The 48,668-nt window shown below is 54.3% G+C and carries 54 protein-coding genes (1 of these 54 only partly in view); 34 read left to right on the top strand and 20 right to left on the bottom strand.

From position 1 onward, the window contains the following. The first annotated feature begins 332 nt into the window (after positions 1–332). Both OKC28_RS09725 and OKC28_RS09720 read left to right on the top strand, forming a co-directional pair. Complete coding sequence (locus tag OKC28_RS09725; protein WP_059169461.1) at positions 333–965, top strand: LysE family translocator; 633 nt, start codon at positions 333–335, stop codon at positions 963–965. A gap of 233 nt (positions 966–1,198) precedes the next feature. Continuing rightward, positions 1,199–2,416, top strand: a complete 1,218-nt coding sequence (locus OKC28_RS09720; RefSeq protein ID WP_201355378.1) for a tyrosine-type recombinase/integrase — start codon at positions 1,199–1,201, stop codon at positions 2,414–2,416. 400 nt (positions 2,417–2,816) lie between these two features. On the opposite strand, the gene OKC28_RS09715 is transcribed toward OKC28_RS09720, so the two are convergent. Continuing rightward, on the bottom strand, positions 2,817–4,241 hold the full coding sequence (locus OKC28_RS09715) for a hypothetical protein (protein WP_270688988.1): 1,425 nt from the start codon (positions 4,239–4,241) through the stop codon (positions 2,817–2,819). 450 nt (positions 4,242–4,691) lie between these two features. Between OKC28_RS09715 and OKC28_RS09710 the strand changes: the two genes are divergently transcribed. Continuing rightward, positions 4,692–4,895: a helix-turn-helix transcriptional regulator gene (locus OKC28_RS09710; RefSeq protein ID WP_024945106.1), complete on the top strand. Its 204-nt coding sequence runs from the start codon at positions 4,692–4,694 to the stop codon at positions 4,893–4,895. A 400-nt stretch (positions 4,896–5,295) separates the two neighbouring features. Beyond that, complete coding sequence (locus tag OKC28_RS09705) at positions 5,296–6,270, top strand: YagK/YfjJ domain-containing protein (RefSeq protein ID WP_270688986.1); 975 nt, start codon at positions 5,296–5,298, stop codon at positions 6,268–6,270. 460 nt (positions 6,271–6,730) lie between these two features. Here the strand turns inward: OKC28_RS09705 and OKC28_RS22980 are convergent, their stop codons facing one another. The 7 genes from OKC28_RS22980 to OKC28_RS09675 all read right to left on the bottom strand — a co-directional run bounded on the left by OKC28_RS22980 (position 6,731) and on the right by OKC28_RS09675 (position 14,505). Beyond that, positions 6,731–7,105 (bottom strand): DUF6527 family protein, encoded by a 375-nt coding sequence (locus tag OKC28_RS22980; protein ID WP_237753739.1) that lies wholly within the window; start codon positions 7,103–7,105, stop codon positions 6,731–6,733. 77 nt (positions 7,106–7,182) lie between these two features. Further along, on the bottom strand, positions 7,183–8,364 hold the full coding sequence (locus tag OKC28_RS09700; RefSeq protein WP_034165690.1) for a ThiF family adenylyltransferase: 1,182 nt from the start codon (positions 8,362–8,364) through the stop codon (positions 7,183–7,185). Next, the gene (locus OKC28_RS09695; RefSeq protein WP_034165691.1) at positions 8,339–9,088 is read right to left on the bottom strand and encodes a multiubiquitin domain-containing protein; all 750 of its coding nucleotides are present in this window, start codon (positions 9,086–9,088) and stop codon (positions 8,339–8,341) included. The genes OKC28_RS09700 and OKC28_RS09695 overlap by 26 nt, the downstream gene beginning before the upstream one ends. Before the next feature lie 84 nt (positions 9,089–9,172). Continuing rightward, entirely contained in the window at positions 9,173–12,556 is a 3,384-nt protein-coding gene (locus tag OKC28_RS09690; RefSeq protein ID WP_270688983.1) for a UvrD-helicase domain-containing protein, read from the bottom strand. A 2-nt stretch (positions 12,557–12,558) separates the two neighbouring features. After that, positions 12,559–13,128, bottom strand: a complete 570-nt coding sequence (locus OKC28_RS09685; protein WP_227341029.1) for a hypothetical protein — start codon at positions 13,126–13,128, stop codon at positions 12,559–12,561. Continuing rightward, complete coding sequence (locus OKC28_RS09680) at positions 13,128–13,898, bottom strand: RNA polymerase sigma factor (protein ID WP_034165695.1); 771 nt, start codon at positions 13,896–13,898, stop codon at positions 13,128–13,130. The genes OKC28_RS09685 and OKC28_RS09680 overlap by 1 nt, the downstream gene beginning before the upstream one ends. A 262-nt stretch (positions 13,899–14,160) precedes the next feature. Beyond that, positions 14,161–14,505 (bottom strand): helix-turn-helix domain-containing protein, encoded by a 345-nt coding sequence (locus OKC28_RS09675; RefSeq protein ID WP_034165696.1) that lies wholly within the window; start codon positions 14,503–14,505, stop codon positions 14,161–14,163. A gap of 271 nt (positions 14,506–14,776) precedes the next feature. Between OKC28_RS09675 and OKC28_RS09670 the strand changes: the two genes are divergently transcribed. From OKC28_RS09670 to OKC28_RS09580, 19 genes are all read left to right on the top strand, one after another. Continuing rightward, positions 14,777–15,142, top strand: a complete 366-nt coding sequence (locus OKC28_RS09670) for a hypothetical protein (RefSeq protein WP_270688976.1) — start codon at positions 14,777–14,779, stop codon at positions 15,140–15,142. A 17-nt stretch (positions 15,143–15,159) separates the two neighbouring features. Then, positions 15,160–15,846, top strand: coding sequence for a hypothetical protein (locus OKC28_RS09665; protein ID WP_270688974.1), 687 nt, complete (start codon positions 15,160–15,162; stop codon positions 15,844–15,846). An 84-nt stretch (positions 15,847–15,930) separates the two neighbouring features. After that, positions 15,931–16,494, top strand: a complete 564-nt coding sequence (locus OKC28_RS09660; RefSeq protein WP_270688972.1) for a lecithin retinol acyltransferase family protein — start codon at positions 15,931–15,933, stop codon at positions 16,492–16,494. A 33-nt stretch (positions 16,495–16,527) separates the two neighbouring features. Next, positions 16,528–16,956: a DUF2787 family protein gene (locus tag OKC28_RS09655; RefSeq protein WP_034165700.1), complete on the top strand. Its 429-nt coding sequence runs from the start codon at positions 16,528–16,530 to the stop codon at positions 16,954–16,956. Positions 16,957–16,966: 10 nt separating this feature from the next. Next, positions 16,967–17,395 (top strand): hypothetical protein, encoded by a 429-nt coding sequence (locus tag OKC28_RS09650; protein ID WP_034165701.1) that lies wholly within the window; start codon positions 16,967–16,969, stop codon positions 17,393–17,395. Beyond that, positions 17,370–17,678, top strand: coding sequence for a hypothetical protein (locus OKC28_RS09645; RefSeq protein WP_270688968.1), 309 nt, complete (start codon positions 17,370–17,372; stop codon positions 17,676–17,678). Before OKC28_RS09650 ends, OKC28_RS09645 begins: the two co-directional genes overlap by 26 nt. Before the next feature lie 91 nt (positions 17,679–17,769). Further along, complete coding sequence (gene radC, locus OKC28_RS09640; protein ID WP_270688966.1) at positions 17,770–18,267, top strand: RadC family protein; 498 nt, start codon at positions 17,770–17,772, stop codon at positions 18,265–18,267. Beyond that, complete coding sequence (locus tag OKC28_RS09635; protein WP_270688964.1) at positions 18,264–18,455, top strand: hypothetical protein; 192 nt, start codon at positions 18,264–18,266, stop codon at positions 18,453–18,455. Before radC ends, OKC28_RS09635 begins: the two co-directional genes overlap by 4 nt. Before the next feature lie 24 nt (positions 18,456–18,479). Next, entirely contained in the window at positions 18,480–18,818 is a 339-nt protein-coding gene (locus OKC28_RS09630; protein WP_270688962.1) for a hypothetical protein, read from the top strand. A 153-nt stretch (positions 18,819–18,971) separates the two neighbouring features. After that, entirely contained in the window at positions 18,972–19,466 is a 495-nt protein-coding gene (locus tag OKC28_RS09625; RefSeq protein WP_270688960.1) for a hypothetical protein, read from the top strand. After that, positions 19,466–19,681, top strand: coding sequence for a hypothetical protein (locus tag OKC28_RS09620; protein WP_270688958.1), 216 nt, complete (start codon positions 19,466–19,468; stop codon positions 19,679–19,681). Before OKC28_RS09625 ends, OKC28_RS09620 begins: the two co-directional genes overlap by 1 nt. 175 nt (positions 19,682–19,856) lie before the next feature. Next, the gene (locus OKC28_RS09615; protein WP_160880372.1) at positions 19,857–20,219 is read left to right on the top strand and encodes a hypothetical protein; all 363 of its coding nucleotides are present in this window, start codon (positions 19,857–19,859) and stop codon (positions 20,217–20,219) included. Then, positions 20,216–20,542, top strand: a complete 327-nt coding sequence (locus tag OKC28_RS09610; RefSeq protein WP_270688955.1) for a type IV toxin-antitoxin system YeeU family antitoxin — start codon at positions 20,216–20,218, stop codon at positions 20,540–20,542. Before OKC28_RS09615 ends, OKC28_RS09610 begins: the two co-directional genes overlap by 4 nt. A gap of 28 nt (positions 20,543–20,570) precedes the next feature. After that, complete coding sequence (locus tag OKC28_RS09605; protein WP_270688954.1) at positions 20,571–21,113, top strand: hypothetical protein; 543 nt, start codon at positions 20,571–20,573, stop codon at positions 21,111–21,113. Position 21,114: 1 nt separating this feature from the next. Further along, positions 21,115–21,456, top strand: a complete 342-nt coding sequence (locus OKC28_RS09600) for a hypothetical protein (protein ID WP_270688952.1) — start codon at positions 21,115–21,117, stop codon at positions 21,454–21,456. A gap of 30 nt (positions 21,457–21,486) precedes the next feature. Then, positions 21,487–21,783 carry a hypothetical protein gene (locus OKC28_RS09595; protein ID WP_270688950.1) on the top strand — a complete coding sequence of 99 codons (297 nt, stop codon included), beginning with the start codon at positions 21,487–21,489 and terminating at the stop codon, positions 21,781–21,783. A 256-nt stretch (positions 21,784–22,039) separates the two neighbouring features. Beyond that, positions 22,040–23,446 carry a DNA cytosine methyltransferase gene (locus tag OKC28_RS09590; RefSeq protein WP_270688948.1) on the top strand — a complete coding sequence of 469 codons (1,407 nt, stop codon included), beginning with the start codon at positions 22,040–22,042 and terminating at the stop codon, positions 23,444–23,446. A gap of 135 nt (positions 23,447–23,581) precedes the next feature. Then, positions 23,582–23,839 (top strand): hypothetical protein, encoded by a 258-nt coding sequence (locus OKC28_RS09585; RefSeq protein WP_270688946.1) that lies wholly within the window; start codon positions 23,582–23,584, stop codon positions 23,837–23,839. Between the two features lie 496 nt (positions 23,840–24,335). Next, the gene (locus OKC28_RS09580; RefSeq protein WP_270688944.1) at positions 24,336–25,802 is read left to right on the top strand and encodes an MvaI/BcnI family restriction endonuclease; all 1,467 of its coding nucleotides are present in this window, start codon (positions 24,336–24,338) and stop codon (positions 25,800–25,802) included. Positions 25,803–25,968: 166 nt separating this feature from the next. Here the strand turns inward: OKC28_RS09580 and OKC28_RS09575 are convergent, their stop codons facing one another. The 3 genes from OKC28_RS09575 to dusB form a co-directional block, all read right to left on the bottom strand. Next, a complete protein-coding gene (locus tag OKC28_RS09575; protein WP_270688942.1) occupies positions 25,969–27,075 on the bottom strand; it encodes a hypothetical protein in 1,107 nt (368 codons plus the stop codon). A 525-nt stretch (positions 27,076–27,600) separates the two neighbouring features. Then, entirely contained in the window at positions 27,601–27,897 is a 297-nt protein-coding gene (gene fis / locus OKC28_RS09570; protein WP_005309538.1) for a DNA-binding transcriptional regulator Fis, read from the bottom strand. A 25-nt stretch (positions 27,898–27,922) separates the two neighbouring features. Then, a complete protein-coding gene (dusB, locus tag OKC28_RS09565) occupies positions 27,923–28,888 on the bottom strand; it encodes a tRNA dihydrouridine synthase DusB (protein ID WP_005318109.1) in 966 nt (321 codons plus the stop codon). A gap of 290 nt (positions 28,889–29,178) precedes the next feature. Here dusB and OKC28_RS09560 point away from each other — a divergent pair, with 290 nt between their 5' ends. The 4 genes from OKC28_RS09560 to OKC28_RS09545 are packed head-to-tail and all read left to right on the top strand — an operon-like array spanning position 29,179 to position 33,888. Beyond that, entirely contained in the window at positions 29,179–30,585 is a 1,407-nt protein-coding gene (locus OKC28_RS09560) for a TolC family protein (protein ID WP_059169462.1), read from the top strand. After that, positions 30,582–31,586, top strand: a complete 1,005-nt coding sequence (locus tag OKC28_RS09555) for an HlyD family secretion protein (protein WP_265458420.1) — start codon at positions 30,582–30,584, stop codon at positions 31,584–31,586. Before OKC28_RS09560 ends, OKC28_RS09555 begins: the two co-directional genes overlap by 4 nt. Next, the gene (locus OKC28_RS09550; RefSeq protein ID WP_270688938.1) at positions 31,586–32,731 is read left to right on the top strand and encodes an ABC transporter permease; all 1,146 of its coding nucleotides are present in this window, start codon (positions 31,586–31,588) and stop codon (positions 32,729–32,731) included. Before OKC28_RS09555 ends, OKC28_RS09550 begins: the two co-directional genes overlap by 1 nt. Continuing rightward, a complete protein-coding gene (locus OKC28_RS09545; RefSeq protein ID WP_270688936.1) occupies positions 32,725–33,888 on the top strand; it encodes an ABC transporter permease in 1,164 nt (387 codons plus the stop codon). The genes OKC28_RS09550 and OKC28_RS09545 overlap by 7 nt, the downstream gene beginning before the upstream one ends. A gap of 60 nt (positions 33,889–33,948) precedes the next feature. Here OKC28_RS09545 and OKC28_RS09540 read toward each other — a convergent pair whose 3' ends face one another. The 3 genes from OKC28_RS09540 to OKC28_RS09530 form a co-directional block, all read right to left on the bottom strand. Continuing rightward, positions 33,949–34,584 (bottom strand): SDR family oxidoreductase, encoded by a 636-nt coding sequence (locus tag OKC28_RS09540; RefSeq protein WP_125609452.1) that lies wholly within the window; start codon positions 34,582–34,584, stop codon positions 33,949–33,951. A gap of 135 nt (positions 34,585–34,719) precedes the next feature. Continuing rightward, the gene (locus OKC28_RS09535) at positions 34,720–35,574 is read right to left on the bottom strand and encodes a DnaA ATPase domain-containing protein (RefSeq protein ID WP_021140633.1); all 855 of its coding nucleotides are present in this window, start codon (positions 35,572–35,574) and stop codon (positions 34,720–34,722) included. Positions 35,575–35,645: 71 nt separating this feature from the next. Next, the gene (locus OKC28_RS09530; RefSeq protein WP_021140632.1) at positions 35,646–36,344 is read right to left on the bottom strand and encodes a DnaT-like ssDNA-binding domain-containing protein; all 699 of its coding nucleotides are present in this window, start codon (positions 36,342–36,344) and stop codon (positions 35,646–35,648) included. A 209-nt stretch (positions 36,345–36,553) separates the two neighbouring features. Between OKC28_RS09530 and OKC28_RS09525 the strand changes: the two genes are divergently transcribed. The 4 genes from OKC28_RS09525 to OKC28_RS09510 all read left to right on the top strand — a co-directional run bounded on the left by OKC28_RS09525 (position 36,554) and on the right by OKC28_RS09510 (position 40,818). Further along, on the top strand, positions 36,554–37,969 hold the full coding sequence (locus OKC28_RS09525) for an SLC13 family permease (RefSeq protein WP_021140631.1): 1,416 nt from the start codon (positions 36,554–36,556) through the stop codon (positions 37,967–37,969). Beyond that, positions 37,966–39,309, top strand: coding sequence for an ATP-binding protein (locus tag OKC28_RS09520; protein ID WP_212540962.1), 1,344 nt, complete (start codon positions 37,966–37,968; stop codon positions 39,307–39,309). Before OKC28_RS09525 ends, OKC28_RS09520 begins: the two co-directional genes overlap by 4 nt. Then, positions 39,287–39,751, top strand: a complete 465-nt coding sequence (locus tag OKC28_RS09515; protein WP_197665895.1) for a response regulator — start codon at positions 39,287–39,289, stop codon at positions 39,749–39,751. Before OKC28_RS09520 ends, OKC28_RS09515 begins: the two co-directional genes overlap by 23 nt. A gap of 95 nt (positions 39,752–39,846) precedes the next feature. Continuing rightward, positions 39,847–40,818 (top strand): response regulator, encoded by a 972-nt coding sequence (locus tag OKC28_RS09510; protein WP_212540963.1) that lies wholly within the window; start codon positions 39,847–39,849, stop codon positions 40,816–40,818. Positions 40,819–40,893: 75 nt separating this feature from the next. Here the strand turns inward: OKC28_RS09510 and OKC28_RS09505 are convergent, their stop codons facing one another. The 3 genes from OKC28_RS09505 to OKC28_RS09495 form a co-directional block, all read right to left on the bottom strand. Then, positions 40,894–42,291, bottom strand: coding sequence for a peptide MFS transporter (locus OKC28_RS09505; RefSeq protein ID WP_017412884.1), 1,398 nt, complete (start codon positions 42,289–42,291; stop codon positions 40,894–40,896). 213 nt (positions 42,292–42,504) lie between these two features. Then, positions 42,505–43,416 (bottom strand): UTP--glucose-1-phosphate uridylyltransferase GalU, encoded by a 912-nt coding sequence (gene galU / locus OKC28_RS09500; RefSeq protein WP_021140626.1) that lies wholly within the window; start codon positions 43,414–43,416, stop codon positions 42,505–42,507. A gap of 94 nt (positions 43,417–43,510) precedes the next feature. Beyond that, entirely contained in the window at positions 43,511–43,831 is a 321-nt protein-coding gene (locus tag OKC28_RS09495) for a ComEA family DNA-binding protein (protein WP_021140625.1), read from the bottom strand. Between the two features lie 166 nt (positions 43,832–43,997). Here OKC28_RS09495 and cysQ point away from each other — a divergent pair, with 166 nt between their 5' ends. After that, complete coding sequence (gene cysQ / locus OKC28_RS09490) at positions 43,998–44,768, top strand: 3'(2'),5'-bisphosphate nucleotidase CysQ (RefSeq protein WP_270688928.1); 771 nt, start codon at positions 43,998–44,000, stop codon at positions 44,766–44,768. Between the two features lie 81 nt (positions 44,769–44,849). Here the strand turns inward: cysQ and OKC28_RS09485 are convergent, their stop codons facing one another. From OKC28_RS09485 to OKC28_RS09475, 3 genes are all read right to left on the bottom strand, one after another. After that, on the bottom strand, positions 44,850–45,146 hold the full coding sequence (locus OKC28_RS09485) for a YciI family protein (protein ID WP_005318066.1): 297 nt from the start codon (positions 45,144–45,146) through the stop codon (positions 44,850–44,852). Positions 45,147–45,172: 26 nt separating this feature from the next. Then, positions 45,173–45,724, bottom strand: coding sequence for a septation protein A (locus OKC28_RS09480; protein ID WP_005318063.1), 552 nt, complete (start codon positions 45,722–45,724; stop codon positions 45,173–45,175). A gap of 85 nt (positions 45,725–45,809) precedes the next feature. After that, on the bottom strand, positions 45,810–47,345 hold the full coding sequence (locus OKC28_RS09475; RefSeq protein ID WP_021140623.1) for a pyridoxal-dependent decarboxylase: 1,536 nt from the start codon (positions 47,343–47,345) through the stop codon (positions 45,810–45,812). A 224-nt stretch (positions 47,346–47,569) separates the two neighbouring features. Here OKC28_RS09475 and trhA point away from each other — a divergent pair, with 224 nt between their 5' ends. Both trhA and OKC28_RS09465 read left to right on the top strand, forming a co-directional pair. Next, a complete protein-coding gene (gene trhA, locus OKC28_RS09470; protein WP_021140622.1) occupies positions 47,570–48,205 on the top strand; it encodes a PAQR family membrane homeostasis protein TrhA in 636 nt (211 codons plus the stop codon). A gap of 117 nt (positions 48,206–48,322) precedes the next feature. Further along, positions 48,323–48,668 carry the 5' end (the start) of a putative transporter gene (locus OKC28_RS09465; RefSeq protein WP_021140621.1) on the top strand. It continues 1,316 nt past the right edge of the window, so the window shows 346 of its 1,662 coding nt (coding positions 1–346); the start codon lies at positions 48,323–48,325; its stop codon lies off the right edge, out of view.

Raw genomic sequence — 48,668 nt, 5'->3', positions numbered from 1 at the left:
GTAGCGCCGATGGTAGTGTGGCATTCGCCATGCGAGAGTAGGACACTGCCAGGCACCCAACACGAAAAACCCCGCTCATCGAGCGGGGTTTTTTTATTATTTGAGATTTCCTCCCGCCGGTTTTTGCATTTCTGTACAAGGCATTGTCCAAATAATTCGCCTTCCCTTCGCGTTCAGTTTGATGATTTCCTCTTTTTATCCTCGGATCCCTATTTGGCCAAAGTTGTGATGCCTCGGCTACTCCCTCCGTTGATAATCACTATTGCTGCTACGGGGGATGACAAGAGACATGGGATCCATAGACTGTCTCTTTCACGAACAAGGAGCTGTGTATGTTGGGGATCCACGATCTGGCGTTGTTTATTGTATCTGGTTTGTTGTTGAACATGATGCCTGGGCCTGATTCTCTGCTCATCATGCTGCGCAGCGGCTCTCAGGGCTGGCGGGCGGGTTCAGTCGCTGCGCTGGGGATTGGGACGGGCACCATGGTGCATGTTCTGGCGGCTGCACTAGGGTTGTCGGCTTTGCTGAGCACCTCGGCTGAGCTGTTCACCGTCATCAAGTTGATGGGGGCGCTCTATCTGGTCTACCTGGGGTTTTCCATGTTCTGGCAAGGGGCCAAGACGCCTCCTGCTACTAACGAGGCTGTGGCCTTGCCTGTACTCTCCTATGGCCGGATATTTCGGCAGGGGTTGCTGACCAATGTGCTCAATCCCAAGGTCGCGCTCTTCTTCCTCGCCTTTGTGCCCCAGTTTATTGCCCCAGATGCGCCACAGAAGGCGCTGGCCTTCATTCTGCTTGGCTGCATCTTCAACCTCAACGGCATGATCTGGTGCCACCTGCTGGCCTTCTCGACTGCCTATGCGAGCCGCAGGGTGAGCTTGCCTGCCCGGCTGGGGCGCTGGCTCAACCGTCTGATGGGGGGCTTGTTCGTGGGGCTGGGCATCAAGCTTGCCAGCGAGTAAATGGCAGCCATAGAAAAAGGCGTATCCCATTGCTGGAATACGCCTTCATCTGCACTGCAGCAGATCTGACCGAGATCAGTTCATGCCGTATTATCACACTATCTGTCTAATACTGTTTGATGTCGCTCACGAGTGTAGTCTATCTATATGATTTTTATCTTTAAAATGACCTTTCTTGTCTAAAGCCATCTTAGGGTATATAAGACAGGTGTGGGTTCAGGTGTGGGTTCAAAATGGCAATCTCAGATTCAAAACTCAAAGCAATGCTGCGTGGTCACGATGATGATACACCCAGAAAGGTTGCAGACAGGGATGGGCTATCTGTTCTGTGGAGGAATAGCGGAAAAGTCAGCTTTGTGTACCGCTATCGAATTTTAGGCAAGGCAAAAAATCTGACTCTGGGATCCTATACCGGCCAAGAGGGGGGGCTGTCGCTTTCCGAGGCAAGGAAAAAGGCGGCGCAATGTCGAGCTTGGTTGGAAGAGGGCAATGATCCCGCCTTGATGACTAGGATCGGGAAAGATGAAAGGCTTAAGCCTGTCACGGTTAAAGATGCACTCGAGTATTGGCTCTGTCATCACGCCGATAAGAAAAGGTCGAACAGTGAGAAGCATCGCCAGCAATTTGCTAAGTGGGTCTATCCCCGTATCGGAGATCTTCCTTTGTCAGATTGTGATACTCGTCACTGGTTGAGCGTCTTTGACGAATACTCGAAGGTAGCACCTGTGGCTAGTGGGTATTGTTTCCAAAACTGTAAGCATGCTCTGAAGTTTTGCCGTGTCAGACAGTTTGCAGTGAGTAATGCATTGGATGACTTGACCGTCGCTGATGTTGGGCAAAAAGCAAGTAAGCGAGATAGGGTTCTGACGCTAGAAGAACTGCGAACACTATGGGATTGGGCTGAGAAGCTAGGTCCATATTGCTACTACGGAAATTTGGCCAAGATTCTATTGTCGTTCGGTGCAAGAACTCAAGAAGCTCGGCTATCAGCACCCGAAGAATGGAATCTAGCCGAAGGTACATGGACAGTACCTGCGTCTAACTCAAAAACAGGTAATAAAATCGTGAGACCAATACCTGATTTTATTCGGCCGACGATAGACGCCTTGCTGAAAGCAGCCGCCGCACAGTCATCCCCATACTTGCTAGGGGAACTCAAGCGACCAGAAGCGGTAAGTCAGTGGGGAAGGGGGATTTGGAAGCGGCTCGGGCATAGCGCCCCTTGGACATGGCACGATCTGCGAAGGAGCTTGGCGACCCGCCTAAACGAGGCTGGGATTGCCCCTCATGTCGTGGAACAAATTTTAGGCCATGCTCTACCCGGTGTAATGGCTCACTATGTTCATACGGTTCGGTTACCGGAACAAAAAATGGCGCTGGAGTTGTGGGGAGGGATTTTAAAACCATCAGAACAACCGCCAGACAATATTGTGCATCTACAAGTGGGGTAGGGGAGCACAGCACTTTCTTCAGTGATTTGTAGACTGTGCCTATGGAGGGTACACCGGGTTTACCCTCCATGTATTTTTACCCAGCCTGTACAGCTAGTGCCATCTTGTTGTCTGCTCCGTTATGCTACGCAGCCACCTGATGAGCACAAAGCTGATGCGGCGCCTTCCCTAGCCATTAGCCTTGCCTGTCAGGTGGTCTGCTGCCGGTGATCCTGATAGACCCTTTGCCACTTGGAATGCTCAGCCTTATCGCCTCTGGCCAGCCAGAAAGCACAGATATGAGCAATACTTCGCTCGAGCCATGAAAGTATAACGCCAAAAGCTGCGAATTTAGTTTTTTAGCGTACTTGAGTAATCCATTGCTAAATTTTGTGGATTTACTTTAATCCTTAGGCTGTTGCTAAAATTTATATTTAGATCTATTCCTTACTGGCTTGCGTTGCGCTCCCTTACCAAAAGAACGTGCTTTTTTACCATTTGAAAGGATTGTGTCCACATGGGCTAAAATATCCTGCCTAAATAGAGATTCTAACTCTTCATATAAAGCATGACTACTATTAACACCATCCATCAAATTAAACTCATACCGATCTCCAGGATAAGCAAAAACATCCCCTTCGCCGTCTTTTATGATAGTACTTTTCCAGAGCTGCCCGATCGTCTCTCTTATGTCAAGTTTATGCTCCCACCCTCGACCTAAAAACAAAAAAACATGCATGTAGTATCCTCTGATAGAGCAATAGTCCAACTTCCAAATATATCCATCTACATGCCTAAACAATGGATTTCTCGAGCAGTTTATGAAAAGCTTGCGCCGTCCTTCTACTAACTCTTCTAGCTTATCTTTGAAGCCTTCGGCTTGGGAAGCAATTTTCAATGGTTCCTTATCCAAGCCTTTTGTTTCAGGCTGTGTAGCTACATTACTAGACTCGATATGGATGTCATCATCTTCAGCATACATATTCTCTATCTCTGGTTTGAAACCCAAACTAAATCTGACCACATAATGAGCTTTTCCTTCCTCTTTTTCTTTTACGTAGCCAAAGATGGATTTAATATTTTGCTCAACATTAAACACTCTCACCCTTACACTTTCTTTATAGCTGTTCGAGTCAAAGACAACGTTAAGAAAGCTTACCAACCCACCAATAACATCATCTGAGTAATATTCATTGAAATCAATATCACCATCAATTGACAGTCTATGAAACTTTATAGCTTTAATAAAGTATGGCACTGCAGGGTGCACATTGAAACGCCTCCCAAAGTCTTCATCTGAAATAAATGCATTAATATTTGACAAAATTAGTTTTCTAAGTATTTTTCTAATCTCTTTCTTCTGTGCCGCACTATACACAGGCAATAAATCCTTTTGACTTGCCATTCTATCCTTTATTAATTCGAACGCCTTACTAACACTCTGCTCTTCTTCCAGATTACTTATTTCAAAAATCCGCCGACCAATCATAGGTAAATGGTAGTAACTGTATTTTCGAATAGTCCCAATATATCTAAGCAACATAAAAATTCGTTCAAAGAAATCAGCGTCACCCGAAACAATCCGACTTCTTTTCAGGTAATGGCGCCGATCCACCCCAAAAGATTTTATAAAACGAAGTCTATAGTCATCAATTTCAGATGTTTTGAGCATAAGGCCTCTACTTATCGTAGCTGCAATATGGGCATAAGTTCTATTTCTTTGAGCTGCTTTCAGTAGGGAATCGCTATACTCATAAATTGAAAACTTTTTAATTATTTCTTCTGTTTCGCCCTTATCTACTATCCTCCTTTCTTCTTTTGCTATCACATCAATTTCGTCAGTCATGAGTTTTCTCCTTTTACGTCACTAGCTGTGATGATGAATTACTTGTCTATCAAATAACCATAACTCCGCCTGAATATCACGATAAAAATGCAAAGAAGCAAGCGCAGACATCTAGATGGCTACAGTTGCACACTTAGCTGTAAATCACGATACACAACCATGATCACACTTAACATGGGAGGTGACTTTGCATGGCAAAGCGAAACTCTTTTGAGTTTTCAATCATCCTTCATGGGCTATGTGCATGCTCCTACCTGTATGGCTATTACTCCGGCTATCGCTACATATGTGCACCGAGAGGGTGACCATTCCAAACCATAGAAAGTTACCAATATGAAGGCACATACTTGTATTTGGCATCATGACCACTCAGCTCGCTGAACTACCATCTTTTTTTTAACTGGCTCGCTCTTCTGATGAAACAACCCACTACATCATCAGGAGTACACCATGAACAACACCATCAAAGTCCTGCGCATCAAAGACCTCACCAACAAGATTGGCATGGCCAGGTCTACTATCTATGACTGGCTTAACCCCAAGTCTCCTCGTTATGACGAGACATTTCCTAAACCTTTCAAGATAGGTCAGTCCTCTATTGGCTGGTTTGAGCACGATGTTGATAGCTGGCTTATTGGTAGAAGCCAGTCTTGAATACACTTTTTTCATCCTTAGTGAGCTCCATAACTTCCAGTGTTATAAATCATGTCTTGATAGGCTCATGGGTTATGGAAATAGCCATTTCCTCTTATATATGTTTTTGGTATTTTCGTAGGTGAGGCAGGCGTATCACGTTTAGGTATATTTATTATTTATTATTTATTATTTATTATTTATTATCACTTCTATTTAATACTATTCCTACGCTATGTACAGCCACCCATATACACCCAATAACCATTACCATTACCACTATCGCGTACCATTACACCACTCCCATGTGGTGGTCATGCTACCACCAGCATAGTTAGCCAATACCACTCCACCAATCGCCCCTATATACGCGTGTGTCTATAACACAGCGTAGGGTTACTCCTGCCTAAGCGAGGCCACCATGTTTAATTCAGTCAGACTATTAGATATCCTATCCATAACAGACCTGCTCCAAAATACAACGCTTCCTATTGTCAGGGCTGTTGATTCAGCCCCAGGTAAGTCACGCATCACTTGCATTGACCGTAGGCAATCAACCAAACTCTTTAATGCGTTGGATACCGTGTGTGATTATTTTTATTGTCATGAGGAGGTATCGTCAGCGCATCCAACGGTAGCGCTATTCCTAACGCATATGCGAGAGGTTTATGGATTGCACCTCATCCATGAGAGATCTCTCGATAGTGATGTCGGTGACGAATTAGCCAGGGATATCAATAACGCGCTGTATGCGTTTCTAAGAGAGCTCAAGAGTAAGGCGCACCGTAAGCGCCTCAATAACCTCAAACGCGTTCAGAGCCGCAATCAGTGCAGTATAGCGACGTATGTTAATAGCCTATTCGACCAGCATGCCAAGCTATTAGTCATCCGATTGGATATCGGCTATCACGAAGACTACTACGACCAGCTCACGCTAGACCTCGTGACGAATAACCTGCGTTGTTACCTTCGTCGAATACAGAACAAATATCCTGCGTTGGTAGGCTATATCTGGAAACTGGAGTACGGTATTGATAGACGTTTCCATACCCACATTACGTTCATTTTTAATGGGGCTGTACACCAACAAGATATCTCGCTGAGTAGAGCGATAGGGGAGCTGTGGGAGGATATAACCGACAATAACGGGATCTATTACAACTGCCAGGTCAGACGGGAGGAATATCAGAGATGGGGTACTGATGGGATTGGGATGGTGCACTACAGCGATACAGTCAAGCGTATACACCTGATTAATGCGCTGAGTTATCTGACCAAGCTGGATACGCAAATACTGGCAATATTGCCAGCCGGTCGTCGGACCTTCGGGCGTATGGAGAGACCATCACGCCAACCTCGCCTTGGCAGGCCAAGGAGAGAGGAGGAGAGTCGATAGTTTTAAGGGATATTCTGTCCTTCTTTTTGTCGTGGTCAAGTTGGTTGGTATGGAAAGGACACATTATACGCTTTAGGACGCTGGGCCTTGTCAACGGTGTGATAGATTTGATCACTTGCTGGTAGACAATGCAGAGTAGCAGGCTTACTGCTTAACCAATGTATGGTCGAACTAGGGGGCTAACGCGATAGTCCTCACCTGTTTTTCTTGATCAGCCAGCTCCTGTACGAGCGCACTAACCAGTGCCTTTTCCTCGACCCGAATTTCTTCCAAGTACAGACCAGAGAATAGCTACAGCGATGCTACATAAGTCTCATCGCTGTAAGCTCTTCAAGATTGGAGTGCTCCCATATCGGTTCAAGCAGAGGATGAAATTCACCGGCTAATCCGAATCAATGTTAAACGATACCCCCTCGGCACTTTCGAAACTGATTGTAAGCTTATCGCTCTAAATCTACAGTCAGCGTTGAAGCCATGCTTTAAGTCGAGCCCAGATACTAATTGACTGGGCAGGAGAACACTGTTCTCGGGGAGGAATAGCATTCGACAACTCAGTACATGATTCATTCAAGACACGGTAATGTGCTGCTTTGGCTTTTTTGTCGCGTAAGCGTTCCGCCTCTATCTGGCCTTGCGACCAAGGTCCCGACTCTAAAACACGTCCTCGCTGAATGATGTAATGCGACCGACATTTCTGATTCCAGTTGCCTACGGAGGGCTGGAGCGAGATGGACTCTCCATCGAACGTCATTCGCCAGTCGGTCGGGGTGAATGGGGTCACCACGCGGTCCCCGCAACCGCAGCAGCATGAGTGCACTGCGGTTGCATAGTCCATCGAGATATACAAGATGCCTGGCTCCAGCTCGCGTGGAACATTTCGCACAAAACGATGTTCCAGAGTCTGATAGCGAATCATGTTTGATCTCCGTTGAGCAGCATGCTCCCATCGGTCGTGTACGTGCTGTGATGCTCGCTCTCTAGGTCGCGATAGAATCCGCAGAGCTTTTTCCACTTCACGACTGCGAGACAAGCATTCAAGGCGTTAAGGTCGGCCACTTGGATATTGGATGCGTACACGTCCTGACCTCCGCCACCAGCGAAAGAAATTCGCCCTGCGTGGACATGCTCGCGTTTCGCCGGCGTGCTCGTTGTCACCCGCAGAATGCCGCCCAAGCTACCGTTGCTAAGTTCAAGCCCCATCCCGACGTCGATGAATGGCACACCAAGTGCTTCGAGTTTCGCCACCACGGCCCGCTTTTCCTCACCCGCGTCCATGCTGATGAACGCAAATGTGATGCCGTCAAGCAGCCCCAGCGTCTCCGTTTTCATCTTCACGGGGTGGGCCACGATCCCGCGATGCATCCGTTCATAGATGCCCTTCAGGTAGTGCACCTTTTTGGGGGCGTCCCGCAACTCTTCGAGCGATGGAGCCCCGGGCGCGCGGAACGCGTTGTGGGAAAGAAAATCGTCATCGTCGAAGATCCGGATTTCCCTCACCGGCGTTTTCGCGACCAGATCGAGGATGTACCCACCGGTACCACCAGCGCCGAGGATGCCCACCACCTCACCTTCCAGCTTGCTAGATAGCGCGCCTAGGCCTACCCGGCTGGATGCTGTATCGAGATAGTTGAAGACGCTGGGCTCATTCTCATCGTCAGCACCACGGATCAGCCGTGGGCTGACTCCGGGCTGCAGGACGGCCGCAGGGCCGGCCAAGATGGTCGCGTAGGTAGCCATCTTAGTGTAATAGTCCGGGTAGCCATCCGGATTGGGTTTACTGGAAAAGCTGTGCCTTGCGGTGAGCCCGTAACCGAGGTCGGTGTTGGGCGACGCATGGGAAATGCCTGGCAAGGGCGTTCCATTCGCGCTGCAGGGGAAGTCGCCGTCCCAGTGGATTACGTGTGTCTCTGGTTTGCGCGTCCGATCCCCAGCCAAGTCAAGGTTGGACACCAGCGTGCCGGTACGCACACGACATTGAGCGTCGACATAGGGCACTTCCAGCATGACTAGGAGACTCCCCTGAATGCGAACGAAGTAGCCCTCCGTACGCAGCCGGGCCAGATCGGCATTAAGACTGAACAGTGCGTGTGACATTGAAAATTGTCCCCTGTTTTTTGACTTCAACGGAGCCACCCTCAGCGAGTTCACCAGCATGGGGGTGCGAGGCAGCATTGCGGTATGTCATCGAGAACTTGACGTTGGTCTCTGCCGGCGCGTTTGGATGGGACAACTTGACCACCTGCTCGAAGGTGACATGCTTGTCCGGCACAATCTCCTCGACAGCATTGACTACGATGACGTAGCCCTTTTGCGGCTTGAGGGCGGTGATAAACCGCTCAATGCCAGGGCTGTCGAGATTGATCCTGTCATCCGGCTCGATGAGGATGTCTTCGCCGCCCCGTACTTCCAAGAAGATGGCCTCTTCGGGCGAGGCGTCGGCTAGGTCATACAAAACGCTGCCCAACAGCTCCGGGTGACCCCAGGCCATCTGGCGATCGTTCAAGGAGAACTTGAAGGCTCGGTCGGACTTGAATGCAATGAAGCGCTCAGCCCCCTTGCCTCGCAGATCCACTGTCTCGTCGAGACGGACGTCCTCAAAATCGCCCGAGGTGAGAAGTGCGTAGAGTAGATAGTCGCTTCGGCGATCGAGCCCCGCGCTGTCCAAGATTTGCCGACCGGTGGGTACCGGGTCAGGCACGTCGATGTTGCGGAAGGTCAGTCCTTCCAAGCCGAAGCGGATGCGATAGGCGCCGGCCTCTCGCAGTGGACGATCCTCACGGATCGCGTCACCAACGTCGTCAAACGGATAGTTTTTCATATGGTCCTCTAAAGTGTTGCGACAGAGTTTGTTCTGCCTTCAACTCTCTAATCGGACCCAGTGACTGCCGCCGGTAAACTTTTTTCAGAATTGTTTTAAGAGGGTTCCATAGGGGGCTGCGCCACACACGAAAAAGGCCGGGCAGTTCGGGCAAGTGGCGTCCGAAGTATTTGTTGGGAACTGGCCGCCTCGGATGCCGCGGAAAATCTCGCCCAATTTTTCTTGGCGATTGCTCAACTCTTTGGGGCTGAGTTTCAACGGCTTGCTTTCAGCATCAGCTAGGTAGACCAGTTCCAGCTCGGCACCCGGGAACTCCGCTTGGGCCGCTAGTACAAATGCAGCTGCACCGACGTCCTTGCTGTCACGGCTGGGCGCATGGCCAGTTCTTACCCGACGTATGGCCCGCTTTCCGTCTTTCACGATAACATCATCCGGTGTTACTTCGATCTCATGGCCGTCTAATACAATTCGCAGCGGGGTCGGAGCTTCAACCTGCGCGCCAGCCCTCGATGCTTGGAAGTATTGGAGCATGGTGGAGGCTATCTCACGGTAGTCATCGAAATAGCCATGTTCATGAAGCCCCTGAGCCGCGAAGGCCTGAGAAAGCAGATCCTCCCACTCAGCACTAGAGCTGCCCTGCGCGACGATCTTCCGGTAGACCTCACGAATCGCTTCATGCATATGCATAAATGAACTCATGCAGCGCCGGCCACCCACCTGAAGCAAGTGTGTGTAGAGGAATCGCCGTGCACACGATTCGTAAAGCGCGACCGCATCTGAGCTGAACCGCGGGGTTCCCGAGAAGACGATGGGTATTTGCGTATCGTCCGGGGCAGGAGGTAATACCGTAGTAGGCGTGACGGCACGCCGTTGAGCTGGACCAATGCGATCCAGGAACTGCGATAGCGGCCTAGCACGCCCATTCGATGTTGAGGTCGCTCCGTAAAACGCCAAGCGTGTCTTCGCCCGGGACATTGCGACGTAGAACAAGCACTCCTGCTCTTCGTTGTGAGCCGCCCGTGCAATGTCCTCTGCACTCCCTTGACCACCTGCGACCATGCCTGCAGGTGGGGGACACTTTGATGTCCGAAGTGCCCCTGGGATGGAGTCCTTATTGACGCCGGCAATGTGAACCGCTGGAAATTCCAACCCTTTCGAGCCATGGATAGTCATCAGGCGAACCGCATCAATCCCCTGGGCTGCCGTGGGTAGCTGCCTCAAATCTCTGTCGTCCCGAAGGCGCAGCAGTCTCCTCACGCGATCAGAAAGCCGCTGGATCGGGAGACCCTGGCCGTTCGGCTGCGCCCGAACGAAGTTCATGAACTGCCAGATTGCGATGCCCTGAGCCTGGTCCGAGACGCAGGCTGAAGACGCAATGCGGGCAGCATGTCTAGTCCGGTCGAGCAGAAGGGTTGCCAGCACGATCCAAGGTTGGGAGGTCGCGTCGAAGCCTGCAAGAGCTGCATTGAGGTAAGACAGAGCTGCCTGACCAGCAGGTGTCAGTTCAGCTGGAATGCTAAGTCGCCAAGCGCCAGGTTCCGCGTCGGTACCTCGTAAATGTTCAAAGACACAAACTACATCCTCCAAACTCATGGCGAATTCTGGCCAACAAGCCGTCCGAATCATCCCCATCGCGCGCCGATCCACAAGTAGTGATAGCACCGCGACAAGGTCTTTTACTTCCGGGCGCTCAAACAGGCTGCCTAGGAAAAGCACTGGAATGCCGGCGCGCTCGAGCTCACGTCCAATTTCCGAAAGTCGATCGTTACCCCGGCAAAGAACTGCCTGGTCCCGATACCGATAGCCCGACTTACTAAGCTCTTGAATGCCATCAGCGATGGCCGAAGTCAGCAGGGGGGCGTTGTTCACTGTGATGATTTCGGGCAGCGTTCCGCTTGGGCCTCTATCCGCCTCAAGGGCCTCTTCTCCATCAACTGCGGACATACCTGCAGCAAAAGCAGAAAAAGCATGGACAACTTCAGGGGTGGAACGGTAGTTGATTTTCAGGCTGTCCCGTACCGCTCCAGGGAAATCTTGGCAACCGAATCGGGCCATGTTGAACGAAGAGGCGCCGCGGAACCGATAGATTGACTGCTTGGCGTCCCCCACCACCCAGAGGTTATTACCTGACGGCTTCAGTGTCGTAAGAAGCCGAACGCTACTGTGGTTAACGTCCTGATACTCGTCGACCAGAATGTGGTCATAGTCGCTCTGCAACTGCCTTCGAACGGCTTCATCGCTCTCCAGTAGTTGAACCGGGCGCATAACTAGGTCGCCAAAGTCGACACATTGAGCGAGTGTTTTGAGCTCTTCATAGCAAGCGTAGACCTTGGCGACTTCTGTTGCTTTCTCCGCAGCCTCCACTTCGCTCGGGTTACTCGCCGCGTTAGCCATTGCATTGGCTAGCGCAAGATAGGCCGCCGCATCAACAACTTCATCCTTGGCTCGTGAGATCGCGGTCAGGATATCCGCAGCTGTCTGGGATGGATCGTAAAGATTGCGATAGTGGGTCAGACCTAGCCGAGGAAATTCGTTTTCAAGCAGTTCTACTGCTTCGGTTCGGTCCATTAGGCGGGGATCGACCGGAAGGCCACATCGATCGTTAAATCGTCTGAGGATGTCCAAGCCAAAGCTATGGAAGGTTCCGATGCAAAGAGCTGCGGCTTCCGCTGGCCGCTTCAGCGCAATCCGCTCGGACATCTCCGCAGCAGCCTTGTTCGAGAAGGTTAGGAGAAGGATACGTCTTGGATCAACCCCCTCATCCAATAAGCTCTCAACTCGCGCCACCAGCGTACGGGTCTTCCCGGTGCCTGGCCCTGCTTGGAGAAGGAACGCAGCCCCGCGATGGTTGGCTGCTGTTTGTTGCTTCTCGTTGAGTGGAATTTCGACAGGCGCTTCTGCTGCAACTACTGGCACTGGGGGGAGCAAAAGCGCATCAAGCATCTGCTGTGCGATGACCTCGAAGGGAGCCCCCAACCGGTTTGCAATCTCCGAACAGGTCTTCCCTTGAGTGACGTGCAAGTCGAAGACTCGCGACCTTGGCAACAGCAACTCTCTCGCGAAGAGGTCCATCTGGACTTCTCGGCGCTGCCGTCGGCTGTAATCGACCACTCGCTCTATCCCAACTGGCGAGACCTCAGAGGTTCGTGTTGGATCGATTTGAAATGCTGACCCTTCCTCTTCCTCACCGTCGCCAAGCACGGCGTGCCCGACTTCATGAGCTACGAGAAAGGCTTGCTCGAACGGAGTTCCTAAGTCCTCATGAACAATCAGCGGCAAGGCGGCATCAAACGTTGCGCGTGCCCCATCGAGGATTGAAGCACCGGGGACGCATCTTTCAACCAAGATGCCCAGCTTCTCCGCTATGTCTTCGGCGAACCGATAAGGAGACCATGGATCGCTGCCGTGTTGGACAGCTTCATCATGCAAGTGTTTCGCGTACTGTCGAGCAAGTTCTATTGGGTCCATGGTCACTCATCGTCGAGCAGTTGCTTTGAAATGCTTGCCTCATCCATTCCCGCCTCTCTTAAAAGGCGTTCAAGCGGGACTTTTTCGGCTAAGGCGGGTTTGTCATCGGACTTGTTTGAACGAACTGATGAGACCTGCGCAGGCAAAAGGAGAAATGACTGAATAACAGTTACTGATGTTTGTAACTCGTTCGCTAAACGTGTGAGAAACCGGCTTGGCAGCGTCGCAACATCTATTCGTCGCTCGCGAATGGCGACGCCGACTTGTATGGGTAATCCGAGAGCTTTGGCTGCGGCAGCGAAGATCTTTGGCGAAGCAGTCTGCAGCGTTTCTACCGTGACTGTGGACTCGCGGAGCCGATCCATTTTAGCGCTTATGGCGGCAAGCTCTTGCACGCTCAACGGAAGGTCCTCGTCGATTTCCCGAGAAAGCTCTCTGGCAAGATCGACAAGATCGGCAGCAAACTGGGGATAGTCAGCTAGATACTGTTTGAGGATGTCAGTCTTAGGCTCGAAATCCATCGCGAAAGCGTTCATGACGTCTTCGCTAGAAATAGGCGAACGCTTAGTCATCACTGTTTCCCCTTGCGTTCAAGGCGCAATCGTAAAGTTGCAAAGGCCTTGTCACGGTGTGTACGGATAGTCTTCTCACTCTTGCCCAACGCTTTGCTTATGGTAACGGCAGAGGGCTCTTGAGAGTCGATGGGAATGTCTTGAAGGAGCATTTCGATGATTCTTCTTTGGATTTCAGGTAGACCATCAATCGCATTGTCGAGCTGTAGCCGGTAAGATTTTTGATCGAGATCGTGAGGGTCAAAAGGATCATAGCCGCTGATTGCTGCCCCAGCAGCAAGAGATACATCATCTGTGAATAACTCTTCACTCCGATTTTCATGCTTCCAATGGCGATTGCTAGCATCCGCACGGTCTTTCGCGATGGCCGAATTGAAGTTGATCTCGTAGTAGTCCAGCCGGTCGTCGTACGACGACCTGTCACTAAGTAATAGATCGATGAATCGGTCTACAACATCATCTCGGATGTTTGCCTTGGTAAGTGAGAGGGTTGATTCATCTGAATTTTCAGCGCGAGGAAGACGATAGTAAACTCGTTGGAGTAAGAATTCGATTAGCTTCTTTCGATGCCCCCCTTCTTCCAAATTCCGAACAAGATGCACTAATGCTTCTGATGAAACAAAGCAGGGATCGGTAGGTGAGAGAATTGACGTTCTGTATTCAAGTTCCGCTTGGCTAACGGTTGCCAACTCTTGAATTTCAGCTTCAACAATTTCACGACGGGAGTACAAGGTTCCATCAAGTTTGCTTTTGCGAAGAGGGCGAACCACAGATATTCCTCTGTTTTATTTATACTCCGGCCCTTTTAGTAAAGGACGCTAAGGTAAAGTAATTTAGGTGTATTACTACGCTATAAGTACCCGTACAGAGCTTATCATCGCAGTCAGTGCGATTGAATACAATCTCAGATAGATATCATCAGGAGACACCAAGCAAAGATCGCCGTAAGTCCGCTTGGGAACGCCATTGCGGCCTCCCAAGTTATCGGTCCTAGTATCCCATCGGTCTGTCATCGATGCGCACTGTGAGTCATTAAGGCGCCAGTCGTGCTACCAGCTTATCAACCACCTCCAGCACCAGCGCTCTGTCAGCTGTATCGAGTTTGGCCAACTGCTGGCTGAGCACAATGCCTTGTTCGGTGGGGCGGTTGCTGGTCTCACGCAGAAAGTCTGCAAGCTCACAGCCAAACAGCTGAGCCAGCTCAGCGAGCCGCACGACGGTCGGCACCACGAGGCCTCGCTCCATTCGGGAGACGGCTTCCATACCTATCTTCAAGTGCTCTGCCACTTGCTCCTGAGTCAGCGCCGCCTGCTGGCGTTGGCGCCCAATCGCTTTGCCCACGCTCTTGGCCAGCTCTTCAGAGTTGATGTTTGTCATAAGTCCTCCAATCAACCCTGATAGTTGACTATGGACTTTTATTGACATTAAGGACCCTTTGCGATGAGGATCATCCCATTAGATCTAATTTATTGAAATAGTCACCCCAACATCGAAAGGAGTTCGACACGACCTAACCTCACTCCATCCACTTGGTGGCATTTGGCTATCAGCCCGCACCACCATTAACTCATTACGTTTGCACCCGTTAGGCCGAGAGGTTCACCTCGTCGGTCAGGCATCCTTTTGCCATTTTTATTAAGGAGAGATCATGAATCGCACACTGCTTTATCCCTTGCTGCTGGCCTGTGGCCTATTACTGAACGCTTGCGATACTGCATCCGCTAATGGCCCCGAGTTCAGTCTGGAAGTGGAGTACACCGCCATCGGAAGACCACAGATACGCGTCACCTCGCTCAACGATCAAGTTACCATTCAGAAAGTGCTGATTAATGGCGGCAAGAGTAAATGCCGGGTGATGCTGCGCAATGACTTGATGGGGTCGGTGGGAGGAACCCATTTCCCACTCAAGCTCAATTACACCGAAAGCTGGCGGCTGGTCATGACCGAGCCGTGCCGATTGAGAGAGGTGACCCTCTTCACCAATCTGGGCAATGCCTCTTACACCATTGAATAATTTGTCTGGAGAGTGACATGACAGAAAAAATCAGACTGGCACTGTGGTGCACATGGTTATCGCTGTTTGCTTTACCGACCTGGGCTGCGCCTGAATTCACTGTGCCAACAGTCACTAAACGGGTACCGGCCAACGTTGAGGGCACCCTCAATTTCGCCAGCATGCAGTTTTGGATAGGGACCGCGAAAGGGGAACGCATCATGTTGATGCCGCTGGATGAAGATGAGCCACAGCTCATTCCCAGTATCACCCAGCAGGTTTCACTGAACGGTTTTATGCTGACCTATTCAGATGGCAGTCGTTACTTCGAGCCCTCCTTTGCACCTGCGTCAGCTGCATCAAGTACCACGTCATTGACCATCGTGAAAAATGACGATGACAGTATCGAGATCCGGTATGGGGGTGAGGTGCTGCTGCGCACCGATGAATATGACGCCATCAAACTCACGCACCGTTTGCCGCTGGCCAACGGGCAGGCGGTCTTGTTTGAGCTGCACAGTGGCGGTGTGGCATGCCCGGTGCTCTATCAGTTAGCGGTCGTTCAGGCGGGGGCATTGACCATGCTTTCATCGCCTTTTGGTACTTGTAGTGATGAAGGCAAGCTGACCTCCGAACCCAACGGTTTCCTCCTCGACCTGCCCGGCAATCCTCGTCAGCGCTGGGTATGGGATGCCAACAGCTTGACGCTGCGCAAGCAATCCTGACCACCAGCCACCACACATTCATCACCATCAGGGCACCTTCGGGTGCCCTCTGTTTTATGCCGCATTTTATTTAAGGAACTGTTCATGCCATTACCACAATCAGGGGACCACCTCGTTTCCCCCCGCACCGGTTACCAGCACCACGGTCTCTATCTGGGGGACCATCAGGTCATCCACTACCAGGGGGCCAGTGCCGGTATACATTCCGGTCAGATAGCTATCACCACCCTTGCCGAGTTTAGCCAAGGGCGGGGCTATCGCATCCAGCACCATCGCGCACGAGCGTTCAACCGGAAGGAGAGTATCGACCGCGCTTACTCCCGTCTTGGAGAGGCGCACTACAGCACGCTCTTTAACAACTGCGAGCACTTCGTGCTCTGGTGTATCGAGGGCTTTCACTACAGCAAGCAGATTAACCAGCTCATTGCCACGGGATGTATCGCACATCAGGCGCTTCGCACTGTGGCCCATCAGCCCACCCTTGCAGCCCTGCCTGGCATGGCCACCAGCACGGCACTGAACCCATCAGCAACTACCGCTGTGACCGCCGCAGTCGGTGCGCTGCTTGGGAGTTCGGCCACCTCGCTGGCGGCCCCCTTGGCAGCCACCTACGGCCTCTACCGCGCCTGGCGCTGGTTCAGGGATTAATGGTTCTCACCCTCGATACAAAAAGGACACTCCATGATAACCATGCCATTTCACTTGGCAGGGATGGCCCTGCCGATTTCGCCCGAGCTGCCTGACTTACTGCGCAGCGTCGTGCGGGAACAACAGCTCGACCTCACCGACCTCTCGACCCTGACTTTTAACTTTCGCAGCCCCGGCTACAGTGCCGAGACGGGTGGCGTCCATCCGGTAGAGCTGCGGCTTATTCGGGGATTGCACGGCTGGGTATTCGATTACATCACCGACTTCAGTTACCAGGGGCTAGGCCAGGATGCCGAGCTCTGCAAAGAGCTCGACTTCAACCTCTCTTGCGACGAGCACTATCTGCAAGGCTGGGGACCACTGCCCGGCGTGGAAGCACGGGAGCTGTTTGCCCTGTGGCAGCGCAATTTCATTAGCTACGCCCAGTTGGGGTATTTCACCGTCACGGTCAGTGGGGATTAGGAGGTGTGTGATGACTAACGAACTGCCTCTGTCCCACACCTCGCGCCAGTGGTTAGGGCTAGTCGCCGCCAAGGCCAAGCTGATACCTGCTCGCCAGGGCGAGCGCTGGTTGCTGCACCTGACCCCAGGTAGTCTAAACGCCCGCACCGTCACGCTGCATCTGCGCTGGTCTGGGGTGAAGTGGCAACTGCTCTCCCTCACCAATGCCGAGGACTGGCGCACCATGAGCCAGCCTATCGATGAAATATGCGTGGACCCCACGCGTCGCTGTTTCTGGCGCTGCCAAGCAGGACCGGTTTCTCTCACCGAGCAACCCCGTGTACTAGGGAGCTTTCTGAGTGACCTGCAGCGTACCTGCATCCACCACGGCTACCGTGTGGAGAGTGACCCCTTACCCCAAGAGGAGGCACACGATGCCCAAACAACCGATAGCCGTTGAGCTGGAAGCCATCAATCGAGATGGCGAGACGCAGGTGGTGCGTGACAGTGGCCTGACCGTACACGGCTACAGTGTCTATCTGCGGGCGATGGAGGCCAGTGGGTTAGGGCTGGCCACTTGGGTTGCTGACTACGACACCATTGGCCCGGCTTACCAACTGGCAGAACGGCTGAGTGTGGCACTCGCTATCCCGCTCACCATACTGGTCCCCGGACCGCTGATGCCGGTGAAGCGTGCCCCTAGAGCCGGAGCAGGAGCAGAAGCCGCCACCAAGGCCAACTGAACTACCCTCAAAGTGAACCAACAACCGCTCTACCTTTAACCCCGACATGCTTCATGCGTGCCGGGGTTTTGTTTATTTGGAGAATTCCACTATGCGTTACCACAAGCTGAAAGCCGGGGAATGCCCCGGCACTTATGTCGTCACCGAACCAGTGACCGAACAAGACCTGCTGCGTATTGCCAACCAAATTGCCCGCAAGCGCTTGGCTAAAGGTTCCGCCATTACCAGCACCACCGAGGCTGCCGAGCGGCTGCAAACCCTGCTGCAAGAGCGGGAGCACGAAGTGTTTGGGGCACTGTTCCTCGACTCCCAACATCGCGTACTGGCCTTTGAGGAGATGTTTCGTGGCACCCTCGATAGCGCCAGCATCTACCCACGGGAAGTGGTCAAGCGTGCCCTGCTACTGAACTGCGGGGCAATCATCGCTGTGCACAATCACCCCAGCGGTGACCCTGAACCCAGTCAATCTGACCGGGTCTTTACCCAAGCCCTCAAAGAGGCCTTGGCCCTGATCGATGTCCGGTTGCTCGACCATCTGGTGGTTGGCGCTGAGGGTGTAGTCTCGATGGCCGAAAGAGGTCAGCTATGAACCAGACCCCAGGCAAAACCCACCTCACCGCCCTCGGTATCCTCCTCGAGCTGCGTTGCTGGCTTGCAGACAACGTCGAGATGCAGGCTGCGCCCGCTATCGTGGCTCACCTGTCCAACGGTTACCAACTCACCCAGGCCGACTGCATCGAGGGCATTGATGCGCTGCTGCATCAGCTGCGCAATTAGCCGCGCCAAGAAGGGACAAACACCATGCGATTACCCAATCCCTATTCCCTTGAGGAAACCCTCGAGAAGCTGCGCCATGGGCTGGCAGCCGCTTGCAACGAGGATGCGCAGGCATTGTTGGAGAAGGCCGTCACCAAGGCCCGTGACGACGAGGGTTATGCCAAGCAGTTTGAAGAGACCTTGCTGCAGGGCTCCACCGTAGAGATACGCGAGTGTCTCAGCTGCTTTGGTGACTACTTTGAGCGCTCCCGAGACGTACCGCCCTATTACCCGCATCGCGATGCCGTCAACGGCATTGATTGTGCGATTTACGCCATTCTGTTTGATGCGGCTCTCCCCGACACACTCCAGGATCACCAATAACGAACCGTCGATCGCCCAATAACATTCATGCCGATCACGTTTCCACCCGATCACCCGGATCATCCGCGCCAACACCATGATCCGGATATTCCGATCCCCCCAGCAAGGCCACCTCACTACAGGTGGCCTTTTGCATTTCAAGGAGCTATTCCCATGTCTGCTTTCATGATCGATCGCAAGGATTACCTTGCCTTTGCCGTGCAGTTGCACCGCTTTTGCAATGCCCCCATGCCACCGCACTACACCCTTGAGTTGCTGCGCTCCCTCTGGTGGAACTCGCCAGCGGATGTCACCAGCACCTGGACGTGGCGGGTAGACCGGCTGGCACGACTGATGATGCTCGCCAATCGTCGGGCAGTCTGGCATCGCTATCAGCTGGGGCGCAATGAACCACGCCAGCACCGCTCGACCAAGCTGGGGCCGCTTAAACCTGCCCATCGTTACCATCAGGCACCACTCACCGATGCCGAACTGGTGGCGCTGTACAAATTCACCTGCTGTGCCCTGTACCAATCGAGCGAATGGAGCGGGAGCCCCGAGCTGGCTCCCCGGCTAGTGAAGGTTATACAGCAGTTGCAGCAAGCGCTGGCACAAGACGTGCTGACCCGGTTGTCACTGTGGGAGCAAGCACCTTGGGGAGAGATGTGATGGATCTCTCCATCACCCTAACAGTGACAAGCTCACCACCGAGCTCAACAGCCCACCTGGTTCAACGCATCGCCGATGACATGGCACACCTGCATCACCTTCTGGGAGATGAGGTAAGCGATGAACTGGGCATTAGCATCAGTTACCTGGTCGAACAATTTGCGCTGCTGGCAGCGGCTTACCGTGTACCAGCGGAAATGGAGAAACAACAATGATTACGTTCAACGATAGCTTTAGCTAGGCCACTTGGCTGAGGCTATTCAAGGTGTGGGAGAACGAACCGTGGGACGGCGTCACCCCGCTGCAGAGGAACTAATCCCCACCCTAAAGGGAGGGTTCAATCATGGGCTGCCCATTCTGGTGGCTCTTTTTGTTTCATGGATAAACATCATGATCGAATTCAACGATAGCTTCACTCAGGTCGCAGTCGCTCAGGCCATGAGCGCACATAGCGATTTGCATAGGCTCATTACCTATCAGCTCACCTTCCCGAAGTGGGCACACGACTATGACGAGACCGGCAAGCGCACTGGCCCCGACAAGATCAAGCCCGTGCCAACGATGCACAAGACCACGCTGTTCGTGAGTCCACTGGACATGGTGGACAACCTGCCCCGCGAGATTAACTTTGCGTGGTGGGAGCGTGAGTGCAACGACCTCGGCTATCCCGTTGGAGAGTGGCGACGCACCATTGTGGGTGCCTACTTCAACCATGGCACCAACGACAACCCAAACTGGAGCAGCCACACATGAGCATCGTCGAGCACATGACATGGGGACTGGGCACCCCGAACCTGCCCAAGCTGGGGGCTCGAGCCATTCTGCAACGTGGTTATGTTGATTTCCTGGGTGACCGTGCCGGTATGTACGGCGAGCCAGACGAGGCGTGGCGGGCCGAGTGCGACACAGTGCTGCCGCACTTCCTGCGTGAGTTAACCAAGATGGCCAAGGCATACCAGATATGCACCGACATGGACGAGGTGTTTCGCCTTGAACACAAGGGCTGGGTGTGTGAAGCCAGTCCGAGGCGCAGCTACGGCTACCTCTACCTCGACATCTACCACCCCGCTAACTAGCGGGGTGTTTGTTTCAAGGATAAGTATCATGAACAAGTTCTATCACGTGGGCACACTGGCCCGCCGTGAAGTCACCGCCCTGCTGCACACGCTGACGCACAATACAGCCGCCAATGCCGAGGGGATCCTCAACTACGTGGACAGCAAGCTGAACCCCTACGACCCGCGCAAAGAGAAGGCCAAGGCACGGCACACATTGCGCCGAGTCAAGAAGGCTCTGAAGGTAGGGCGTATCCCGCTTGAGCTCACCGTGACGGGTTGCCGCATCGACCGTGGCAGCCATCAGGCAGACCGTTACTACTACGACCGGACGCTGCTAGCCCAGGGCTGGCAACAATACGATACCGAGGAAGACGCCTGGTATTTCGGCATCTGGATTCACACCGAGAAGCTGGAAACCTTTACCTACGCCGAAGGGGATACCAGCCATGTGATTGCACCGAACGTCGAGGCGTTTCGTGCCGAACTGGCGCGGCTCTACCAGTACCACCCGCAAGCCCCGGCGTTTATCAGCATCGACCCAGAGGCGGGCGTTGTGACACGTCACTTTGAAGCTAAGCCGGAGGTGTGAAATGGCGAAGAACATCACCATCAAGGTACACGGCAAACATCCGCAAACTGGCGAGCTCACCACCTTTGAGCTCAAGGGCCAGCGCATGGATATCGACATCGGCGGCCAGGCTGTGCCCTTCCTCATTCACGGGAGGGGGATAGGGACGTCGCTCACCCATATCCCGAGCGGCTATCGCATCGCGCTGCTCGGCGGCTGGCTCACCGCTCGTTACGCAATCCCCGAGAATAAGCCCAGCAGAACAGACTGCGCCCAGATGGCCATAGACCGACTGGTAGCCCCGTACGGCTCGCTACACCTGCTGGACCGTCTCAATTGCAAGCCTGTTATCAATCAGATGTAACGCACAGCCCAGACAACAAGGAGCGATGTAATGACCAACACCCTCCCTGCAACGCCGGACCCACTGGCAGGCCATTCGGTGATGCAGATGCTGGATGTCGCCATGAGTTCCATCATCGGCGATTACGATGACGCAGACCTAGTGCCAGTATGGCAATGGGTCAAGCAAAGGGCCTCCCATGAACATGTCGGTGTGAAGGATGGCTTCGCCTATGAGTTCACCCTGAACCTGGCCATGGAGCTCAATGACATCCCGCCAGCACTACAACCCTTGCTCACTGCCGCCCAGCTGGTCGGTGTGAACTACATCCTGTTTTACAACGGCTAGCCACCGCGACCATCTCATCGCTCATCAACAAACAACATAAAGGGCCAGCCCTCACAGGCTGGCCCTTTGCATCATTGGAGTTCACCGAACATGACCCGTCTTATCACTGGGCTCAAGGTACATCGCTATACCCCGAGCTGAACAAACTGCATCTGCTGGAGTGACGAAAAAATACTGTTTTTCTTTACAGTGAAACTATGCCTCTGGGTCAAATGAGTGATAGACTCCCCACAATTACTGAAGACTGGATTCGACTATGAACATTGCATTGCAGCTCAACTCCCTGGATGAAATCCAGAACTATCAAAACCCTAGCCTTAAAGAAGACCGCCATCTCATGGAAATGGTCCTTGAAATCTATGATCAGAAACAAATCGCTGAGAAGCTGCGTGAAATGGGTGACAGCGAATGGACCCGAGAGGGACTCAATCGCTGGCTCAACGGAAAAGTTGAACAAAAGCCACTGACGCATAACGAAACCGAGATGCTAAAAGGACTACTGCCTTCACCACCTAAGCATCACGGAAACTATGATTTCAAGTTTATCGATCTATTTGCCGGCATTGGTGGTATCCGCAAAGGATTCGAGGACATTGGCGGCCAGTGTGTATTTACCAGTGAGTGGAACGAGCAGGCAGTCAGGACCTACAAGGCCAACTGGTATTGTGACAAAGATCATCACAAGTTCAACTCCGATATACGTGAAATCACTATGCCGGATAATGAAAACCGTGACTTTGTTTATGCTCATATTGACAAGGAGATCCCGGATCATGATGTGCTGCTGGCTGGTTTCCCATGCCAGCCATTCTCCTTGGCCGGTGTATCCAAAAAGAACTCGCTTGGCCGTGCCCATGGTTTTGAGTGCGAGGCTCAAGGGACCCTGTTCTTTGATGTCGCACGGATCATCGATGCTAAGCGGCCAACTGCGTTCGTCTTAGAAAACGTCAAGAACCTTAAAAGTCATGATAAGGGCAATACTTTTAGAGTAATCAAGGAGGCTCTGACTGAACTGGGTTATTGGATCGCTGATCTTGATGTAAATGGCCCAAATGATCCCAAGATCATCGATGGAAAACATTTTATTCCACAACACCGAGAACGAATTGTTCTCGTGGGGTTCAGAAAGGATTTAAATTTGCACGAAGGTTTCTCACTTAAGGAGATATCCAAGCTATTTCCTGCAAAGAGAATTACTTTTTCCGACTTGCTCGAACCCGTTGAGCGACTTGATCCTAAATACATCTTGACACCCAAGCTGTGGTCATATCTTTATCAATATGCCAAGAAACACCAAGCAAAAGGTAATGGCTTTGGGTATGGACTTGTCAATCCTGAAAATCCTGCAACCGTTGCTAGAACTCTATCTGCCCGCTATCACAAAGATGGTTCAGAAATTCTGATTGATCGTGGCTGGGACATGCAGCTGGCAGAGGTAGACTTCAATAATGAAGAAAACCAGCAAAAACGCCCACGTCGTCTGACACCTAGGGAATGTGCCAGATTGATGGGGTTTGAACAACCGGGAGAATACAACTTCAGGATACCAGTCTCCGATACACAAGCATATCGGCAATTCGGCAATTCGGTAGTTGTCCCTGTGTTTGCTGCTGTGGCCAAGATGATGAAACCACTTTTATTAAAGTCTAAAAACAAGGCCTAATAAAATTAGTTGTTTTATATCTATCGAGGTGCCCGTCAATTTGATGATGGGCATTTTATTTGTTTTTTATTAAACATTTAAAACTAATACCTACTTGGCATTTACTTACTGTTAATTATAGTGATGGGGTACGTTATGGAAAAGTCAAAAACACTCAATGCTTTAAATACTAATTTTCGTATGATCGGATTGTCAGCAGATTGGATTTATCAAACGTGGCTAATAAAAGGTTCTCTAACTAAAGGGACTGTTATTTTTGAAAACGAAGATAATGCTACATACGAGCTTGTTGATTTTTATTATGAAGACGAACAGCGTGTAGAGAACATTTTATGCTCTGGCTCTCTAAGAGACGTTATAGAGTTTTCTTCTTGTTTAAAACAAACAAGATGATAGGCGAGATCAACTCTGAAATACCGCGCCGTTCAAAAATTAGGCAGCCTAGAGTGGCTCATCAAACACCACATAGGGCTGCCGAAATCCCAAGCATACGCTGAGCCTGAAACTTAACTACCGTTCGAAGCCAAGCAGGACGTTGAGCAGCACTAAGCTTTGCTCTCCGACATACTGTCGCGTCAAGCCATCAACGCAATCGTTCCCATGGGCAATATAGATGAGCACTGCATTGCTATGGGTTGGCATGCTGAAGATGACAGTCAGCAAGCTGACCAGTATGGTCAAATCCCCGAAAAAACCAAATTGATTGGATGAACCCTTTTGGGGTCTTGGTGGGTCAGTGAAAAACTAGGGTTAAACCTAGATAAAACCAAGCCAAAAAAAATAAAGTCAATTAAATCAACTATTTGGTTTTTTGTATGAATCTTTTTGTTGATGTTTTTCGATTTATCGATCTACGATGCTCCTACTTTTCCAACGTAGGAGCTCGGACATGTCTGCCAAAACTCACTTTCCATCAGCATTCGAACACTTCTTCACATCAGTGAACGATTTGACTCTTATGTTGAAAAGCCTCGGCATCCAAAAAGCTATCCTTAAACCACTGCCGAAAAACGCAAATGACAAGAATCAGATTTATTTCGCTAGTGACTTCAGCGTGCTGTACAACCTTTTTGACATTACGCTGGCCGAACGCGGACCCAGTTTCAGCAGCACCAAGGACTCGTCTACTCCGGGTAGTCTGATCCCGGAAGGGGTATTCAACGACTTCTCATGGTGCAAGCGTGATGGAACTTTGGTTAAGGCCAAGAACGTCAAGGTTATTATCTACACGCAATATCCCGAGGCGCGCCTGTCAGGGTTCATCAGTGTAGAAAACGACATGCCTCAATCGCTGTCAGTTAGTTTCATGAAGGACAATCCGGAATGTAAACGCATTCTTGTTCTTGGCAGCCTGCCAGGTGGGGCATGTATTGCACTTGTGATCATCAACTACACCGATAGTTTTGCTGCTGATGTGGCAGCCCTGCCGGGGATGGAAGGGTCACGTATATGCAAACAGATAACAATCGAGCAGGACCACAGAAGTAACCTACTCAAGCAATTATCCGGTGTAGTAAAAACGCCACGGAAGGGATGTCGACTGGATGCATACGGGAACACTCTCCCGTTCACTGGTACCCAAGTGTGTGGATATACTCTGGAGCATGCCTTGGGCATCGTCCCCAACTCGGACAAAGATGGTGATATTAACGGGATAGAATTGAAAACCCATACTCAAGAAAAAGTAACGCTCTTCACACCAGAACCGGATTTCGGTCCGTACACAGATGATTTTGCAAAGTTCATGATGATGTATGGCTATCAGTCGGCTGGGAAGAACGAATACCGTCTGACAGGTGTTCATCGTGCAAATGAACGCAATAAAAAGACCGGTCTGACACTAAAAATTCGTGAATATCGCCCAGCCAACCCAGACGATAAAAAGTCTGACTGGGTGCGTGATGCCAATGGAGATAAAGTAGCATTTCCATATGACAGATCTACTTCATTGACATCCAAACTGAACGCCGTTGAAGTAGTTCTTGAAGATGATGCCGGAAAGGTTGCAGCAGGCTGGAGTCTGACTCGTCTGATGAATACTTGGGGGGTAAAACACAATGATGTGGTGTATCTCTCGGCAAGTAAGACGGCGAATGAAGATCAAGCTGAGAGAGAACAGGGATATGAATTCAAGGTTCGCTTTGAGCCAAAGGTAATCTTGTGTCAGCGGACATCAGCAGAGCATCTTCTGAAAGCTATCAATGATGGTGTCATTTTCCTAGATCCTGCCCCCAAATATGTACCCGATGATGTGTCAAAGAACAAGCGGCGTTCACAGTGGCGAGTTAATGATATCCGTAAGGCTGTCTATTCGTTGTATGATGATGTTAAGATTTTTAATCTTGTCGACGCTTGATGCTTATTGAATTGTTCTGACCGCCCTGTACCAGAATAATATGACACTGTCAGTTCAAGGCGGCATATCCACAATTCAGAAAGTAATGCTTTTTTCATCCATATTAGAAAAATCCTTTATTGCTTTAGCAATAAAGGATTTTTCAATCTCGATAACATGGGGAGGTTCATCCCTCAATGTTCTCATTAATTCTAGAATCTTCGAGCATTTTTGCCGTTACAGGATGAGAAAGCGAGCCATTAGCTGCAAGGACTATATTCTGAGCTAGCTTAGCAATAGATGTGTCAAGTGTTCCAATAACATGAAATTTTTCAACAGGTACATCGATATACTTTAATTTCTTATTTCCATCAAATGATGTCTTGTAGTCGCTAGTCTCACAATTACGTTTTCCAAGTTCATCCAATTGTTTCGAGTCAATACGATACGCAATAAGAAGTACCTTATTTCGCAACGAAGGATCTTGCAACAAGTAACCAGGGCTCAATTCATCGTTCCACTTTGGTTTCACCATAACCATATGGAGTGTATTAATTCCCATATTGGCTAAATCCTTCATCACATTCAACTGACCAAAATTCAAGCCAAAGCATAAACGATTATTTCTATAAAACGGATATTTATGTTTTACTTCAAACTGCATCAACCTTCCATCTGCAAAGGATACGATGTTATCTACATCCCATAGTGCAGTGAAAAAGGGACTTATCACACAGTTTTTGAAAAGACGATGTAGAACGACATCATTGAATAGCCTTTCGTTATAAATCCCCTTAAGCCCTCCCCAGAAAGCTTGCATGTACCTCTTATCATTGCTCACTCTTTCAGCTGGAGCATGATATTGCAACTTAGATATGTTGCGCTTCTTCATCATGTATTGCTGAACAGGTTCTTTGACTTTTTGAGAATTCCAGCTATCTAGAATGAAATCAAAATCTATCCGATCGTAGGTGCATTCAATAAGGACATGTCTTTTGGAATAAAGCCTCTCTTTCAGCGATATTGTATCTTGAAATTTCTCATCATATATCCACAACCACCAAGCTGGTTTTTTCCAGCCACGTACGGGATCCTTATACGACGATTTAACCAAGGCTATAGGGAGAGTGATGATTCCAATGTTGTGTAACATTTCAACAAACTGTCTGAAATATCCTTCAACTATCAGCCCTTCCAACATTTGGTGCTTGTCATGGCGCAGCAAACTTTGCAGGCAGTCATCCGACTCGAGTTCAAGTCGATCAAGTGGTCCCATAGGAGTAATTAGTGACATGGTATTCCATTATGACGCTACAGAATGAGATGCAATTGTATCCGTCAAGGAAGATAACAGCAATATATCATGTGGTTACATGAAAAACACATCACGGAAGGTTCCCAATGAGAGCAAAAAATCGACATGGTTGGTGCAAAGACAGGCTCTTGCCTGATGTCCGGAATACAGCTCAAGAATACAAAACCCGAGCTGATGCTCCGTCGTTTATTCCACTTAGAGAGGATTTCTATTCAGGCTGATGGGCATTGTTGAAGATAGTGGTGGTGAGCAGATTGCCACGCGGCCAGTTAGCTCCATTCAATGGGAGGCAACGTCGACATTCGTTACTTCGTGATTCACAGGGGCCATGATCGTTCAACTACACCAGAATACGCAGTGTGACTCTGTCATCAATGAGGTATTTCATTTCTGAGTAGCTCGGCTTAGTACGGCAAATGTGGGTTCAAGTGTGGGTTCAAAACTAAAAAAGCACTTCCAGTTAAATGAAAGTGCTTTTGTTTTCAGTTGCTTAGCTGTTATGGCTTAGTTCATGCCGTAGCGCTTGAGTTTCTTGCGCAGGGTGCCACGGTTGATGCCCATCATCACAGCGGCGCGGGTTTGGTTACCGCGGGTATATTGCATGATCACGTCCAGCATGGGAGCTTCGACTTCGGAGAGGACCATATCGTACAGATCAATCACTTCCTGACCGTTCAACTGGGCCAGGTAGTTACGCAGGGCCTGTTGCACAGAGTCACGCAGGGGGCGCTGGGTCGGCTCGGCAGCGTGATTGTGAGTAGTTGTTACCAATGCATCAGAAGTCAGGGTTTGTTCGAACATATTCGGTCGGCTCTTTAGTTATGCGTTAACCTAATCCATCGAAATACGCTTCGAGTGCCTCTAGTTGTGCGTCTGCACAATCCAGGGCATTGAAGTGCTTACGGAATTCTCGGCCCGTCTCTTCTTCATCCAGATACCAGCCCACGTGTTTACGAGCAATGCGCGCTCCCAGATATGCACCATAAAACTGATGCAGGTTGGTTACATGCTCGTTCATCAGGGTGCGAACCTCTTCCCTTTCGGGAGGCGGCAGCTTGGTGCCCGTCTCAAGAAAATGACGGATTTCCCGGAAAATCCAGGGTCGTCCTTGCGCTGCACGGCCGATCATCACGGCATCAACGCCGGTATAGTCGAGGACATACCGGGCCTTCTCCGGGCTGTCTATGTCGCCATTGGCGACAACAGGAATCGATACGGCCTGCTTAATCGCCTTAATCGTGTCGTACTCAGCGTGACCCCGGTAGAGGCAGGCACGGGTACGACCATGCACGGCGAGGGCCGCGATACCGCAATCTTCGGCGATTCGGGCGATCTCCTCGCCATTGCGGTTATCCGGATCCCATCCTGTGCGGATCTTCAAGGTAACAGGCACATCCACTGCATCCACTACGGCCCGGCAGATAGTTCTGACCAGATCGGGATGGCGCAGCAGGGCGGAACCTGCCAACTTCTTGTTCACTTTTTTTGCTGGACAACCCATGTTGATGTCGACGATCTGAGCGCCCTGCTCCACGTTGTAGCGGGCGGCAAACGCCATCATCTCTGGGTCGGCTCCGGCAATCTGGACCGATCGCAAGCCACCTTCTGCAGAGTGATCCATTCTCATCCTGGTTTTCTGGGTATCCCAGACATCCGGGTTGGCCAGCAGCATCTCGGAAACGGCCATGCCGGCACCCAATCGCAAACAAAGTTCACGAAATGGTCGGTCTGTTACACCGGCCATGGGCGCCACAATCAAGGGTGTTTCAAGCGTGTGGGGACCTATCTGCATTCCACGGTTACCATCGGCTTAGGGCGGCGTATATTACGCATTTTTTAGTCAGGAGAAAAGGTTAGTATTTGAGCGTCAGCCATTTTTTTCTGAAAAAAACGTCGCGCCAAGGCTTGCAAATTCAGGAGTGCTTGAAAATCAGGCATATTGTCGGGGTGGATCTGCGGGGTCAAATGAGTGGGTGGCTCGACGATTTGGCTGTCCCCCTCTCGTACTGGTTTGCGCTATTATACCGGCCTTGAATCGAGCAAAGGCTCCAAACAATTTCATTACAAACAGATTGGGGATGTATGACGTCAAGGTTCATCAAATCTCTCTGCCCATGCCTGCTTGGGGCCATGCTGGGCTCAGCCCAGGCACAGACGGTCAGTTTCAGCGAAGCCTGGAGTCGGGTTATCCAGCAGGATGACGGACTGGCGGCAGAACAGGCTGGTGTGGATAGAGCCAAGCAACTGCGCGAGGCTGCCAAGGCCATGTATCTGCCCAAGGTGGATGTGGGGGCCAGCTATACCCACCTCGATCAGCCGATGGAGCTCGACATGATGGATCTCAATCCTATCGCCAGCCATCCGGAATTTGGCAAGGTGCTGGCCCCTGTCATGCAGGCGCTCAATCTCTCCGCCAGTGATTTCGTGACTCCCCTGACCAAGCAGAATGTGGTGACCAGTTCGGTCAAGATGCTGTGGCCACTGTTTACCGGTGGTCGCATCGATGCGGCGCAGGATATCCGTCAGGCTCAGGTGAGCGAAGCGCAGCAGCTGCTGGTGCTCAAGCAGCAATCCACCTTCGAGAGCCTCTCCCAGACCTATTTCGGCGTAGTGCTGGCCGCGCAGGTGGTGCAGACCAAGCAGGAGATAGAGCAGGGGCTGGCCCATCATCTGGATCATGCCAGGAAACTCGAAGCCCAGGGCCAGATCGCCAAGGTCGAGCGCCTCTCTGCCCAATCAGCCTATGACAGGGCGCGCATCGATACCCAGAAATCCCGCCGCACTCTGGAGATAGCTCAGCTGGCGCTGGGCCACATGCTCAAGCTCAAGCAGGCCGAGCCCAACACCCAGCTCTTCATCAATGAGGGCATGCCGCAACTGGATGCCTTCGTGCAGGAGACCCTGGCGGTCCACCCCGGCCTCAGGCTGCTGGCCGCCAAGAAGGAGCAGGCGCAGGGTCTGATCAAGCTTGAGAAGGGCAAATATGCCCCCGAGCTGTTCCTGTTCGGTAACTACAACCTCTATGAAGATGACTCGCTGGCCTCTAAAACCACGCCTGACTGGCTGGTTGGCGTCGGGGTCAGTATGCCGCTGGTAAGTCGGGATGGTCGCTCTGAAACGGTGCAGGCAGCCAAGAGCGCCGAGTTGCAGGTCAATCTGCTGCAGGCCAAGACCCGCCAGGATCTGGAGTTGCTGGTCGAGAAGACCTGGCGCGAGGCGGCGCAGGGGCTGGAGGAGTATCAGGCACTCTCCTCTTCCCAGGCCTTGGCCGAGGAGAACGTACTGCTGCGGGACAAGGCATTCGGTCAGGGGCTGTCCACGTCGCTGGATGTGGTCGATGCCCGTAACCAGCTGGCGGGGGTCAAGACCCAACGCGCCGCCGCTGCCTATCAATATGTGATTTCGCTGGCTCGCCTGTTGGCACTCTCCGGTCAGATGAACAGTTTCAATCAATATCAGCATGGTCAGGCAATAAAGGTGAATTCATGAGTCATTCTCCCATCAAGAAGAAGATGAGCCAGGGCAAGCCGCTGTTGTTGCCACTGGTATTGGTGTTGCTCGCTCTCTGGCTGGGCTGGCGCTTCTGGCTTGCCTATCAGCCTGAGCCGGTTCGCTTGCAGGGCCAGATAGAGGCGCAGCAGTATTCGGTTTCTTCCAAGGTGGCGGGCCGGATCGACGAGGTGCTTGTGAAGAAGGGTGACGTGCTGGCCAAGGATCAGCTGGTATTCACCCTGGCTAGCCCCGAGATTGAGGCCAAGCTGAGCCAGGCCAAGGCGGGTCAGGCTGCGGCCGGGGCCATGGCCGAAGAAGCCGAGAAAGGGGCGCGTGCCCAGCAAATCGCTGCAGCCAAGGATCAGTGGCAAAAAGCCAAGGCGGCCGCTCAGCTGCGTGGCAAGACTTACGAGCGTATCGCCAGTCTGCACCGTGATGGGGTCATGCCGCTGCAAAAGCGCGATGAGGCCTGGACTGCCTGGCAGGCGGCCAAGTACAGCGAAGGCATGGCCTGGCAGCAATATCAAATGACCCTGGAAGGGGCACGGGAAGAGACCAAGGTGGCGGCCCGTGAGCAGGCCAATATGGCGGCAGGCTCGGTGGCGGAAGTGGAGGCTTATCTGGCCGATACCCGCATCGCCAGCCCCCACGCAGGTGAAGTGTCCCTGGTGTTGTTGCGCAGTGGCGAGCTGGCGCCGCAGGGATTCCCCGTGGTGACGCTGCTCGACATGGGGGATGCCTGGGCCCAGTTCCATGTGCGTGAAGACTTGCTGCCCCGCTTTGCGTTGGGTACCGAGTTTGACGCCACCATTCCTGGTCTGGGTGAGCAGACGGTCCGCTTCAAGGTCACTCATGTGGCCGTGATGGGTGATTTTGCCACCTGGCGTGCCACCGATACCCGTCAGGGCTTCGACATGAAGAGCTTCCAGGTGGAGGCGCGCCCCTTGCAGCCGGTTGACGGTCTGCGGGTTGGCATGAGTGTGCTGGTCGAACTCTGATGAGACATGAATGGCGGCGATTGTGGCAGGACCCCTTCGGTCGTGCCCTGATGAGCTGGGTCCCCCTCTTGCTGATGGGTATCCTCTGCTGGATCTTCTCGGCCGGGTTGGCGCGGGATCTCAAGGTCGGTCTGGTGGATCTGGATCGGAGTGTCCTCTCCCGCCAGCTGGTATTTTCGCTGGATGGTTCCGCCGGCCTGCGCCTCACGGGTCAGTTTGATTCCATCGATGAGGGGGCCCGCGCCCTGCGAGGGGGGGAGATCTACGCCCTGGTGGTGATCCCCCATCATCTGGAGCGGGATGCCCGCCAGGGGACCCAGCCCCAGGTGACAGTGTTCAACAATGGCCAGTTCATCCTGATTGCCAAACTGGTCAACTCGGCGCTGGCCCAGGTGGTCGGCACTCTCAATGGTCAGGTGGGCGTGCTCGCAGCCATGGCCGATGGCAAGGCACTGTCCGGCGCCGTTGGGCAATCCGTGCCTATCAGCAGCCAGGTGACAGCGCTTTACAACATCAATTCCAGCTATGCTCAGTTTCTGCTGAGCGCCCTGCTGCCTGCGGTATGGCAGATACTGGTAGTGCTCTACGGGATCAATGCCCTGGCTCGCACCGATCGATTGGGACTGGACTGGACTACTCAAGGGGTCTGGTTCGGCCTCTGGCGCATTTTGTTGCCTCATGTATTGATTGGGTGGGCTTGGGGCCTGGTGTGGAGCCTGCTGCTGTTCAAGGCGTTTGGTTATCCCATGCAAGGCAGCTGGCTGGTGCTGACACTGGGTCTTGGGCTCGCCTCGGCGGCCTGCGTCAGCATGGGAGCCTTCTTTTACGGGATGATCCGGGATCCGGCCCGCGCCTTGTCGCTGGCGGGCGCCTATACAGCGCCGGGATTTGCCTTTATGGGGGTAACTTTCCCTGTCAGTGCCATGGGCGATTTTGCCCAGTTCTGGCGAAATCTCTTGCCCATCTCCCATTATGTGGAGCTGCAGATAGGGCAGACCAACTACGGACAGCCGCTCGGTGCCGTCTTGCCCCAGTTCGGCGCCCTGCTGCTGTTTTTACTGCCGTTGTTGCTGGTTGTTCGTCGTTACAAGCAACAGGCCGATCTTGCTCGTCAGACAGCCGATAAGGAGCCGGAACAATGTTAGGTTTCTGGGATCTGTTGCGGCTGGAGCTGCGCACCCTGCTGGCCGACAGGGCCATCATGCTGACCCTGTTTGGTGGGGTACTCTTCTACTCCTTCCTCTATCCGCAACCTTACCTGCACCAGTTGCCGCGGGAAGAGGCTGTGGTGGTGGTCAACGAAGATGGCAGTCAGCTTTCTCGCCAGCTGGAGTTCATGGCCGATGCCACCCCCCAGGTGAAACTGGTGGCGCGGGCGGCCAGTCTGGATGAGGCACGTCATCTGCTGCTGACGGGCAAGGGCCGCGGTATCCTGCACATCCCTCGCCATTTCTATCGGGATCTGATGCAGGGCAAGAGCGTCACTCTGGGCTACGCCGGTGATGCCTCCTACTTTCTGGTTTACGGCACCATCGCCGAGGGCCTTGCCCAGGCCGGTGGCTCGCTCGCTGCGCAGGTGAAGGTCGCTCGGTTGCTGAGCCATGGGGAGGCCTTGCCCCAGGCAGCCACGGCCTGGAATGCAGTGGCACTCAACGTGCTGCCCGTGTTCAACCCCACCATGGGTTATGTGAACTATGTGGTGCCGGCTGTGTTTGTGCTGATCCTGCACCAGGTGTTGCTGATGGGGACGGGGATCCTGGGGGCGACCCAGAATCAACGCAGTGGGCGCGGTGAGCATGGTTATTGGCAAAGTGCCCCTGTGCTGGCCCTGTTGCTGGCCAGAACCCTGGTGGTGGGCGGGCTCTTCGTGCTGCCCGTGGCCTACTTTTTCGGCTTCTGCTTCGATCACTACAACATAGTGCGTACCGCAGAGCCGGCCGCGCTGTGGTTGTTCACCCTGCCGTTCCTGCTGGCGACTACCTGGCTGGGGGTGCTGCTGGGCGCCCTGTTTACACGGCGGGATTTGCCAACCCAGGTGGTGCTGCTCTCCTCCATGCCGCTGGTCTTCCTGGCGGGTTTCATCTGGCCGCTGGAGCTGATCCCGACCCCGCTCAACTGGCTGGCCCAGTGGGTGCCGAGTACTCCGGCCATCGAGGGCTTCTTGCGTCTCAACCAGATGGGCGCCGATTTTGACCAGGTTTCCCGCTACTGGTGGCAGTTGTGGGGACTGGCATTGCTCAACGGCGGCCTCGCTTGCTGGGTGCTGGCATGGCGCCAGCGGTCCGTGCCTGCCGTCAATTGACCCTGCCCGATATGGAAACGGTCAGCTGAGGCTGACCGTTTTTTTAATTGGCTGGCAGGATTAACCGCGTTGCAGTGTAGGGTCACTGATGGCGTAGATATTCCCTTGCGCCGTCCCATCGGCAAGCAGGCGCAATCCCTGTGCGGCCACATCCTGGCGTCGTACCAAGCCGTGCATCTCTTTCCCCTGACTCAGTTCCGCCTGTCCGGTGGCGTCACCGTCCTGCAAGCCCGCCGGGCGCAATATGGTCCAGCTCAGTGCGCTGCTTTGCAGCCAGCTTTCGGCCAGACTCTTCAAGCGCACCTCATGACCGAAGGCAGCCCGCGCCCGCTCTGGCAGGTATTGCCAGCTGTCGCCGCAACCGAGCGAGGTGACCAGCAGCAGGCGTGTCAGCCCGGCTTGTTCCATCTCGTCGATCACATGGCGATTACCCAAATAGTCGACGGGTTCCGGTTGGCGGAAACTGCCGAGGGTCGAGACCACTCCGGCTTCGTGGCCAGCCAGCCTGCAAGCTTGCGCCACGGCCTCCTGGTCGAGGGCGTCACCCTCAACGACCTCGACCCCCAATGTACGCAGCTCTGCGGCCATCTCCGGGTTACGGACCAGGGCCACGACTCTGTGACCCTGGCTCAAGGCACAATGGGTGAAGGCGCGGCCCAGCCCGCGGCTGGCTCCGAAGATAAGTGTGGTTGGCATGGTTCTGCTCCCTTTGGCGAAAGGGTTAGCCTAGAGGGTTGGCATTGCTCTGTAAATGAGAGTTGTTTTTATTTGGTGGTGGGTAAGCAGGGAGTCACTGCGAGCCCGGCCAGCTGGCACGGGCTCGCGTGGAGATCAGCCGTTGTAGTGGCCTATGTTGGGGCGACGACTGGGGCCGCTCAGTTGGATATCCACCGGGTTGAACGCCTTGATCGCCTCGAAGCTGAAATCACCGATGGCCTGATGCAGGCTCTGGGGGCTGTGGTTGGTGATGATGATGACGCTTTTGGAGAGGTTGCGTCGGCGACGCAGCAGATGGCCGAGGAAGCTGGACTGGCTCTCCGCCATCTTGGCACGATTGGCGGACACCTCGTCGATGATCAGCAGGTCGACCTCTTCCAGGGCGCGGCGGTACTGATTGCGCTCCTCCTGATCCTGGATCACGTTGAAGAAGAGGCGATCCACTATGGAGGCCCACTGCTGAAAGATCACCGATTTCTGGTGCAGGGCGATCAGTTCATGGGCCACGGCGCCTGCCAGGGTCGATTTGCCGGTGCCATAGTCGCCATAGATGAGCATGCAGCCGCCACCGCTCTTCTCCCAGTGCTCGAAACCGCTGATAAAGTAGCGGGCCGTCTCCATGGGGTACTGCAGCGCCGGATCGGTGGCATCCATCTTCTCGAATACCCAGTCCGGGTTGAGATCCGCCTGGGCGATGAGCTTCTGGATCCGCTCCTGGCGAGCCGCCTTCTGCAGTTCGCGTACCTCGGCGTTGGCTTTGGCGTCGTACTCCTTGCGCAGAGTCTCGTAGTCGTACTGGCTGCCACCGGTCTGGGCCTGCAGACGGCGAATGCGCTCAAGCAGGCCGCCCACGTGCTGGCTCAGCTCGGTGTCGTGCACACGATGATCCTGTTTGGCTTTGGCGATCTTCCGGCGTTTGGCTTCAATCTCTTCCAGCTCCTGGCGCAGGGGATCTTGCGGGTCAGTCATGGAATGCTCCTTCTGCTGGGTCAGGGATGGGTTTGCAAGGGGTTGATTTTGCCTGCAGGCAGGGGCCGCTATCAATCATTATCCGGCTCCTGCTGTGGCGCCTGTTCCAGTTTCTGACCATGGGCCAGCCGTTTGGCCTCTTCGATCATCTGCTGCGCCCGCTTGCTTGGGCCAGAGTCTGCAGGGGCTGACGTGACCTGCTGGTAACCTTTCGCCTCCATCGGCTGGCGACGGACGTAGCGGCGGGTCTTGAGGGCACGAATGAACTTGAGCATCCATTGATGCTGGGAGTCGAACACCTCGGGGCGGCCCAGCCAGTAGGCGATGAACTCCCCCAGATCCTCTTCGTTATAACTGGCATCGATCACCCCGCACAGGCGGGCGAGGGCGGGCAGCTCTTCATCCGGTCGCCATTGCAGGTGCATCTGGAAGGGGCGCTCCGGCAGCGGGCTGCGCACCTTCTGGGTCAGCAGCGGCAGCTGGAACGGACACTGATGGTAGTGCTCACTGTCAGCCTGCGCCTCGACCTGCAGCAGGCCGGCCTCCATCAACTCGTCGAACAGCTCGGTCAGCTGGCGGGCGTTGACCTGAAAACAGAAGCCGCTGGGATCGGTTGGATCAACCACTGCCAATGAGCGCCCAAGCTCGGGATAGTTGAGCCGGGCCAGCTGATTTTCCAGCACCAGTCTGCGCAGCTGCAAGGTATAGAGGCTGCGAGCCGGATGGGACAATCTGGGATGGGCGAGGGCGCTGTATTCGGCTGGTGTCATGATGTTCTTCAGGGGCTGGCGTGGGGGGCATTATCCCCCATGGCGGGGCCTCATACAATTCGCGGCTGGCAAGAGGGGGATGGCTTGCCTGAATGTACCACTTGGTGGGTAGTCATGGCCATGAACCATGATCCCCTTCACGGACTTTACCACCCTGTTGGGGCAAGCTTGCCCACAGACAGCCCCATCGCAGCGAATGGACTCTGACTATGCCTTTGAGCGCTAAATACTGGTTACCCCTCTTTGCACCCCTGCTGATCCTGATGTTGCCTACCGCCAGCTTCGGCCTGGCTGGCTTCACAGTGATAGAGCAGCGGATCCTCGCCATCTTTGTGATGGCTACCCTCTGCTGGGTGCTGGAGCCGATCCCCATCTTTGCGACTTCGGTACTGATCATTGTGCTGGAGTTGCTGTTGGTGTCGGACAGCGGGATCAAGTGGTGGCAGCCTGCCTCACCTTCTGCGGAGTTTGGCGCCCTGCTCAGCCACAAGGAGATAATGAGTACCTTCGCTTCGCCTATTATCATGTTGTTTCTTGGTGGTTTTTTTCTGGCGATCGCGGCGACCAAGTATCGGCTGGATATGAACCTGGCGCGGGTCATGCTCAGGCCGTTCGGCCAGAATCCCAACAGAGTGCTGCTGGGGTTGATGGGGATCACCGCCACCTTCTCCATGTTTATGAGCAATACCGCCACCACCGCCATGATGCTCTCCATTCTGACCCCTGTACTGGCCTTGCTGGGGCCGCGGGATCCCGGTCGTATCGCCTTCACCCTTGCCATCCCGGTGGCGGCCAATCTGGGGGGGATTGGCACTCCCATCGGCACGCCACCCAATGCGGTGGCCCTCAAGTATCTGGTAGGAGACGATGCCATCAGTTTCGCCGCCTGGATGAGCTTTGGCGTGCCCTTCGTGCTGCTGATGCTGGGGTTTGGCTGGTTGCTGCTGATCAGATTGTTTCCCTGTGAGCAGGGTCGCATCGATCTCGAGATCAAGGGCCATTTTCTCAAGACGCCCAAGGCGCTGCTGGTCTATGCCACCTTCATCCTCACCATTGGCCTCTGGCTGACTGGCGATTGGCACGGTATCAACTCCTATACGGTCGGTCTGGTGCCGGTGGCTATCTTCCTGATAGGCCAGGTACTCACCAAGGACGATTTGAAAAAGGTCTCCTGGGACGTGCTCTGGCTGGTTTCCGGCGGTATTGCACTGGGGATGGGGCTGGAGAAGTCGGGATTGGCGGCCAGTCTGGTGCAGGCCATTCCATTCAGTCAGTGGCCACCCATGCTGATCATGGTGGGGGCGACGGGGCTCTGTCTGCTGATGGCCAATTTCATGAGCAATACTGCCTGTGCCAACCTGTTGCTACCCATGGTGGCCGCTCTCGGCTCCTCGCTGGATCTCGGCTCGGTCGGTGGCAGCATGGGCTTGATCCTGAGCGTGACCTTTGCCGCCAGCCTCGGGATGGCGCTCCCCATCAGCACACCCCCCAATGCGCTGGCTCATGCTAGCGGCAATGTGGATACTCGTCATATGGCGCTGGTGGGGGTCAGTTGTGGCGGCGTTGGCTTCTTGCTCTGCCTGGCCATGATAGCGCTGCTCAATGCCATAGGGTTTGTGCAATGAGCGAGCCCCATCCCCTTCATTTGCGTTACTTCAGCGATCCGCTGCGCCAGCGCACCCTGGCGGCGGGGGAGCAGTTGCTGGAGCAGGGAGAGCATAACGATCGGCTCTATTTGCTGCGCAGCGGGCGGGTAGAAGGCACCATCATGGCTGAGAGCGAGCGCCAGCGAGTGCCAATCATGATAGTGGAGGCGGGCAACTACCTCGGGGTGCATAGCTATTTCTCCCGGGGGGCCAGTTATTGCAGGCTGGTGGCGCAGGAGCCGTGCGAGCTGGCCTGGCTCGATCGCAATACTCTGCCGGTCGAGCCCGAGCGGTTCGGCTCGCTGGCAGATCAGTTCATGCCGGTCATCATGGCCGAGCTGGCCCAGCGCCAGCGCAAGGTCAATCATGCCTATCTGGAGCGGACTCGCACCCAGCTGCGACTGCTGGAGGCGGAAAAACTGAGTCTGCTTGGCCAGCTGGCGGCAGGCTTGGCCCACGAGCTCAATAACGCCATCGGGGTGGTGACACGCAATGGTAGCGGTCTGGTCGATTTTCTCGGCGACATGCTGCGGCAATATTATCCCAGAGAGTTTCGTCTGTTTCGCCAGGGACTGGAGGCGGGGCAACTGAGCTCCAGCGCTGAAGTGAGGCGGGATGCCAGGCGGCTGGAGGAGCAGTTCAGGCTGGCCCCGGAGCAGGCCAAGCTCCTGGCGCGGATCCTCAATGGCGAACAGCCCACCCGGGCACGGATGCGGGATCTGCTGGGGGTCGCCAACTACTGGCAGCTTGGTCGCGATTGTCACGACATGCAGCTGGCGGTGAACCATGCGGCGGCGATCGTGCGTTCAGTCAAGCAGTTGGGAGGCGCCGATGGTGAGCGTCGCCACGGCGTGAAGGTGCGCGACACGCTTGAGCAGGCGCTGGCGTTACTGCAGAGCTCGCTGCGCCAGGTTCAGGTTGAACCTGTGCTGGAGGGAGATCCCCGACTCTGTGCCAACGAGGCCGAGCTGGTACAGGTATGGGCCAATATTCTGAAAAACGCGCTGGATGCCCTGCAAGCGACCGCAGATCCGAAGATCTGGCTCCACTGCCGGACCCATGGCGAGTGGATCGAGGTGACCCTGGCCAACAATGGCCCCGTGATACCGCCCGAGTTGCAACCCCGCATCTTCAAGCCCAACGTCACCACCAAACGCGGCGGGCTTTCGTTCGGATTGGGGCTGGGGCTGGCCATTGCCGAACGGGTAGTGACCAGCTATGGCGGCGAAATTTCGCTTGTCAGCGAACCTGGCCTGACGGCATTCAAGGTGAGATTACCGAGGGAATATGGACAAGATGAATCTGATATGTGTGGATGATCAGCGGGAGGTGCTCAACGCCATCAGCCGCGATCTGGCGCCGTTGGCCAGCTGGCTCAGGGTGGAAGAGTGCGAATCGGCACAGGAGTGTCTGACCCTGATGGAGGAGCTGGATGCCGCCGGGGAGCAGATTGCGCTGGTGGTGTCGGATCATGTGATGCCGGGCCTGAGCGGAGTGGAGCTGCTGACCCGGATCGGGCTGGACGGGCGCTTTCCTCATACTCGCAAGATCCTGCTGACCGGACAGGCGACCCACAAGGACACCATAGCGGCCGTCAATCTGGCCCGCATCGATCACTACCTTGAGAAACCCTGGCAGGGCGCCGAGCTGCTGCGGGTGTGCCGCTGCCTGCTGACCGAATTCGTGTTGGCTGCCGGAATTGACTACCAATCGTTTATCAAACAACTGGATGCGGAGACGCTCTATAAGAAATGGGAATGATTGTCATAAATTGACGTCTTGGTGCACACGTCTCTGTCGATTTGGTCTAGGCTTATTCTTTAAATAACCAGTTGACTAATAAGAGCTTTGTCAAGATGTCAAAAGCCGGATTACGGATCTTGGTGGTGGAGGATGAAGCCGTTTTTCGCCACTCTCTGGTAACTTATCTCGAGCATGACGGGGCGTGCGTATTTCAGGCCGAAGACGGGATTGAAGGCCTCTCTGCCGCCGCGATTTATCACCCCGATGTGGTGCTGTGCGATCTGAACATGCCCAACATGGATGGGCATGAGGTCATCGCCTGCCTCTCTGCCCGCTATCCCCATATTCCCGTCATCGTCATCTCGGCCCAGAGCAAGATGGAGGCGGTCGAGCGTGCGCTGCGCGCCGGTGCCCGTGATTATCTCATCAAGCCGGTGTCTGACTACGGTCTGGTGCGCCACAGCATAGAGCAGTGTTTGACGGCCAACTATGGTCATGGGCAGCAGCTGGAACTGATGGATCACATCGACTTCTTTCGTGATCACGACAAAGCCGCCACCCGCTTGCTCGCCTGGCTGAGGCCGCCATCACTGCAGGAGTGGGGTCCCTGGCAAGTCACCTTCAAGGGGATGGGCAACCTGTTTATCCCGGATACTTTCAAGGTGGATGACAAGCTGCTGGTACTGGTGATGGAGCTGCCGATCCTCGGGGTGGATGCGGCTTTTTGCGGCGCCCTGGTGCGCTCCCTGATGAATGCCCCCTATCGCCAGTTCCAGCACAAGGAGAGCCTGCTGCTGACCCAGCCGCACCGGCTGCTCGACTACCTCAATCTGCAACTTATCGAATCCGGTCTGCGCCACTCCTTTGCCATGGCGGCTCTGCTGTTTGATCAGGAGGACGGGCTGGTATTTGCCAATGCCGGGTTGACCTCACCACACTGGCTGATGCGATCTGGCGGTTTGCCGCTCGGTCTGATGCGCAGCAGCCACTACCCATTGCACAAGCGCAGCTGGCACGAACCCTTTGACCTGCAGTTTCACAACGATAGCGGCAGTGCTCTCCATATGCAGGTACGCCATCACTGATGGCTGGTTTGTGGCAGACATAGACAAACGGGGCGCCCACTGGGCGCCCCGTTTGTCTTTTACAATCCTGACCGGTTAGACGGTGGCGGACTGCAGTTTCTTGTCGTGCTCTTCTGGCTCTTTGGCCGGACCTTCGGCGCCGTGCATCCAGTAGACCAGACGGTTGGCCATGGTCAGCAGGATCAGGGCACTGATCACGGCAGCGATGGCAATGCCGCCGAAGATGGCGATGGGACCGGATTCACCGACGAAGGAGCCAACGAAGCCGGCGATATAGTTGGCCAGGGCAACGAAGCCGAACCAGGCACCCATCATCAGGGAGGCTAGGCGCAGTGGAGCCAGCTTGGTCACCATGGAGAGACCGATAGGGGAGAGGCAGAGCTCACCCAGGGTGTGGAACAGGTAGGCCCCGACCAGCCAGAACATGGAAGTCTTGACGCTCTGATCGCCACCCTGCTCCAGCACGGCACCGATCATGAACAGGAAGCCCACGGCCAGGAACAGCAGACCCATGGCGAACTTCACCGGTGAGTTCGGCTCTTTGTTGCCGAGCTTGATCCAGATGGCTGCGACTATGGGAGCCAGCGTGATGATGAAGAAGGGGTTCAAGGACTGGAACCAGGCGGTCGGCACTTCGAAGCTGCCGATCATGCGGTTGGTGTATTCCTGTGCGTACAGGTTCATCAGACCACCGGCCTGCTCGAAGCCTGCCCAGAAGATGATGGTGAACAGACCCAGCACCAGGATCACCTTGATGCGATCCACTTCCTGCTTGGTCAGCGGCGCCTTCTGCTCTTTGGAGCGTTGCTGGGCTGCGCGCTGGGCGGCCGGCACACGACCTATGTCCCCGAGGAAGCGTTGCGCCATGGTGGCCTGCACTACCAGAGAGAGCAGCATGCCGATACCGGCGCTGACGAAGGCAGCTTGCCAGCCATAGGCAGTGGCAGCGGCGCCACAAATCACGCCAGCCAGCAGGGAACCCAGGTTGATGCCCATGTAGAAGATGGTAAAGGCACCGTCACGACGGTGGTCACCTTCCTTGTAAAGGTCACCCACCATGGTGGATATGTTCGGCTTGAACAGACCGTTACCCAGGATCAGCAAGCCGAGACCCGCGTAAAAGACGCTGTTGACCATATCCGGGAACATGGCATGCGGCAGGGCCAGAGTGAACTGACCCGCTGCCATGAAGATGGCGCCGATCAGGATGGCGCGGCGTTGGCCGAGGAAAGTATCTGCCAGCCAGCCACCTATGATGGGAGTGATATAAACCAGACCGGTATAGATGCCGTAGAGCTTGAGGGCATCGGCCTGAGTCCAGCCCATACCGCCGTTGGCAGTCATGTCTGTCAGATAGAGCACGAGTACGGCCCGCATGCCGTAATAGGAGAATCTCTCCCACAGTTCGGTACTAAAGAGCAAAAAAAGCCCTTTAGGGTGACCTAAAAAGGTCCCTTTGGACGGATTATTCATTGGAACTTCCACCTGTGTCTTATATTTTTTTAGGAGTTTTATGCAAGGGCTAGGAACAAGCCTTAATCCTTATAGAACAAGCGTGATTAAATTACAATATTATGATTTAGCGATATTTTATCTATCAATGGTTGAATAATTGTTTATAAAATGAAAAAGGGCATCGAACGATGCCCAGTTATTTATTCTGTAGATAGGTTAAATATTCAGCGTTTACAACTGTTTGACAAACTGCTTCAGCCAGGCGGTGAATTCACCGTTCAGTTCCGGATGGCGTACCGCGTATTCCACGTTGGCTTTCATGAAACCCATCTTGCTGCCGCAGTCGTGGCTGCGTCCTTTCATGAAGTAGGCGTTGACCTGCTCATGTTCCATCAGCATGGCGATGGCATCGGTCAGCTGGATCTCGTCACCTGCACCGACGGGGGTGCGCTCCAGCAGTGGCCAGATGTTGGCTGACAGCACGTAGCGACCGACCACGGCCAGATTGGAAGGCGCTTCGTCACGGGGCGGCTTCTCGACGATGGCCTGCATCGGCAGGGACATGCCCTCGGTCAGATCTTCCCCCTTGATATCGGCGATGCCGTACTTGTCCACTTCACTCTCTGGAACCGCCTCCACCATGATCTGGCTGATCTGATCCCCTTCGAACATGTGTACCATTTCAGCCAGGTTATCGCGCTTGAGGTTGCTGGCCATGTCATCGATCAGCACGTCCGGCAGCAGCACGGCGAAGGGGTTGTCGCCGATCAGCGGACGGGCACACAAGATGGCATGACCCAGACCCTTGGCCTCGCCTTGGCGCACATGCATGATGGTGACATCTTTGGGGCAGATGTGTTGCACCTCCTCCAGCAGCTGCCGCTTGACCCGCTTCTCCAGGGTGGCTTCCAGTTCGAAGCTCTTGTCGAAGTGGTTCTCGATGGAGTTCTTGCTCGAGTGGGTCACCAGGATGATCTCCTTGATGCCGGCAGCGATGGCTTCACGCACCACATACTGGATCAGCGGTTTGTCGACCACGGGCAGCATCTCTTTCGGGATGGCCTTGGTGGCAGGCAGCATGCGGGTGCCCAAACCGGCGACAGGAAGAACGGCCTTGCGTACAACGAGCTGTGTCTTTTTCATGGAGAGAGTCCAGAGATACAAAGTGGCCCCATGATACCCGAAGAAAAATAGGGCAGCCACAGGCTGCCCTCATGATGGAAGAGGTCCAAACCGGCTATTTGACGATGATCATGTCCCGATTTGCTTCCAGAGTTGCCGGCCCTATGCCGCTGACATCCGCCAGTTGTTCAACCGTGGTGAACTTGCCCTGTTTCTCACGAAAATCGACGATGGCCTGCGCCTTCTTCTCTCCGATCCCTTTGAGAGCAGTTAACTCATTGATACTGGCCGTATTCAGGTTCACCTTGCCACTCTCCTTGGCGGTGGTGACCGTGGTCGCTGGCTTGGCAGCCGGCTTGTCGGCGGCCAGCAAAGGCTGGCTCAACAGGGGCAGGCAGCTCAGCAGCAGGGTGGCGGTCAGGGTCTTGTAGTTCATGGCTTCACGTCCTTGTGTTGTGTGGAATCACTATTGAGAATTAGCCGAGTCGCGCCACTTTTTGTCTGTCATTTATGACACTTTATAAGTCAGAGCAAACGGCTATAAGCCTCTTTTGCCCAAAATGGGTACACTGTGCTAACCATTTGACCAGGATGTCTTTTCTATGTTTTTCCCTGCAATTTCCGAGCTGGAGCCCATCGCCCGCGCTGCCGGTGACATCATTATGGCCATCTACAGCCAGCCCTTTACGGTGGAGTACAAGGGGGACGAGAGCCCGCTGACCGCCGCCGACAAGGGTGCTCATGAGGTGATAGTGCAGGCGTTGACAGGGCTCACCCCCGATATTCCTGTGCTTTCGGAGGAGTCCGCCCCAGAGGTGATGGGGTTGCGCCATGGCTGGTCCCGTTACTGGCTGGTGGATCCGCTCGACGGCACCAAGGAGTTTGTCTCCCGCAACGGCGAGTTCACCGTCAATATCGCGCTGATTGAGGATGGCAAGCCGCTGTGGGGTCTGGTCTATGCCCCCGTGCTGGACCGGCTCTGGTATGGCGGCAAGGGGATGGGTACCTGGCGTGTGGCCGATGGCAAGCGTGAAGCCATCCAGACCTTGCCTCATCAGGACGGGGCGCCATGGCGGGTGGTGGGCAGTCGTAACCACCTGTCCCGGGAGACCCTCGATTATCTGGCGCGCTTTGGTGACATAGAGCGGGGCGAGATTGAGCTGGTTTCCATGGGCAGCTCTCTCAAGTTCTGCATCATTGCCGAAGGGGGGGCCGAGCTCTATCCACGCCTCGCACCTACTTGCGAGTGGGATACGGCAGCGGCGCAGGCCGTGCTGGAAGGGGCAGGGGGCAGCGTGACCCAGCTCGATGGGTCACCCCTTGCCTACAACAAGCCCGATATTCTCAACCCCTGGTTTGTTGCGCGGGCCTGAGCGACCTTTAAGCAAGGGCAGCACAAATGTGAAAAGGCCGGACAGTGTCCGGCCTTTTGCATTTTCGCCCACCACCTGAGCTCAAAACACCTTTTTGTAGGGCTTGATGGTGACCTTGGCGTAGACACCGGCTGCCACATAGGGATCGTCATCTGCCCAGGCCTTTGCATCGGCCTGGCTGGCAAATTCAGCGATGACGGTACTGCCGGAGAAACCCGCATCGGCCGGATCGTCGGCATCTATGGTCGGGTTGGGACCTGCAGTCAGCAGTCGTCCCTCATCCTGCAGCGCCTGCAGGCGGGCCAGGTGGGCAGGACGGACCTGTTTGCGCAGGGGCAGGCTGTTGGGAACATCCTCGGAGTAGATGAGATACCACATGAGACAATCCTTCTTCTTGATGGCGATTATTTTTTCAGTTCGCCTTTCTGCTCGGCCGGCAGGTGGCGGTAAAGGTAGACACCGCTCAGCAGCGTAAACACCAGCGTCATGCCGAGCAAGCCGAACACTTTGAAATTGACCCACATCTCTTGCGGCAAGTTGAAGGCCACATAGAGGTTGAGCAGGCCGCAGACGGTAAAGAAGCCAACCCAGGCGAGATTGACTCTATCCCAGATGGCATCGGGGGCTTGCAGCTCCTTGGCCAGCATCTGCTTGATGAGGTTCTTGCCAAAGCCGTAGCGGCTGATGAGCAGGCCCAGCGCGAACAAGATGTTGATGACGGTGACTTTCCACTTGATGAAGGCGTCGTCATGGAAGAAGACGGTGAGACCGCCGAAGAAGCCGACCAAGAGGAAGGTAAAGAGCTGCATCTTCTCGACTTTGCGGTAACGCACCCAGCTATAGATGAGTTGCAGACCGGTCACGACGACAAGGGCGCCGGTAGCCGTGTAGATGTCGTAGAACTTGTAGACCGCGAAGAAAACGATAAGTGGAATAAATTCAATAAATTGCTTCATGTCTGGCTCATAGCCCTCAAAAATAGACCTCAAAATTTTGTCCAGTCTACCTGCAAGGTAGACAACGGCAAATGAATAAGACCGCTCATTTGGCGTCCAGTTCCCTGCCGCTTGCCTGGCCGAATAACTGCCGGGCAATGTTGGCGCCGAGGCGTTGTTGATCCGCCAGCAGCTCGCGAATATGGCGCTCCTCAATCAGCGGGTTGAGCAGCACGGCGCGCAGCAGGGTGAGCGGCTGGACACCATAGCGCCCTACGGCTCGCTGGGTGCGGGAGACAAAGCTATGCCCCTCGGCCCGCTGGGCTTTTTGCAGGGCGACGTTGAACTGGTTGATCTGGTCGTTGGCCGCCTCATCGAGCGCTTTGCCCTGTAGATGGGGCGGAATGCAGCGGTAGGAGAGCAGGTTCATCACAGGGGCCGACATTAGCTCGAAGGCGGGATCCTTGTTGATGAGATCCGCCATCAATCTGGCTCTGTCGTAGTTGGCTTCGATAAGCCGGGCGTAACCCTGCTGGCCAAACAGCTGGAAGACCGCGTCCAGATAGAGGGCATTGGCGGGACGGGTGCCTTCCAGGGTAAAGCGGCCCTGATCAAAGGAGCTGGCACGGATGGCGTAGGGTGCTTCTCGCTTGACCGTCATCATGAGGTCTGGCTGGCGGCAGAGCAGCATGCCGGTACCGAGCGGTACCAGCAGTTGCTTGTGACCATCCAGGGTCACGGTATCGGCCAGTTCAATTCCTGCAAGCAGCCCCTGATAGCGGGGGGAGAACAGGGTCGGGCCGCCCCAGGCGGCATCCACGTGGAAGTGGATCTGCTCGCGCGCCGCAATGGCCGCCAGCTCGGGCAGGGGATCGATGGAGCCAAAATCGGTACTGCCGGCTACCCCGACCAGTGCCAGCACTTTTAACTTCTGCTTCTTGCACTGGATGAGTGCCTGCTCCAGTTCGGCCATGTCGAGCCGGTTCTGGTCGTCGGTAGCGAGCCGCCAGACGCTGTGTGCACCCAGCCCCAGCAGATCCATCCCCTTGTCGAAGGAGTAATGCATCAGCCGGGATCCCAGTATCACTGCGCCCCGATAGCCCTGCTCGTAGAGGGCGAACAGGTTGTCACCGCAGGCGCGGTTGCGAGCCAGCCAGAGGGCGGTGACGTTGGCGATGGTACCGCCGCTGGTCATGACGCCGAGGGCGGCATCCTTGGCATGCATCTGCTCGCCATAAAAAGCATCATCGGCGCGATAGATGAGACGGTGCAATTTGGCCAGCACCTCCCGCTCCAGAAAGCTGAGCAGGCGGGAGGACTCCATTTTCATCGGATTCTGGTTGAGCATCACCAGCAGGCGTGACAACTCGGCGGTGAAGGCGGGCAGTGGCGCCGTCATGTGCCCCATGTAGCGTGGGGAGGTCAGATGGGAGGCCCCTGGCACCAGGGTTGCCAGTCGCGCCAGATAGTCATCCATCGAGATGCCGACAGTGGGCATCCGGGATTGATCGAGCTGGTGGGTGAAGTGGTCGTGCTGGTAGGGGGCCTGACTGTCATCCGAGTGATGGAAGGTCTCCAGCAGGGCCGTCATGGCCTGACCGAAGGCCGGATCCGGTAGTGCAAACAGTTCAGTCAACTTCATCAGGTTCTCCAGACCAGGTTGCCAGGGTGTCACCGGGAGGTGAGCAACCGTGGCAGCGACAGCGACGTGGGCATCGGCCGCAGAGCATACACCAAAGGTAAACGGGTGACAGCCATGAGCGTATCATGGGGATGGGCCCAATCAGATGATGCTCCATTTAAGCTAACACTTGTACTCTGAAATGGCGGCGGCTAGAGTGAGCCCAGTTTGGGCAGGAGTATGTTATGAGCAGTGTGACGGATTATTCTCCCCGCGAGGAGTTGGCCAATCGCCTCAGCCACGGCTTGGGGCTGGTGTTCGGGATCCTGGGCTTGATCCTGCTGTTGAACAAGGGTTGGGGGCAGGGCACCCAGGCGCTTATCAGCTATAGCCTCTATGGCGGCAGCCTGGTGCTGCTCTATCTTGCCTCGACCCTCTATCACAGCATGGCGGAGGGAAGTGCCAGACGTTGGTGCAAGGTGTTTGATCACTGTGCCATTTATCTGTTGATCGCTGGCACTTATACCCCTTTCCTGCTGGTGGCGCTCGATACCCCGCTGGCCCAGGGGCTGATGGTGGTGATCTGGGGGCTGGCACTGGCGGGGGTGGTGTTCAAGCTGTTCTTCATCCACCGATTCGAAAAATTGTCGCTGTTTACCTATCTGATGCTGGGCTGGTTGTCGCTGGTAGTCATCTATCAGCTTTACCTCCATCTGGAGGGCGAGGGCTTGTTGCTGCTCGGGCTCGGTGGTCTCATCTACAGCCTGGGGGTCATCTTCTACGTGGCCAAGCGGATTCCTTACAACCACGCCATCTGGCATCTGTTCGTGCTGGGTGGCAGTGTTTGTCACTTTATGGCCATTTATGGTTACATCGCTTGACTAGCCCTTAATTGGTATTTTTGCCGCGAAGAAGGATAAAATCGTGCGGTATCACACAGTTGGCGTCAGCGTTTGCTGACAAGCTAGGGAAAGTTCAATTCGCAAAGGATGCACACGATGAGTGATATCGCGCTTTCCATCAGCATGTTGTCGCTGGTGGCGGTGCTGGGGCTCTGGCTGGGAAACTGGCGGGTCTATGGCGTTGGCTTGGGAATAGGAGGTGTGCTGTTCGGTGGCATCATAGTGGGCCACTTCGCGGGAGTGTCGGACCTGGCGCTCGATGAGCAAACCCTGCACTTCATTCAGGAGTTCGGTCTCATCCTGTTTGTCTACACCATCGGCATCCAGGTCGGTCCCGGCTTCTTCTCCTCCCTGCGCAGCTCCGGCCTCAAGTTGAACGGATTCGCCGCCTTGCTGGTGATCCTTGGTTGTGTGGTCGCGGCAGGGCTGCATCAACTGTTCG

This window comes from Aeromonas sp. D3 (assembly GCF_027705025.1).
Taxonomy (GTDB): domain Bacteria; phylum Pseudomonadota; class Gammaproteobacteria; order Enterobacterales; family Aeromonadaceae; genus Aeromonas; species Aeromonas salmonicida.
Note: the sequence above shows the minus strand (reverse complement) of the source record. Positions and strands in the feature narration are given on the sequence as shown.

Bases quoted from the DNA above. Each gene is read 5' to 3' on its own strand.
- OKC28_RS09645 (WP_270688968.1), top strand. From the start codon at position 17,370: ATGCCCAAACAACCGATAGCCGTTGAGCTGGAAGCCATCAATCGAGAT.
- OKC28_RS09625 (WP_270688960.1), top strand. From the start codon at position 18,972: ATGTCTGCTTTCATGATCGATCGCAAGGATTACCTTGCCTTTGCCGTG.
- OKC28_RS09610 (WP_270688955.1), top strand. From the start codon at position 20,216: ATGAGCATCGTCGAGCACATGACATGGGGACTGGGCACCCCGAACCTG.
- OKC28_RS09655 (WP_034165700.1), top strand. From the start codon at position 16,528: ATGATAACCATGCCATTTCACTTGGCAGGGATGGCCCTGCCGATTTCG.
- OKC28_RS09520 (WP_212540962.1), top strand. From the start codon at position 37,966: ATGAGCGAGCCCCATCCCCTTCATTTGCGTTACTTCAGCGATCCGCTG.
- OKC28_RS09495 (WP_021140625.1), bottom strand. From the start codon at position 43,831: ATGAACTACAAGACCCTGACCGCCACCCTGCTGCTGAGCTGCCTGCCC.
- fis (WP_005309538.1), bottom strand. From the start codon at position 27,897: ATGTTCGAACAAACCCTGACTTCTGATGCATTGGTAACAACTACTCAC.
- OKC28_RS09695 (WP_034165691.1), bottom strand. From the start codon at position 9,088: ATGAAAAACTATCCGTTTGACGACGTTGGTGACGCGATCCGTGAGGAT.
- OKC28_RS09690 (WP_270688983.1), bottom strand. From the start codon at position 12,556: ATGGACCCAATAGAACTTGCTCGACAGTACGCGAAACACTTGCATGAT.
- OKC28_RS09665 (WP_270688974.1), top strand. From the start codon at position 15,160: ATGACAGAAAAAATCAGACTGGCACTGTGGTGCACATGGTTATCGCTG.
- OKC28_RS09705 (WP_270688986.1), top strand. From the start codon at position 5,296: ATGTTTAATTCAGTCAGACTATTAGATATCCTATCCATAACAGACCTG.
- OKC28_RS09540 (WP_125609452.1), bottom strand. From the start codon at position 34,584: ATGCCAACCACACTTATCTTCGGAGCCAGCCGCGGGCTGGGCCGCGCC.
- OKC28_RS09545 (WP_270688936.1), top strand. From the start codon at position 32,725: ATGTTAGGTTTCTGGGATCTGTTGCGGCTGGAGCTGCGCACCCTGCTG.
- OKC28_RS09675 (WP_034165696.1), bottom strand. From the start codon at position 14,505: ATGACAAACATCAACTCTGAAGAGCTGGCCAAGAGCGTGGGCAAAGCG.
- OKC28_RS09575 (WP_270688942.1), bottom strand. From the start codon at position 27,075: ATGTCACTAATTACTCCTATGGGACCACTTGATCGACTTGAACTCGAG.
- OKC28_RS09620 (WP_270688958.1), top strand. From the start codon at position 19,466: ATGGATCTCTCCATCACCCTAACAGTGACAAGCTCACCACCGAGCTCA.
- dusB (WP_005318109.1), bottom strand. From the start codon at position 28,888: ATGCAGATAGGTCCCCACACGCTTGAAACACCCTTGATTGTGGCGCCC.
- OKC28_RS09630 (WP_270688962.1), top strand. From the start codon at position 18,480: ATGCGATTACCCAATCCCTATTCCCTTGAGGAAACCCTCGAGAAGCTG.
- OKC28_RS09605 (WP_270688954.1), top strand. From the start codon at position 20,571: ATGAACAAGTTCTATCACGTGGGCACACTGGCCCGCCGTGAAGTCACC.
- OKC28_RS09560 (WP_059169462.1), top strand. From the start codon at position 29,179: ATGACGTCAAGGTTCATCAAATCTCTCTGCCCATGCCTGCTTGGGGCC.
- galU (WP_021140626.1), bottom strand. From the start codon at position 43,416: ATGAAAAAGACACAGCTCGTTGTACGCAAGGCCGTTCTTCCTGTCGCC.
- OKC28_RS09595 (WP_270688950.1), top strand. From the start codon at position 21,487: ATGACCAACACCCTCCCTGCAACGCCGGACCCACTGGCAGGCCATTCG.
- cysQ (WP_270688928.1), top strand. From the start codon at position 43,998: ATGTTTTTCCCTGCAATTTCCGAGCTGGAGCCCATCGCCCGCGCTGCC.
- OKC28_RS09715 (WP_270688988.1), bottom strand. From the start codon at position 4,241: ATGACTGACGAAATTGATGTGATAGCAAAAGAAGAAAGGAGGATAGTA.
- OKC28_RS09550 (WP_270688938.1), top strand. From the start codon at position 31,586: ATGAGACATGAATGGCGGCGATTGTGGCAGGACCCCTTCGGTCGTGCC.
- OKC28_RS09580 (WP_270688944.1), top strand. From the start codon at position 24,336: ATGTCTGCCAAAACTCACTTTCCATCAGCATTCGAACACTTCTTCACA.
- OKC28_RS22980 (WP_237753739.1), bottom strand. From the start codon at position 7,105: ATGGACTATGCAACCGCAGTGCACTCATGCTGCTGCGGTTGCGGGGAC.
- trhA (WP_021140622.1), top strand. From the start codon at position 47,570: ATGAGCAGTGTGACGGATTATTCTCCCCGCGAGGAGTTGGCCAATCGC.
- OKC28_RS09650 (WP_034165701.1), top strand. From the start codon at position 16,967: ATGACTAACGAACTGCCTCTGTCCCACACCTCGCGCCAGTGGTTAGGG.
- OKC28_RS09725 (WP_059169461.1), top strand. From the start codon at position 333: ATGTTGGGGATCCACGATCTGGCGTTGTTTATTGTATCTGGTTTGTTG.
- OKC28_RS09685 (WP_227341029.1), bottom strand. From the start codon at position 13,128: ATGACTAAGCGTTCGCCTATTTCTAGCGAAGACGTCATGAACGCTTTC.
- OKC28_RS09525 (WP_021140631.1), top strand. From the start codon at position 36,554: ATGCCTTTGAGCGCTAAATACTGGTTACCCCTCTTTGCACCCCTGCTG.
- OKC28_RS09615 (WP_160880372.1), top strand. From the start codon at position 19,857: ATGATCGAATTCAACGATAGCTTCACTCAGGTCGCAGTCGCTCAGGCC.
- OKC28_RS09505 (WP_017412884.1), bottom strand. From the start codon at position 42,291: ATGAATAATCCGTCCAAAGGGACCTTTTTAGGTCACCCTAAAGGGCTT.
- OKC28_RS09590 (WP_270688948.1), top strand. From the start codon at position 22,040: ATGAACATTGCATTGCAGCTCAACTCCCTGGATGAAATCCAGAACTAT.
- OKC28_RS09535 (WP_021140633.1), bottom strand. From the start codon at position 35,574: ATGACTGACCCGCAAGATCCCCTGCGCCAGGAGCTGGAAGAGATTGAA.
- OKC28_RS09720 (WP_201355378.1), top strand. From the start codon at position 1,199: ATGGCAATCTCAGATTCAAAACTCAAAGCAATGCTGCGTGGTCACGAT.
- radC (WP_270688966.1), top strand. From the start codon at position 17,770: ATGCGTTACCACAAGCTGAAAGCCGGGGAATGCCCCGGCACTTATGTC.
- OKC28_RS09555 (WP_265458420.1), top strand. From the start codon at position 30,582: ATGAGTCATTCTCCCATCAAGAAGAAGATGAGCCAGGGCAAGCCGCTG.
- OKC28_RS09635 (WP_270688964.1), top strand. From the start codon at position 18,264: ATGAACCAGACCCCAGGCAAAACCCACCTCACCGCCCTCGGTATCCTC.
- OKC28_RS09670 (WP_270688976.1), top strand. From the start codon at position 14,777: ATGAATCGCACACTGCTTTATCCCTTGCTGCTGGCCTGTGGCCTATTA.
- OKC28_RS09485 (WP_005318066.1), bottom strand. From the start codon at position 45,146: ATGTGGTATCTCATCTACTCCGAGGATGTTCCCAACAGCCTGCCCCTG.
- OKC28_RS09475 (WP_021140623.1), bottom strand. From the start codon at position 47,345: ATGAAGTTGACTGAACTGTTTGCACTACCGGATCCGGCCTTCGGTCAG.
- OKC28_RS09660 (WP_270688972.1), top strand. From the start codon at position 15,931: ATGCCATTACCACAATCAGGGGACCACCTCGTTTCCCCCCGCACCGGT.
- OKC28_RS09515 (WP_197665895.1), top strand. From the start codon at position 39,287: ATGAATCTGATATGTGTGGATGATCAGCGGGAGGTGCTCAACGCCATC.
- OKC28_RS09710 (WP_024945106.1), top strand. From the start codon at position 4,692: ATGAACAACACCATCAAAGTCCTGCGCATCAAAGACCTCACCAACAAG.
- OKC28_RS09585 (WP_270688946.1), top strand. From the start codon at position 23,582: ATGGAAAAGTCAAAAACACTCAATGCTTTAAATACTAATTTTCGTATG.
- OKC28_RS09600 (WP_270688952.1), top strand. From the start codon at position 21,115: ATGGCGAAGAACATCACCATCAAGGTACACGGCAAACATCCGCAAACT.
- OKC28_RS09480 (WP_005318063.1), bottom strand. From the start codon at position 45,724: ATGAAGCAATTTATTGAATTTATTCCACTTATCGTTTTCTTCGCGGTC.
- OKC28_RS09530 (WP_021140632.1), bottom strand. From the start codon at position 36,344: ATGACACCAGCCGAATACAGCGCCCTCGCCCATCCCAGATTGTCCCAT.
- OKC28_RS09510 (WP_212540963.1), top strand. From the start codon at position 39,847: ATGTCAAAAGCCGGATTACGGATCTTGGTGGTGGAGGATGAAGCCGTT.
- OKC28_RS09700 (WP_034165690.1), bottom strand. From the start codon at position 8,364: ATGTCACACGCACTGTTCAGTCTTAATGCCGATCTGGCCCGGCTGCGT.